The 56,693-nt window shown below is 67.2% G+C and carries 54 protein-coding genes (2 of these 54 only partly in view); 20 read left to right on the plus strand and 34 right to left on the minus strand.

What is annotated here, in order from left to right; translation table 11 throughout:
- From trpB to G6N38_RS28095, 4 genes are all read right to left on the minus strand, one after another.
- Positions 1-389, minus strand: the beginning of a protein-coding gene (trpB, locus tag G6N38_RS28080) for a tryptophan synthase subunit beta (RefSeq protein ID WP_407662845.1). 850 nt of this gene lie to the left of the window's left edge; the window shows 389 of its 1,239 coding nt (coding positions 1-389); it begins with the start codon at positions 387-389; its stop codon lies off the left edge, out of view.
- A gap of 36 nt (positions 390-425) precedes the next feature.
- The gene (trpC, locus tag G6N38_RS28085; protein WP_163751362.1) at positions 426-1,244 is read right to left on the minus strand and encodes an indole-3-glycerol phosphate synthase TrpC; all 819 of its coding nucleotides are present in this window, start codon (positions 1,242-1,244) and stop codon (positions 426-428) included.
- Positions 1,245-1,322: 78 nt separating this feature from the next.
- The gene (locus G6N38_RS28090; RefSeq protein WP_163751363.1) at positions 1,323-1,922 is read right to left on the minus strand and encodes a TIGR02234 family membrane protein; all 600 of its coding nucleotides are present in this window, start codon (positions 1,920-1,922) and stop codon (positions 1,323-1,325) included.
- Positions 1,919-3,439 carry an anthranilate synthase component I gene (locus G6N38_RS28095; RefSeq protein ID WP_163751364.1) on the minus strand — a complete coding sequence of 507 codons (1,521 nt, stop codon included), beginning with the start codon at positions 3,437-3,439 and terminating at the stop codon, positions 1,919-1,921. The genes G6N38_RS28090 and G6N38_RS28095 overlap by 4 nt, the downstream gene beginning before the upstream one ends.
- A 54-nt stretch (positions 3,440-3,493) precedes the next feature.
- Here G6N38_RS28095 and G6N38_RS28100 point away from each other — a divergent pair, with 54 nt between their 5' ends.
- Complete coding sequence (locus G6N38_RS28100; protein WP_163751365.1) at positions 3,494-3,949, plus strand: peroxiredoxin; 456 nt, start codon at positions 3,494-3,496, stop codon at positions 3,947-3,949.
- Here the strand turns inward: G6N38_RS28100 and G6N38_RS28105 are convergent.
- The gene (locus tag G6N38_RS28105) at positions 3,936-5,510 is read right to left on the minus strand and encodes a 2-isopropylmalate synthase (RefSeq protein ID WP_246228114.1); all 1,575 of its coding nucleotides are present in this window, start codon (positions 5,508-5,510) and stop codon (positions 3,936-3,938) included. The two genes, G6N38_RS28100 and G6N38_RS28105, sit on opposite strands and share 14 nt — an antisense overlap.
- Before the next feature lie 253 nt (positions 5,511-5,763).
- Here G6N38_RS28105 and G6N38_RS28110 point away from each other — a divergent pair, with 253 nt between their 5' ends.
- The 5 genes from G6N38_RS28110 (at position 5,764) to G6N38_RS28130 (ending at position 10,678) form a co-directional block, all read left to right on the plus strand.
- The gene (locus G6N38_RS28110) at positions 5,764-6,441 is read left to right on the plus strand and encodes a FadR/GntR family transcriptional regulator (RefSeq protein ID WP_163751367.1); all 678 of its coding nucleotides are present in this window, start codon (positions 5,764-5,766) and stop codon (positions 6,439-6,441) included.
- The gene (locus G6N38_RS28115) at positions 6,438-7,235 is read left to right on the plus strand and encodes an ABC transporter ATP-binding protein (protein ID WP_163751368.1); all 798 of its coding nucleotides are present in this window, start codon (positions 6,438-6,440) and stop codon (positions 7,233-7,235) included. The genes G6N38_RS28110 and G6N38_RS28115 overlap by 4 nt, the downstream gene beginning before the upstream one ends.
- Before the next feature lie 381 nt (positions 7,236-7,616).
- Positions 7,617-8,792 (plus strand): FAD-dependent monooxygenase, encoded by a 1,176-nt coding sequence (locus G6N38_RS28120; protein WP_246227485.1) that lies wholly within the window; start codon positions 7,617-7,619, stop codon positions 8,790-8,792.
- Between the two features lie 268 nt (positions 8,793-9,060).
- Positions 9,061-9,642, plus strand: coding sequence for a TetR/AcrR family transcriptional regulator (locus G6N38_RS28125; RefSeq protein ID WP_246227487.1), 582 nt, complete (start codon positions 9,061-9,063; stop codon positions 9,640-9,642).
- A 163-nt stretch (positions 9,643-9,805) separates the two neighbouring features.
- A complete protein-coding gene (locus G6N38_RS28130; RefSeq protein ID WP_246227489.1) occupies positions 9,806-10,678 on the plus strand; it encodes an LLM class flavin-dependent oxidoreductase in 873 nt (290 codons plus the stop codon).
- A 123-nt stretch (positions 10,679-10,801) separates the two neighbouring features.
- On the opposite strand, the gene hisI is transcribed toward G6N38_RS28130, so the two are convergent.
- Genes hisI through hisD form a run of 8 tightly spaced genes read right to left on the minus strand, consistent with a single transcriptional unit; the run spans position 10,802 to position 17,181 of the window.
- The gene (hisI, locus tag G6N38_RS28135; protein WP_163751371.1) at positions 10,802-11,170 is read right to left on the minus strand and encodes a phosphoribosyl-AMP cyclohydrolase; all 369 of its coding nucleotides are present in this window, start codon (positions 11,168-11,170) and stop codon (positions 10,802-10,804) included.
- Positions 11,167-11,940: an imidazole glycerol phosphate synthase subunit HisF gene (gene hisF, locus G6N38_RS28140; RefSeq protein WP_163751372.1), complete on the minus strand. Its 774-nt coding sequence runs from the start codon at positions 11,938-11,940 to the stop codon at positions 11,167-11,169. Before hisF ends, hisI begins: the two co-directional genes overlap by 4 nt.
- The gene (locus G6N38_RS28145; protein ID WP_163751373.1) at positions 11,940-12,758 is read right to left on the minus strand and encodes an inositol monophosphatase family protein; all 819 of its coding nucleotides are present in this window, start codon (positions 12,756-12,758) and stop codon (positions 11,940-11,942) included. The genes hisF and G6N38_RS28145 overlap by 1 nt, the downstream gene beginning before the upstream one ends.
- A 5-nt stretch (positions 12,759-12,763) precedes the next feature.
- Positions 12,764-13,498 carry a bifunctional 1-(5-phosphoribosyl)-5-((5-phosphoribosylamino)methylideneamino)imidazole-4-carboxamide isomerase/phosphoribosylanthranilate isomerase PriA gene (gene priA, locus G6N38_RS28150; RefSeq protein WP_108055949.1) on the minus strand — a complete coding sequence of 245 codons (735 nt, stop codon included), beginning with the start codon at positions 13,496-13,498 and terminating at the stop codon, positions 12,764-12,766.
- Positions 13,499-13,500: 2 nt separating this feature from the next.
- Complete coding sequence (hisH, locus tag G6N38_RS28155) at positions 13,501-14,121, minus strand: imidazole glycerol phosphate synthase subunit HisH (RefSeq protein WP_163751374.1); 621 nt, start codon at positions 14,119-14,121, stop codon at positions 13,501-13,503.
- Positions 14,118-14,726: an imidazoleglycerol-phosphate dehydratase HisB gene (hisB, locus tag G6N38_RS28160; protein WP_163751375.1), complete on the minus strand. Its 609-nt coding sequence runs from the start codon at positions 14,724-14,726 to the stop codon at positions 14,118-14,120. The genes hisH and hisB overlap by 4 nt, the downstream gene beginning before the upstream one ends.
- The gene (locus G6N38_RS28165) at positions 14,723-15,856 is read right to left on the minus strand and encodes a histidinol-phosphate transaminase (RefSeq protein WP_163751376.1); all 1,134 of its coding nucleotides are present in this window, start codon (positions 15,854-15,856) and stop codon (positions 14,723-14,725) included. The genes hisB and G6N38_RS28165 overlap by 4 nt, the downstream gene beginning before the upstream one ends.
- A complete protein-coding gene (gene hisD / locus G6N38_RS28170; RefSeq protein ID WP_163751377.1) occupies positions 15,853-17,181 on the minus strand; it encodes a histidinol dehydrogenase in 1,329 nt (442 codons plus the stop codon). Before hisD ends, G6N38_RS28165 begins: the two co-directional genes overlap by 4 nt.
- 78 nt (positions 17,182-17,259) lie before the next feature.
- Between hisD and rhtB the strand changes: the two genes are divergently transcribed.
- Entirely contained in the window at positions 17,260-17,895 is a 636-nt protein-coding gene (gene rhtB / locus G6N38_RS28175) for a homoserine/homoserine lactone efflux protein (protein WP_163751378.1), read from the plus strand.
- An 11-nt stretch (positions 17,896-17,906) separates the two neighbouring features.
- On the plus strand, positions 17,907-18,320 hold the full coding sequence (locus G6N38_RS28180) for a nitroreductase family deazaflavin-dependent oxidoreductase (RefSeq protein ID WP_163751379.1): 414 nt from the start codon (positions 17,907-17,909) through the stop codon (positions 18,318-18,320).
- A 1-nt stretch (position 18,321) separates the two neighbouring features.
- Here G6N38_RS28180 and nadC read toward each other — a convergent pair whose 3' ends face one another.
- The 3 genes from nadC to nadA are packed head-to-tail and all read right to left on the minus strand — an operon-like array spanning position 18,322 to position 21,784.
- Complete coding sequence (nadC, locus tag G6N38_RS28185; RefSeq protein WP_163751380.1) at positions 18,322-19,179, minus strand: carboxylating nicotinate-nucleotide diphosphorylase; 858 nt, start codon at positions 19,177-19,179, stop codon at positions 18,322-18,324.
- The gene (locus G6N38_RS28190; RefSeq protein ID WP_163751381.1) at positions 19,176-20,738 is read right to left on the minus strand and encodes an L-aspartate oxidase; all 1,563 of its coding nucleotides are present in this window, start codon (positions 20,736-20,738) and stop codon (positions 19,176-19,178) included. The genes nadC and G6N38_RS28190 overlap by 4 nt, the downstream gene beginning before the upstream one ends.
- Positions 20,735-21,784, minus strand: coding sequence for a quinolinate synthase NadA (nadA, locus tag G6N38_RS28195; RefSeq protein WP_163751382.1), 1,050 nt, complete (start codon positions 21,782-21,784; stop codon positions 20,735-20,737). Before nadA ends, G6N38_RS28190 begins: the two co-directional genes overlap by 4 nt.
- 48 nt (positions 21,785-21,832) lie before the next feature.
- On the opposite strand from nadA, the gene G6N38_RS28200 reads away from it, so the two are divergent.
- Together G6N38_RS28200 and G6N38_RS28205 are read left to right on the plus strand one after the other, a co-directional pair.
- Positions 21,833-22,525, plus strand: coding sequence for an NUDIX hydrolase (locus tag G6N38_RS28200; RefSeq protein WP_163751383.1), 693 nt, complete (start codon positions 21,833-21,835; stop codon positions 22,523-22,525).
- A 43-nt stretch (positions 22,526-22,568) separates the two neighbouring features.
- A complete protein-coding gene (locus G6N38_RS28205; protein ID WP_163751384.1) occupies positions 22,569-23,903 on the plus strand; it encodes a lipase family protein in 1,335 nt (444 codons plus the stop codon).
- A gap of 10 nt (positions 23,904-23,913) precedes the next feature.
- Here G6N38_RS28205 and G6N38_RS28210 read toward each other — a convergent pair whose 3' ends face one another.
- From G6N38_RS28210 to bioB, 3 genes are read right to left on the minus strand one after another with little or no spacing between them, the layout of a single operon-like run.
- Entirely contained in the window at positions 23,914-24,498 is a 585-nt protein-coding gene (locus tag G6N38_RS28210) for a DUF2567 domain-containing protein (RefSeq protein ID WP_163751385.1), read from the minus strand.
- On the minus strand, positions 24,495-24,722 hold the full coding sequence (gene bsaP, locus G6N38_RS28215; RefSeq protein ID WP_163752509.1) for a biotin synthase auxiliary protein BsaP: 228 nt from the start codon (positions 24,720-24,722) through the stop codon (positions 24,495-24,497). The genes G6N38_RS28210 and bsaP overlap by 4 nt, the downstream gene beginning before the upstream one ends.
- A 28-nt stretch (positions 24,723-24,750) precedes the next feature.
- Positions 24,751-25,743: a biotin synthase BioB gene (bioB, locus tag G6N38_RS28220; RefSeq protein WP_407663026.1), complete on the minus strand. Its 993-nt coding sequence runs from the start codon at positions 25,741-25,743 to the stop codon at positions 24,751-24,753.
- Between the two features lie 107 nt (positions 25,744-25,850).
- On the opposite strand from bioB, the gene G6N38_RS28225 reads away from it, so the two are divergent.
- On the plus strand, positions 25,851-26,435 hold the full coding sequence (locus G6N38_RS28225) for a TetR/AcrR family transcriptional regulator C-terminal domain-containing protein (RefSeq protein WP_163751387.1): 585 nt from the start codon (positions 25,851-25,853) through the stop codon (positions 26,433-26,435).
- Positions 26,432-26,767, plus strand: coding sequence for an MmcQ/YjbR family DNA-binding protein (locus G6N38_RS28230; RefSeq protein ID WP_163751388.1), 336 nt, complete (start codon positions 26,432-26,434; stop codon positions 26,765-26,767). Before G6N38_RS28225 ends, G6N38_RS28230 begins: the two co-directional genes overlap by 4 nt.
- Here G6N38_RS28230 and G6N38_RS28235 read toward each other — a convergent pair.
- The 4 genes from G6N38_RS28235 to G6N38_RS28250 form a co-directional block, all read right to left on the minus strand.
- Complete coding sequence (locus tag G6N38_RS28235; RefSeq protein WP_163751389.1) at positions 26,760-27,284, minus strand: 2'-5' RNA ligase family protein; 525 nt, start codon at positions 27,282-27,284, stop codon at positions 26,760-26,762. The genes G6N38_RS28230 and G6N38_RS28235 overlap by 8 nt on opposite strands.
- A 1-nt stretch (position 27,285) precedes the next feature.
- A complete protein-coding gene (gene bioD, locus G6N38_RS28240) occupies positions 27,286-27,963 on the minus strand; it encodes a dethiobiotin synthase (protein WP_163751390.1) in 678 nt (225 codons plus the stop codon).
- Entirely contained in the window at positions 27,960-29,108 is a 1,149-nt protein-coding gene (locus G6N38_RS28245) for an 8-amino-7-oxononanoate synthase (RefSeq protein WP_163751391.1), read from the minus strand. The genes bioD and G6N38_RS28245 overlap by 4 nt, the downstream gene beginning before the upstream one ends.
- An 85-nt stretch (positions 29,109-29,193) precedes the next feature.
- Positions 29,194-30,486, minus strand: a complete 1,293-nt coding sequence (locus G6N38_RS28250) for an adenosylmethionine--8-amino-7-oxononanoate transaminase (RefSeq protein WP_163751392.1) — start codon at positions 30,484-30,486, stop codon at positions 29,194-29,196.
- Positions 30,487-30,613: 127 nt separating this feature from the next.
- Between G6N38_RS28250 and G6N38_RS28255 the strand changes: the two genes are divergently transcribed.
- From G6N38_RS28255 to treZ, 4 genes are read left to right on the plus strand one after another with little or no spacing between them, the layout of a single operon-like run.
- The gene (locus G6N38_RS28255) at positions 30,614-32,791 is read left to right on the plus strand and encodes an acetyltransferase SucT (protein WP_163751393.1); all 2,178 of its coding nucleotides are present in this window, start codon (positions 30,614-30,616) and stop codon (positions 32,789-32,791) included.
- 41 nt (positions 32,792-32,832) lie between these two features.
- On the plus strand, positions 32,833-34,977 hold the full coding sequence (gene glgX, locus G6N38_RS28260) for a glycogen debranching protein GlgX (protein ID WP_163751394.1): 2,145 nt from the start codon (positions 32,833-32,835) through the stop codon (positions 34,975-34,977).
- A 17-nt stretch (positions 34,978-34,994) separates the two neighbouring features.
- The gene (gene treY / locus G6N38_RS28265) at positions 34,995-37,292 is read left to right on the plus strand and encodes a malto-oligosyltrehalose synthase (protein WP_163751395.1); all 2,298 of its coding nucleotides are present in this window, start codon (positions 34,995-34,997) and stop codon (positions 37,290-37,292) included.
- Positions 37,285-39,018 (plus strand): malto-oligosyltrehalose trehalohydrolase, encoded by a 1,734-nt coding sequence (gene treZ / locus G6N38_RS28270; protein WP_163751396.1) that lies wholly within the window; start codon positions 37,285-37,287, stop codon positions 39,016-39,018. The genes treY and treZ overlap by 8 nt, the downstream gene beginning before the upstream one ends.
- On the opposite strand, the gene ilvA is transcribed toward treZ, so the two are convergent.
- The 8 genes from ilvA to G6N38_RS28310 form a co-directional block, all read right to left on the minus strand.
- Positions 39,006-40,286 (minus strand): threonine ammonia-lyase IlvA, encoded by a 1,281-nt coding sequence (gene ilvA, locus G6N38_RS28275; RefSeq protein WP_163751397.1) that lies wholly within the window; start codon positions 40,284-40,286, stop codon positions 39,006-39,008. The genes treZ and ilvA overlap by 13 nt on opposite strands.
- A 29-nt stretch (positions 40,287-40,315) precedes the next feature.
- Complete coding sequence (locus G6N38_RS28280) at positions 40,316-40,753, minus strand: nitroreductase family deazaflavin-dependent oxidoreductase (protein ID WP_163751398.1); 438 nt, start codon at positions 40,751-40,753, stop codon at positions 40,316-40,318.
- Positions 40,744-41,430, minus strand: coding sequence for a sirohydrochlorin chelatase (locus G6N38_RS28285; protein ID WP_163751399.1), 687 nt, complete (start codon positions 41,428-41,430; stop codon positions 40,744-40,746). Before G6N38_RS28285 ends, G6N38_RS28280 begins: the two co-directional genes overlap by 10 nt.
- Positions 41,427-42,572 (minus strand): uroporphyrinogen-III synthase, encoded by a 1,146-nt coding sequence (locus G6N38_RS28290; protein ID WP_163751400.1) that lies wholly within the window; start codon positions 42,570-42,572, stop codon positions 41,427-41,429. The genes G6N38_RS28285 and G6N38_RS28290 overlap by 4 nt, the downstream gene beginning before the upstream one ends.
- A complete protein-coding gene (nirD, locus tag G6N38_RS28295) occupies positions 42,544-42,909 on the minus strand; it encodes a nitrite reductase small subunit NirD (RefSeq protein ID WP_163751401.1) in 366 nt (121 codons plus the stop codon). The genes G6N38_RS28290 and nirD overlap by 29 nt, the downstream gene beginning before the upstream one ends.
- 48 nt (positions 42,910-42,957) lie before the next feature.
- Positions 42,958-45,477 (minus strand): nitrite reductase large subunit NirB, encoded by a 2,520-nt coding sequence (nirB, locus tag G6N38_RS28300; RefSeq protein WP_163751402.1) that lies wholly within the window; start codon positions 45,475-45,477, stop codon positions 42,958-42,960.
- The gene (locus G6N38_RS28305; RefSeq protein ID WP_163751403.1) at positions 45,474-46,928 is read right to left on the minus strand and encodes a nitrate/nitrite transporter; all 1,455 of its coding nucleotides are present in this window, start codon (positions 46,926-46,928) and stop codon (positions 45,474-45,476) included. The genes nirB and G6N38_RS28305 overlap by 4 nt, the downstream gene beginning before the upstream one ends.
- 94 nt (positions 46,929-47,022) lie before the next feature.
- Positions 47,023-50,850, minus strand: a complete 3,828-nt coding sequence (locus G6N38_RS28310) for a bifunctional nitrate reductase/sulfite reductase flavoprotein subunit alpha (protein ID WP_163751404.1) — start codon at positions 50,848-50,850, stop codon at positions 47,023-47,025.
- Between the two features lie 100 nt (positions 50,851-50,950).
- Between G6N38_RS28310 and G6N38_RS28315 the strand changes: the two genes are divergently transcribed.
- From G6N38_RS28315 to G6N38_RS28325, 3 genes are all read left to right on the plus strand, one after another.
- Positions 50,951-51,562: a TetR/AcrR family transcriptional regulator gene (locus tag G6N38_RS28315; RefSeq protein ID WP_163751405.1), complete on the plus strand. Its 612-nt coding sequence runs from the start codon at positions 50,951-50,953 to the stop codon at positions 51,560-51,562.
- Between the two features lie 72 nt (positions 51,563-51,634).
- Positions 51,635-53,197 (plus strand): MFS transporter, encoded by a 1,563-nt coding sequence (locus G6N38_RS28320; protein WP_163751406.1) that lies wholly within the window; start codon positions 51,635-51,637, stop codon positions 53,195-53,197.
- A 35-nt stretch (positions 53,198-53,232) separates the two neighbouring features.
- Positions 53,233-53,430 carry a hypothetical protein gene (locus G6N38_RS28325; RefSeq protein ID WP_163751407.1) on the plus strand — a complete coding sequence of 66 codons (198 nt, stop codon included), beginning with the start codon at positions 53,233-53,235 and terminating at the stop codon, positions 53,428-53,430.
- Here G6N38_RS28325 and G6N38_RS28330 read toward each other — a convergent pair.
- Together G6N38_RS28330 and G6N38_RS28335 are read right to left on the minus strand one after the other, a co-directional pair.
- A complete protein-coding gene (locus G6N38_RS28330) occupies positions 53,427-53,846 on the minus strand; it encodes an SRPBCC family protein (RefSeq protein WP_163751408.1) in 420 nt (139 codons plus the stop codon). The two genes, G6N38_RS28325 and G6N38_RS28330, sit on opposite strands and share 4 nt — an antisense overlap.
- A gap of 10 nt (positions 53,847-53,856) precedes the next feature.
- Complete coding sequence (locus G6N38_RS28335; RefSeq protein WP_163751409.1) at positions 53,857-54,216, minus strand: MerR family transcriptional regulator; 360 nt, start codon at positions 54,214-54,216, stop codon at positions 53,857-53,859.
- Between the two features lie 58 nt (positions 54,217-54,274).
- Here G6N38_RS28335 and G6N38_RS28340 point away from each other — a divergent pair, with 58 nt between their 5' ends.
- Complete coding sequence (locus G6N38_RS28340) at positions 54,275-54,709, plus strand: PPOX class F420-dependent oxidoreductase (protein WP_163751410.1); 435 nt, start codon at positions 54,275-54,277, stop codon at positions 54,707-54,709.
- Here the strand turns inward: G6N38_RS28340 and dnaE are convergent.
- On the minus strand, positions 54,698-56,693 hold the 3' portion of the coding sequence (dnaE, locus tag G6N38_RS28345) for a DNA polymerase III subunit alpha (RefSeq protein ID WP_163751411.1). 1,559 nt of this gene lie beyond the right edge of the window; the window shows 1,996 of its 3,555 coding nt (coding positions 1,560-3,555); the start codon falls outside the window, past its right edge; its stop codon occupies positions 54,698-54,700. The genes G6N38_RS28340 and dnaE overlap by 12 nt on opposite strands.

Genomic DNA, 56,693 nt, shown 5'->3' on the forward strand with positions numbered 1-56,693 from the left:
GTCGCCACGCCGTGCTGACCGGCACCGGTCTCGGCGATCACCCGGGTCTTGCCCATCTGCTTGGCCAGCAGCGCCTGCCCCAGGACATTGTTGATCTTGTGCGATCCGGTGTGGTTGAGGTCTTCGCGTTTGAGGAACACCCGCGCCCCGCCAAGGTGCTCGCTGAGCCGGACCGCCTCGTAGAGCGGCGACGGGCGCCCGGCGTAGTGGGTCTGCAGATTGTCGAGCCGATCCAGGAATTCCTGGTCGGTGCGGGCCTTTTCGTAGGCGGCCGTCACCTCTTCGATGACGGCCATCAGCGCTTCGGGAACATACCGACCGCCGTACACGCCGAAGTGTCCGCGAGCGTCAGGTTCGTGCGCCGTCGGTTCGGCGACAGCCGCGCTCATGCGCGGCACGTTCGGGGTAGAGGTATCGGCCACGACTCAGCGGGCGGGTTTCGGGCAGGAGGGGTGGGCCCCCGCGGTCACCAGGTCTGCGACGGCGCTGCGCGGATCTCCACTGGTCACCAGACCCTCGCCGACCAGCACGGCGTCCGCCCCGGCGCCGGCATAGGCCAGCAGGTCACCGGTACCGCGAACTCCCGATTCGGCGACCCGGATCGTGTCCGACGGCAGCCCCGGCGCGATCCGCGCGAAGCAGTCCCGGTCGACCTCCAGCGTCTTGAGGTTGCGAGCATTTACACCGATCACCTTGGCGCCGGCCTGCAGCGCCCGGTCGGCCTCCTCCTCGGTGTGAACCTCGACCAACGCAGTCATCCCCAGCGACTCGGTGCGCTCCAGCATCGACTCCAGGGCCGGTTGTTCGAGCGCCGCCACAATCAGCAGAAGCATGTCAGCGCCGTGCGCCCTTGCCTCGTGAATCTGGTAGGGCCGAACAATAAAGTCCTTGCGTAGCACCGGAATTCGGACGGCGGCACGCACCGCGTCCAGATCGGCGAGCGAGCCGTGGAAGCGACGCTCCTCGGTCAGCACGCTGATCACTCTGGCCCCGCCACTCTCGTAGGCGCGGGCCAATTCGGCGGGATCGGCAATGTTGGCGAGTTGGCCCCGGGAAGGGCTGGCGCGCTTCACTTCGGCGATGACGGCGATGCCCGGCGCGCGCAGCGCGGCCAGCACGTTCAGCGGTGCCGGCGCCGCCTCCGCGGCCGCCTTGACCTCGGCCAAACTCACGATCGCCTCACGGGCGGCAACGTCTTCGCGGACTCCCTCGATGATGGAGTCGAGCACGGTTGCCGAACTCATGCGAACTTCGATCCCTTCTAGGCCCTGACGATCTCGCTTGTGTCTTTGAAAGGGTAGTCGTAGTACGCCGCGCATTCGTCACCGACCCTCGGTGTCGGGGCCTCGTTCCGTGGGATCGACACCCTCGTCGAGGGCATCCCACATGCCCCGCTCCGAGCTGGCCGGGTCCACGTCGTCGCTGCGTGCGGCACTGCGCCTGGCCGCAGGCGCGGCGTACTTCGCCGTGACACCCCGCCCCGATCCCGCCGACCGCATCAGCAGCACGGCAGCGACCAGTGCACACACCGCCGCGGCCACGGTCAGCCCGGCACCCACATAGTTCCGGCTACTGGCCACCAGCGACGCGACCGGCAGCTGCGCCAGCTCGGCGGCGCGCGGGCCGATATCGGGCATGACGATGAGGCTGACACCGAGGTATCCCAGCAGCAGCGTGACCACGGCGATCAGCACCGCGACCGCCCGCAAACCCCAGCTCCGCACGGCCAGCCCGGCCACCGCCGCCGCCAGCAGCAGCACGGCCAGCGGCAGTAGCGCGTTGGACCAGCTGGCACCGGTCAGCGTGACGGTCTTGGGCTGGCCGAGTCCATCGAATGACGTCACCGAGACCCACACCAGCCGCGAGCCCGCCCACAGCAACACCGCAGAGACGACCAGCAGCAACTGCCCGATGCGGATCACGGGGCACTCAGCGTTTCCGCGGCCGCAATCGCGCTGAGCACCGCCTTGGCCTTGTTGGATGCCTCGGTGTATTCGTACGGACCGTTCGAATCAGCCACCACCCCACCGCCGGCCTGCACATAAGCGGTGCCCTTGCTCATCAGGGCGGTGCGGATGGCGATCGCAAAGTCGGCATTGCCGGCGAAATCCAGGTAGCCCACGACGCCGCCGTAGAGGCCGCGGCGAGTCTTCTCCACCTCTTCGATGAGCTCCATCGCGCGCACCTTCGGTGCACCGGTCAGCGTGCCGGCCGGGAAGCACGCCGTGACCGCGTCCAGGGCCGTGCGGCCGTCGGCCAACAGGCCGGTGACGGTTGACACCAGGTGCATGACATGGCTGTAGCGCTCGATATGGCTGTAGTCCTCGACGCGTACGGTGCCCGGCACGCATACCCGGCCCAAGTCGTTGCGGCCGAGATCGACCAGCATCAGGTGCTCGGCGCGTTCCTTCTCGTCGGCCAGCAGCTCCTTCTCCAGCAGCTGGTCTTCCTCTTCGGTCTGGCCGCGCCACCGGGTTCCGGCGATCGGATGCGTTGTGGCCCAGCCGTCCTTGACCGTCACCAGCGCCTCAGGGCTGGAGCCGACGATCGAAAATGCCGTTCCCCCAGCCTCATCCGGGATGTGCAAGAGATACATGTATGGGCTGGGGTTGGTGACCCGCAGCATCCGGTACACATCAATCGGGTCGACGGCGGTGTCCAGCTCGAAGCGCTGGGACGGCACCACCTGGAAGGCCTCACCCGCTTCGATCTCCTTGACCAGCCGCTCGACGATCGCGCTGTACTCCTCGGGCGTGCGCTGTGAGCGGTGTTGCCGTTGCGGCCGGGAGAACGTCGCCACGCTCGACGACAGCGGCTGGCCGAGCGCCTCGGTCATCACATCGAGGCGCGCGACGGCGTCGTCGTAGGCCCAGTCGACGCGATCGTCAGTGCCGTTCCAATTCACCGCGTTGGCGATCAGGGTGATGGTGCCCTCGTGATGGTCAACGGCGGCCAGATCGGTAGCCAGCAGCAGCAGCATGTCGGGCAGCCCCAGATCGTCGACTGCCAGCTGCGGCAGCCGTTCGAGACGCCGAACGAAGTCGTAGGCGAAGAAACCGACCATGCCGCCCGACAGCGGCGGCATTCCCGCGAGCGGACCGGTGGACAGCAGTGCCATCGTCTGATGCAGCGCCGCCAGCGGGTCGCCGCCGGTCGGGGCGTCCTGCGGGGTGGCGCCCAGCCAGACCGCCTCCCCGTCGCGAACCGTCAGCGCCGACGGCGCCCCGGCTCCGATGAACGACCAACGGGACCATGACCGCCCGTTCTCCGCGGATTCGAGCAGGAAGGTTCCGGGCCGGTTGGCAGCCAATTTCCGGTACGCCGACAACGGTGTCTCGCTGTCTGCGAGCACCTTGCGGGTCACCGGCACCACGCGATGTTCGGCGGCCAGCGCACGGAACTCCTCGCGTGTGGTGGTGGCGGCGAGGTTCGATTGCACAGATACATCCTCCCAGACCCGCTGGCCTGGCTTGACGGGCGTAGCCTGCACCCCATGAAACGTGGAGACCGGGTTGCGGACTTCGAACTGCCGGATCAGACCGGCACCGTGCGCTCGCTGACGAGCCTGCTGGCCGACGGGCCGATCGTACTGTTCTTCTATCCGGCCGCAATGACGCCGGGCTGCACCAAGGAAGCCTGTCATTTCCGCGACCTTGGCTCCGAGTTCGCCGCGCTGGGTGCCAGCCGGGTCGGCATCAGCACCGACGCCGTCGAGAAGCAGGCCCGGTTCGCCGACTCGCAGAGTTTCGACTACCCGCTGCTGTCCGACGCCGACGGCGCGGTCGCCACGGCGTTCGGGGTCAAGCGCGGGCTGCTGGGCAAGCTCATCCCGGTCAAGCGCACGACGTTCGTGATCGACACCGACCGCACGGTGCTCGAGGTCATTTCCAGCGAGGTCAACATGGACGCCCACGCCGACAAGGCGTTGCAGGTACTCAAGTCGCGTTGACAGCGCTCATGACCGCCGCCATCGACGCCGCCAGCGCCGAATCGCCGCGTCCGCATGCCCAGCCGGTGCCATCGTCTCGGCGGTACTGCAGGTAGGCGACCCAGATGTCGCCGACCGATTGTTGAGTCAGTGCCATCACCTCGATCGGCCGGCCGATTCCAGCGAGCACCCGAATCAGCCCGTCCACCCCATCAACGGGCTCGTTGAGTTCGACGGGACCGCCCCGATTCACATAAGCCACCTCGAAGAGGTCGAGGAGCTCGGCGGCGGTGATCTCCACCCCGCGGGCATCGGCGAATGTTTGTGCACGCCGGGCGAAGTCGATCTGCAGCCCGCGGGGCAGGTCCAGTCCGAATTCGGTGAGCAGCACGTAGGCGAAACCGCCCTTGCCCGACTGTGAGTTGACCCGGATCACCGCATGGTAGGTGCGCCCGATATCGGCCGGATCGATGGGAAGATATGGGACACGCCAATCGATTTCACGTTCGGAACGGCCCATGCTCAGTGCGCGTTCGCGATGTTCGGCCAGGCCCTTCTTGATCGCATCCTGGTGGGTTCCCGAAAATGCCGTGTGGACCATGTCACCGACATACGGATGCCGTTGATGGATCGGCATCCGCGTGCAGTGCGAAACCGTGCGGGCGATCTCGTCGATATCGGAGAAGTCGATCATCGGATCGACACCCTGCACATGCAGATTCAATGCCAGCGTGGCGATGTCGACATTGCCTGTCCGCTCGCCGTTCCCGAACACACAGCCCTCCACACGTTGCGCACCGGCCAGCACCGCCAGCTCGGCGCACGCGATCCCAGTCCCCCGGTCATTGTGCGGATGCACCGACAAGATCACGCTGTCACGCCGCTCCAGATTGCAGTGCATGTACTCGATCTGATCGGCGTATACGTTGGGTGTGGCCACCTCGACGGTGGCGGGCAGGTTCAGGATCACCGGACGTTCAGCAGTGGCCTCCCACAGCGCCGTCATGTCGTTGCAGAGGCCTAGTACGTACTCGGGTTCGGTGAGGTTGAAGACCTCCGGGGAAAACTCGAAACGGATGTTCGTCTGATCGCCGGCGAATTCGAGCACGTCGCGGCCGCCGGCCAGAATCAGCTCGCGCAACTCGGCACGATTCCTGCCCAGGACCACGTCACGCCAGGTGGGGGCCGTTGCGGTGTACATGTGAATGACAACGTCGTTCGGGATGCCCTGAATCGAGGCGACGGTGCGCTCAATCAGATCACGACGGGCCGGGGTGAAGACGACGATGGTCACATCCGTTGGCGCGATGTCGGATTCGGCCAGCAGCCGGACGAAGTCGAAGTCCGTCTGCGAGGCCGACGGGTAGCCGACCTCGATCTCCTTGTACCCCATGGCCACCAGCAGCTCGAAGAATCGGCGCTTACGCGCGGGGTCCATCGGTTCAGCCAGCGCCTGGTTGCCGTCGCGCAGGTCGACCGGGACCCACAGCGGGGCCTGGCTGATCTGCGCATCGGGCCATTTCCGTTGCGTGAGTGGCACTTCCACACGGTCATAGACGCTGGCATAGCGATGCGAGGGCATCTGAGACCGTCGTTGACGATTCCATGCGGGCGCACCGACTGGAACGGCTCCGGCGGGAGTGTCGATAGTGGGAAATGCGGCAGTGCTCATCGTGGTTGCTTCCTGGTCGACTTCGGGGTGGATCCGACCGGCGCGACGACGCCCCACGGCGAGGGACCGGTCGGTCAGGCCTCGCCGCGGCGACTAAGGATGAGCAGATACGTCATGATGACGAGACTGTACACTACTCCTCAGACAAGTAGAGAGGTTCGGGATGGTTTCGCCGATCACCCAAGTGCAGCGTCACCCGCTGGCCGCGCAAACGGCCCAGCTGTTGATGGGGCGCATCCGCGACGGCGAATGGCCTCTGGGACACCGTCTTCCCGGCGAGACCACGCTGGCCGCGCAACTGGGCGTCGGTCGCTCGACACTGCGCGAGGCGATCCGCGAGCTGGCCGGCAAGGGCGTACTCGACAGCCGCCAAGGCGCTGGGGTGTTCGTCACCGCGTTGGACGCCGTCGAGGACTGGGACACCATCCTGCGGCGCACGACCATCGCGGCCGTGATCGAGGCGCGGATCGCGATCGAAGCCGAGGCCGCCGCACTCGCGGCCACTCGTCGGACCCCTGCCGATCTCCGGGCGATCCGCCGCTCCCTGGCCGCACGTGGGGTCAGGGGTTTGCCGGTCCCCGACCACGTCGACGCCGATGCCGCGTTCCACCGGGCGGTGGTCGTGGCAGCCCACAACGACGTGCTGACGCAATTGTTCGACGCGTTCCTACCGCGATTGCGGCTCGCGATGATCGACATGCTCAAGATTCGTCCGGTGCCCGATGAAGCTGACCATGCCGCCCACCAGGACCTCGCCGACGCAATCGCTGACCGCAATCCTGCCGCGGCGGCCGCCGCCAGCCGGTCGCATCTGAGTTCATTGAAGGAGTCGTACTCATGACACCGGTCCTCGAGTTGCACGACGTGACCTTCCGTCGCAACGGCAAGCAGATCATCGACGGCATATCGCTGGCGGTCCAGCCGGGCGAACACTGGGCCCTGTTGGGGCCCAACGGCGCAGGCAAGAGCACGCTGCTCGGATTCTGCGCCGCAGTGACGTTTCCGACCACGGGTACGGTGAGCGTCCTCGGTAGTCAGCTGGGACGTACCGACCTGGCCACACTGCGCCGGTCGATCGGACACGTGAATCCCCGTCACCGGCTGCAGTATTCGCTGACCGTACGCGAAGTGGTGCTAACCGGGATCACGGCGACCATCGACCTCCCGATGCGCTGGACGCCGAGCCCGGCCGAAAGCGAGCGGGCCGATGCGATGATCGCCGCGGTGGGCATGACCCGCAGGGCCGAAGACGTATGGCCGACGTTGTCGCAGGGCGAGCGGGGCCGCGCTCTCATCGCGCGGGCGCTGGTGTCGGAGCCTGATCTGCTTCTGCTCGACGAGCCGACCACGGGCTTGGATGTCGCGGCACGCGAGCAACTGCTCGAGACCATCGACACCCTGGACCGGACGCACCCCGACGTCGCCTCAATCCTGGTGACCCATCACCTCGAAGAGTTGCCGACGACCACGACGCACGCACTGCTGATCGCCGACGGCCGCACTGTGGCCAGCGGCCCTGCACGCGAGACGATTTCGACCGACAACGTCACGGCCGCGTTCTCCCACCCGATCGCGGTCGGCTACGACGAGGGCCGCTGGACGGCCCGGGCGAAGGCGACTGCGGTCGACGTCTAGATCCGAGTCCAGCTACACAATCGTGTCTTGCACATCACGAATGCGTCCTCGACGACAGCCTCAAGGACCGACTTGAAGATGCGCTCCCACTGCCGACCCCGCCGGAGGTCGGCCACGGTCCTCTGATACTCGCCCCGCCCGAGAATCCAAACTATCTGCTCTCTGTTGGCCCGCGCGTTACAACGCCCTTCGAACCTGTCACTAATGGCCAACAGTCCGGCACCCGGTGGCTTACTCGGTAAGTATATTTGATAATGTTACCGAGTAATGTGGCTTGCGCGGGGCCAGATCAGATCCATGCACTCGCGCACGAACTGGAACTGGGTTGTCATGACGTCTTTGAAGGTCGTTGTCTGCGGTGGCGGTATCACGGGACAGGCGTTGGCCTACTGGCTGGCGCAAAGTGGTCATCAGACGACTGTGGTCGAGCGTTTCCCAGCGCTGCGGGCCACCGGCGCCCAGGTCGACCTCCGCGGTCAAGGCATCGAGGTTGTCGAGGCGATGGGCCTTCTCGCCGCGTTGCGGAACCATCTCGTGGACGAAGCCGGTGTCGCTTTTGTGAACGGACGGGGCGAGGCAAAGGCGACGATCATGGCCAACAGATCCGGCCGGGGACGCCAGACGCTGACCTCAGAGTTCGAGTTCATGCGCGGCGACCTGGTGCGCATCCTCAATGATGCGACGAAGGACGCTGTCAATTATGTCTTCGGGACGAGCGTCGACTGCTTCGAAAGTGACGAGAAGAAGGTCGTCGCGCACTTCTCCGACGGCTCGTCTGATCAGTTCGACCTGCTGGTCGGCGCCGACGGCCAGGGGTCGCGCATCCGGCAAGCCATTCTGCCGCTCGGGTCTTCGCCGCCGTACTGGCGGGCCGGGGTCCATATGTCGTACTGGATTGTTCCGCGCATCGCGTCCGACAGCAACGTCCGCGAGACTTTCAACGCTCCCGGTGGTCGCATGATCATGCGCCGCAGTCACAACTCCTACGAGACCCAGGCGTACTTCGTACTGCGGGAAACGTCCACAGAAGCCTCGGCCGTCCATCGCGAGCCAGTCGACCGTCAGAAGGAGTTTTGGGCTCGCCGTTTCCGCGACGCGGGATGGCAGACTGACCGATTCATCGACGGCATGGCGGTAGCCGACAGCTTCTATTCCCAAGAGGTCGTGCAAGTCCGTATGGGCGCCTGGTCGAAGGGCCGCGTCGTGTTAGCTGGAGATGCCGCGCACTGCCCCTCGCCTTTCAGTGGCATGGGCGTCTCCGGTGCCCTGGTCGGCGCCTACGTCCTGGCAGGCGAGATCAATCGATATCGCGATGACCTGCCTCGGGCTCTGGCGAACTACGAAACGATACTTCGACCGTTCGTTGACGAGATCCAGCGAACGGTAAAACCTAGGTTGCTGCGCGTCGCCATGCCGACGACACGGTTCGGGATCAATGCTCTTCTCTCCGCAGCGGGACTGGCTGCCTGCCTGCACATCCCCGACCTTGTCGCGCGGGTCTCGAACCAAGACCGTGGTGGCGACTGGCGACTCCCTCGATACCCCACCGATCGGTAGCCATTTCATCGCAACAGCCGGAATCTCATCGCACGTCGACGTCCCATTGCCTGCTCCCGGCCGGGACGTCATCACTGCGCTTGGTGGAGCGTCCTACCCGGCGACCCAACAACGGGCCGTTCGGCCTGACATATGCGCTCCTTGCCTCGCGACGGATAACTTACTTGATAAGCTGACCCGAAAACTGTACCGAGACAACATTAAGGATATTGCAATGGCGCGGCGGCGAGACCGGGGTGGCGCGAAAACCAGGGCCCATATTGCGGCGGTGGCTACTGAGCTCTTCCTGGAACACGGATTCGACGATGTCACCATCGCCGAGGTGGCCGCCACCGCCGGGGTGTCGAAGGTCACGGTGTTCTCGCACTTCCAGCACAAGGAAGACTTGCTACTCGACCGCCTTCCCGACATCACCGACCTCATTCGGTGTGCAGTCCACGAGCGCGCTGACCAAATCAGCGTCGTGGAAGCGTTCCGTCAGATCGCGCTCGACCTCGCCGAGCAGGAGCATGTGCTGTCCGGGCTGGCCGGTGACATCGAGCCCTTCATGCGCACGGTGATTGACTCGCCAGCGTTGGTCTCGCGGCTACGGGCGTTCCAGTTCGAGGTCGAGGCGGAGCTGGCCGCAACACTCCGCGACGACGCCCAGTTCACGGGCGACTGCGCGCTAACCGCGGCTTTGCTTGTGGCGGCATACCGCACCATAGCCGTGCAGACCGTCCGGCGCCGACTCGCCGGACATGACATCGCCGATATCGCATACGCACATCGACAGCAGCTAGAGACCGCCTTCGACATGCTGGCGGCCTGCTTATCGGCCGACAACCGGCCATCGTCCGCAACGCATTGAGACCGCGCGATCGCCCAGCCCGAGACAGCTCAGCGCGCGGAAGAACCTGCTTGACCCCATCAAGATCTGGTCGACGCCCGCGGGGCCTGCCCATGCAGGTTCTTTCCGAATTGGTCTTCCCGCAACGATTCCCGCTTCGGGAGTAACAGAAGGGACGAATCCCGTGACACCGACGACCGTGACGAGTTTCGGCATCATGACGCCACCGCAGAACAGCTCCTACGATGACCTCCTACGCATATGGCATGCGGCTGACGAGATTCCCCAGATCGATCACGCGTGGCTATCCGATCACTTGATGACGCCAACCGGCAGGGGCCCGACGTACGAATCCTGGACACTGTTGTCCGCGCTGGCCTCTCAGACCCATCGCTTGCGCGTGGGCGTGATGGTCACGAGCAACCGGTTCCGGCCTCCCGCTGTATTGGCCAAGATCGCCGCAACTGTGGACATCATCTCGGGAGGAAGGCTCAACTTCGGTATCGGCGCCGGTTCAAGACCTGGCCACCCGCTGGCCCGGCGCGAGTATCAAGCACACGGCTTAGCCTTCGACAACTTCGCCCCCGCAGCGGAAGCCCTCGACGAGGCGCTCATTGTCATCAAGAAGCTCTGGACCGAGACCGAACCATTCGACTTCACCGGCCGACACCTGCACCTCACCGGCGCGCTGGGCGAACCCCGACCGCTGCAGCAGCCCCTCCCGCCCATCCTGGTCGGTGGCAGGTCGATCTCGCTGCTCCGCATCGCCGCTGCTCACGCCGACATATGGAACATCGTCGGCGGCGACACGGCCGACGCCGCCCATCGCAGCGAGCTACTCAGCCAGGCCTGCCGTCAGATCGGGCGCGATCCGGCAAGCATCATCCGCTCGATACACCTGCCGGTGTCCTACACCCAACCCGAGCTGGCCCGCCAGGTGATCAGCGAGGCCATCCAGGTCGGCTTCACCCACATCGTCATCGGTCTACCCGATTCCCCGCCCCGACGGGCCGCGCGGTGGGTGGTCGATGAACTGATCGACGAGTTCACATCGTAGGCGGGCCGGACATGTTCTGGCGCAACGTGACTGATGACCATAGGGGCATCGACAGTCTTAAGGCTCGGAGCCCGAAAACGGCGGTGACGCGATCCTTCGCGAAGAAGGCGCACGCGAGCAGCCTCAGTTGGCGGCGCGCTTATTGTAAGCTTCTGGCCCCAACAGTTGGTCGGCGTCGAAACAGCTGTGGTCGCCGGTGTGGCAGGCCCCGCCGACCTGGTCGACCTCCAACAGCACTGCATCACCGTCGCAGTCCAGTCGCACCGAATGCACGTGCTGGGTATGACCGGATGTCGCGCCCTTGACCCAGTACTCGCCGCGAGAGCGCGAGTAGTAGGTGGCTTCCCGAGTCTCCAGTGTGCGGGCCAGCGCCTCGTCGTCCATCCAGGCCACCATCAACACGTCACCGGAGCCGTGCTCCTGCGCGATCGCCGCGAACAATCCGTTGGCGTCGCGTTTGAGCCGCTTGGCGATATCCGGATCGAGGCTCATCGCACCACTATGCCCTCTGCGGCCATCGCCGCCTTGACCTGTCCGATGGTGAGCTCACGGAAGTGGAAGACGCTGGCCGCCAAAACCGCATCCGCACCGGACTGGACCGCGGGCGCGAAATCGCCGACCGCACCGGCCCCTCCGCTGGCGATCACCGGCACCGTGACGGCCTTGCGTACCGCGCGCAGCATCTTCAGGTCGAAACCGGCCTTGGTGCCGTCGGCGTCCATCGAGTTCAGCAGGATCTCGCCGACCCCGAGTTCGGCCCCGCGGGTAGCCCATTCGACGGCGTCGATACCGGTCCCCTGCCGCCCGCCGTGGGTGGTGACCTCCCAGCCGGACGGGGTTGATGCTGAGCCGGCAGGCACCGTGCGGGCGTCCACCGACAACACGATGCACTGCGATCCGAACTGGCGCGACAACTCGGCCAGCAACTCCGGGCGGGCGATCGCGGCGGTGTTCACCGACACCTTGTCCGCGCCGGCGCGCAACAGCATGTCCACGTCAGCCACCGAACGCACACCGCCGCCGACGGTCAGCGGGATGAAGACCTGCTCGGCGGTGCGGCGCACGACGTCGAGCATCGTCGAGCGCCCCGACGACGACGCCGTGACATCCAGGAACGTCAGCTCGTCGGCGCCCTCGGCGTCGTAGGCGGCGGCGAGCTCGACGGGATCGCCCGCGTCACGCAGGTTCTCGAAGTTCACCCCCTTGACCACCCGGCCGGCATCCACGTCGAGGCAGGGAATCACACGTACGGCGACATCCATTACAGGTAATCCTCCGGTGGGCCGACCCTGTCCAGGATCTCCATGACATGAGCGTGCACGCCCGGCGCGGCCGCCAGTGCCGAGGGCGACGACGGGGTCCACGGCTGGCCGGACAGGTCGGTGACGACCCCACCCGCGGCGCGCACCAGCGCGACGCCCGCGGCGTGGTCCCAGATGTGGTGGCCGAAACTGATGGCCGCGCCCATGACTCCGGCCGACACGTAGGCGATATCGACGCCGGTGGCACCGTGCATCCGCAGCTTCGAGCAGACCCGGCTCAGGTTCTCCAGCACCGCAAGCCGATAGCGGCCCGGGAACCGGCCCCGCCAGTCGACGTTGAACGTGCCGATGCCGACCACGCATTGCCCGATCTCGCTGTGCCCGATCGGCGGCTGGGCGACGCCGTTGTAGTAGACCGGTCCGCCGACGACCGCGCTGTAGCGCTGATCGGTAAACGGCAACCAGGTCAGGCCTGCGACCGGTTCACCGTCGCGCAGCAGGCCCAGCAGGATCGCGGCCATCGGCGAACCGGCGGCGTAGTTGAACGTGCCGTCAATGGGGTCGAGTACCCACACCAGTGGGGAATCGATTGGCGCCCCGCCGAATTCCTCACCGTGCACACCGATCCCGGTGGCCGACTCCAGCGCCTGAACCACCTGACGTTCGATGGCCAAGTCCACCTCGGTGGCGAAGTCGTTGCCCTTCTTCTGCACGGCAGACGCGGCCCGGTGCCCGGCGATGAACGGTGTGGACGCCTCGTCCAGGATCACCGCCGCCTGGGCCACCAGGGCCTCGAGGTCTGCCGACTGCGCTGCCATCGGGGTTACTGGCTCACCGCGGCCAGCGCCTCCGGCAGCGTGAATCGGCCGGCGTAGAGCGCCTTTCCGACGATCGCACCCTCTACCCCACTGTCGGTCAGCGTCGCGATCGCACGCAGATCATCCAGGCTGGACACCCCGCCGGACGCGATCACCGGGGCGTCGGTGCACTCGGCCACACCCTCGAGCAGATCGAGGTTGGGTCCGGTGAGTGTGCCGTCCTTGGTGACGTCGGTGACGACGAACCGGGAGCAGCCCTCGCTGTCAAGGCGTTCCAGCACATGCCACAGATCTCCGCCGTCGGTCTCCCAACCGCGGCCGCGTAGGCGGTGCTCCCCCTCGACGATCTGCACATCCAGCCCGACGGCCACCTTGTCGCCATACTCGGCGATCGCCGCGGCGCACCACAGCGGGTTCTCCAGCGCCGCGGTACCGATGTTGACCCGGGTGCAGCCGGTGGCAAGCGCGGCCTTGAGTGACTCGTCGTCGCGGATCCCGCCGGACAGTTCGACTTTCACATCGAGCGCACCAACCACCTCGGCCAGCAACTCTCGGTTGGACCCACGGCCGAACGCGGCATCGAGATCCACCAGGTGAATCCATTCGGCGCCGTCGCGCTGCCAGGTCAGCGCGGCGTCCAGCGCCGATCCGTACTCGGTCTCGCTGCCGGCCTTGCCTTGCACCAGGCGTACCGCCTTACCCTCGACCACGTCGACAGCAGGCAACAAAATCAGTGGCACTCTTACAGCCCCTCAACCCAATTCGCGAGCAGCGCCGCACCGGCGTCACCGCTCTTCTCCGGATGAAATTGTGTCGCCGACACCGGCCCGTCCTCGACGGCGGCCAAGAACCGCACGTGGTGGGTGGCCCAGGTCAGCAGCGCGTCAGGTGCGCCCTCCCACTTCTGTGCGGCATAGGAGTGCACGAAGTAGAACCGGGTATCGGCGTCGAACCCCTTGAACAGCAGGCTGCCCGGCGCCGCATCGACGACGTTCCAGCCCATGTGTGGGATCACCGGCGCGTCCAGCCGGGTGACCGATCCCGGCCACAGCCCGCACCCTGTCGATTCCACCCCGAACTCCACGCCCCGGGCGAACAGGATCTGCATACCCACGCACACGCCCAGCATCGGCCGGCCCGCGGCCACCCGCTCGGCGATGATGCGCTCCCCGTCGATCCCACGCAGCCCGGTCATACAGGCTTCGTACGCGCCGACGCCCGGGACGACCAAGCCGTCGGCGTTCAGCGCGCGCTGCGCGTCGGCGGTCACCTCGACGTCGGCGCCGACGCGTTCCAGCGCCCGCTGCGCCGAGCGCAGATTGCCCGAGCCGTAATCCAGGACTACGACGGATTTAGCTGTCACAGTGAGCCTTTGGTGGACGGCACGCCCGAGACCCGCGGATCGGGCTCGACGGCCTGCCGCAGTGCCCTGGCCACCGCCTTGTACTGCGCCTCAGTGATGTGGTGCGGGTCGCGACCGTAGATGGTCCGCACGTGCAGCGAAATGCGGGCGTTGAAGGCCAGCGACTCAAACACGTGCCGGTTGACCACCGTGTGGTAGGGCACGCTGGAACCGGCGATCGTGAAATCGACCATGTAGTCCGGTTCGCCGGTGTGCACGAAGTACGGCCGCCCGGAGACATCGACCGCGGCATGAGCCAGCGTCTCGTCCATCGGGATGAAGGCATCGCCGAACCGGCGGATGCCCTTCTTGTCACCCAGCGCTTGTCCCAGTGCGGTGCCCAGCACGATCGCGGTGTCCTCGATGGTGTGGTGACCTTCGATGTCGACATCGCCCTGCGCGGCGATCGTCAGGTCGAAGCTGGCGTGCGTGCCCAGCGAGGTCAGCATGTGGTCGAAGAACGGGATGCCGGTGCGCACGCTGACATCTCCGGTGCCGTCCAGGTCGAGTTCGACGACGATGTCGGACTCGCGCGTCTTGCGCTCGACCTTTGCGATGCGGCTCATGTCGCTCCTATTGGGGCAAGGTGGGAGGTGGCCAGCCGGGCACTGGCGGCCAGGAAGGCGTCATTCTCGTCGGCCAATCCGATTGTGGTGCGCAGGTATCCACCGACCCCGACATCGCGGATCAGGACACCGTCATCGAGGTAGTGCTGCCAGGCCGTCGCGGCGTCGGCGAATTCACCGAACAGCACAAAGTTGGCGTCACTGGGGATGACGCGGAACCCGAGTTCGGCAAGGGCGGCGCAGACCCGTTCCCGCTCGGCAATCAGCGTCGCGACGCTGCCCAGGGTGTCGTCGGCGTGCCGCAGCGCGGCCCGAGCCGCCGCCTGCGTCAGCACCGAAAGGTGATACGGCAGCCGGACCAGCAGCACGGCGTCGACGATCGCCGGGGCCGCGATCAAGTAGCCCAGCCGGCCACCGGCGAACGCGAACGCCTTACTCATGGTGCGGCTGACAATCAGCCGGCTCGGGTACTCGTCGATCAGCCCGACCGCACTGGGCTGGCTGGAGAATTCGCCGTAGGCCTCGTCGACGATCAGGATGCCGTGGTTCATGGCGTCCAGCAGCCGGCGCAGATCCGCCAGCGGAATGCTCTGGCCGGAAGGGTTGTTCGGGCTGGCGACGAACACCACGTCAGGATCACGGGCGGCGATGACGGTGGCCGCGGTGTCGGCGTCGAGGCTGAAGTCCTCCGCGCGCACCGACTCGATCCACTCGGTCTGTGTGCCGTTCGAGATGATCGGGTGCATCGAGTACGACGGCACGAAGCCGATGGCGCTGCGGCCCGGCCCGCCGAACGCCTGCAGCAGCTGCTGCAGAATCTCGTTGGATCCGTTTGCTGCCCAGAGGTTTTCGGTTTGCACCTCGACACCGGTCTGGGCCCGCACATAGGCGGCAAGGTCGCGACGCAACTCGACGGCGTCCCGGTCGGGATAGCGGTGCAACTCGGCGGCCGCGGCCTGCACCGAACGCGTCACGTCCTCGACCAGCGCGGGGCTGGGTGGGTGTGGGTTCTCGTTGGTGTTCAGCCGCACCGGCACATCGAGTTGCGGTGCGCCGTACGGGGACTTGCCACGCAGGTCGTCACGCAGCGGTAGGTCCGCGAGCGTGACCCGGGCTCCGGGAACGGTCATCGCTCGAACCTCCGCCGGACCGCTTCGCCGTGCGCAGGCAGGTCCTCGGCCTTGGCCAGCGTGATGACATGTCCCGATACGTCTTTGAGCGCGGCCTCGGTGTAGTCGACGACGTGGATACCGCGCAGGAAGGTCTGTACCGACAAGCCGCTGGAGTGCCGCGCACACCCCGCGGTGGGCAGCACATGGTTGGACCCGGCGCAATAGTCACCGAGGCTGACCGGCGACCACGGGCCGACGAAAATCGCCCCGGCCGCGCGGATGCGGCCGGCCACCTCGTTGGCCTCGACGGTCTGGATCTCCAAATGCTCGGCGGCATAAGCGTTCACGACGCGCACACCGGTGTCGATATCGTCGACCAGCACGATGCCGGACTGACGTCCGCGCAGCGCCTCGGTGACCCGCTCGCGGTGTTTGGTGGTGCTCAGTTGCACGGCCAGTTCGGCTTCGGTGGCCTCGGCCAGCGCAGCACTGTCAGTCACCAACACACTGGCGGCCATCACGTCGTGTTCGGCCTGGCTGATGAGGTCGGCCGCGACGTGGACCGGGTCCGCGGTGTGGTCAGCCAGGATGGCGATCTCGGTGGGACCAGCCTCGGCGTCAATGCCGATCTGCGAGCGGCAGATTCGCTTGGCGGCGGTGACGTAGATGTTGCCCGGCCCGGTGACCATGTCGACCGGCGCCAGCTCGGCGCCGTCGGTGTCGGTACCGCCGTAGGCCAGTAGCGCCACTGCCTGCGCACCGCCGACGGCCCACACCTCGTCGACGCCGAGCAGCGCCGCCGCCGCGAGGATCGTGGGATGCGGCAGGCCACCGAACTCGGCCTGCGGCGGGCTGGCCACCACCAGGGACTCGACGCCGGCGGCCTGGGCGGGAACGACGTTCATCACCACGCTCGACGGGTACACCGCGTTGCCGCCGGGTACATAGAGGCCCACCCGCTCCACCGGCACCCAGCGCTCGGTGACCGAAGCCCCGGCGTCGAACAAGGTGGTGATATCGGTGCGGCGCTGGTCGGCGTGCACGGCGCGGGTGCGATCGATCGCCACTTCCAGTGCGGCGCGCACATCGGCAGGCAGGGCGGCCAGCGCCGCCGCCAAGGCGGAAGGTGCCACGCGCACAGTCTTGGGGCGCACCCCGTCGAACTGCTCGCCGTACTCCAGCGCAGCCACCGCGCCGCGTTCGGCGACATCGTCGACGATGGGCCGGACCTTGGGCACCACGGCGTCGACGTCCACACCGCCGCGCGGGAGCGCCGCGCGCAGTTGGGCGGCAGTCAGCGTGCGGCCACGCAGGTCGATCCGGTTCAAGGCGAAGCTGGTCATCGGTTCAATTGTCCCGTATCGATGCACCCGAATAAAAATCCGTTGGGCGCGGGGCGCGCCAGCCCGGATACTGCCGTTATGCAATGGGAGCTTTGGCTGGCCTTCGTCGGCGCCTCGATCGCCATCAGTGTGTCCCCGGGCGCCGGTGCCATCCAGTCCATGGCGACCGGCCTGGCGTACGGTCTGCGCCGCGGTTACTGGAACATCACCGGGCTGCAGATCGGCCTGATGATGCAGTTGGTGGCGGTCGCCGTCGGACTGGGCGCTGCGGTGGCGCAATCGGTGATCGCGTTCACCGTCATCAAGTGGATCGGGGTGGCCTACCTGGTGTACCTGGCCGTCCGCCAGTGGCGCACCGTCCCCGGTGACCTGGGCGAACAACTCAACGCCACCGGCAGTGGCGGGCGGTTTGCCTTGCTGGTTCGCGGGACCCTGGTCAACATCACCAATCCCAAGGGTCTGGTGTTCCTGCTGGCGGTGCTGCCGCAGTTCGTCGTACCGACCGCGCCGCTACTCCCCCAATACCTGGCCATCGGCGCGACGATGGTGGTCGTCGACCTGGTGGTGATGGGCGCCTACACGGGACTGGCGGCGCGGCTGCTGGGCTGGCTGCGGACCCCGCGCCAGCAGACCCTGCTCAACAGGACATTCTCGGGCCTGTTCGCCGCCGCGGCGGTGGTGCTGTCGCTGGTGCGCCGGGGCACTGCGGCCTAACCTTGGGCCCCATGGCGACCAAGGATCACCCGAACAATGCCCCCGGCGTGCCGATGAAGTTCCCGGTCTGGTTCGAGAACTTCCAGATCAAGTACTTCAACCCGGCCGTGAAGCCGCTGGCCAAATACATGCCAGGCATGTCGGTCATCTCTCATCGTGGCCGCACTTCGGGCACACCGTACGAGACCGTCGTTTCGGCCTTCCGCAAGGGCGACACCCTCGCCGTCATGCTGGGCCACGGCAAGACCAACTGGGTCAAGAACGTCCTGGCTGCCGGCGAGGCCGACATCCGCCACGGACGCCACACGCTGCACTTGATCAACCCTCGGGTGGTGCCTGCCGGTACCGATGATCCGTCCCTGCCCGGGGTGGCCCGCCGGGGCGTCAAACGTGGCGTCGGCGCATTCGTCGCCGATATCGCCTGAGCTAAAGATCCAGGCCGACGTCGAGCACCCGTACCGAGTGGGTCAACGCGCCGACGGCCAGATAATCCACACCAGTGCCAGCGTATTCGGCGGCGCTGTCCAGCCCAAGGCCGCCGGAGGACTCCAGGAGCACGCCGGGGGCGTTGGCGTCGCGGCGCTGCACCGCGATCTGGGTCTGCCAGACCGGGAAGTTGTCCAGCAGGATCAACTGCACGTCCTCGGCGAGTACCTCGTCGAGCTGTTCGAGGGTGTCGACCTCGACCTCACACGGCAGGTCCGGTGCGGCGGCGCGAACGGCCCGCAGGGCGGCCACCACCGATCCTGCGGCCGCGACGTGATTGTCCTTGATCAGCGCGGCATCTCCCAGGCCCATCCGGTGATTGACCCCGCCGCCGACCCGAACGGCGTATTTCTGCAGCGCCCGCAGCCCCGGCAGGGTCTTGCGAGTGTCGCGGATCTTGGCCTTGGTGCCCTCGACAGCGTCCACCCAGGCCGCGGTGGCGCTCGCGATGCCAGACAGGTGGCAGACCAGGTTCAACAGGGTCCGCTCGGCGGTCAGCAGCCCGCGGGTCGGGGCTTGCACCCGCAGCAGCGCAGCCCCCGCATCGAGCCGGGTGCCGTCGTCGACGCGGTCGAGGATCCGGTAGCCGCCCTGACCGAGCACCTCGTCGAGAACCAGCAGCGCCACGTCGATACCGGCGGCCACGCCGGGCTCCCGGGTCACCAGCGACGCCACCGTCGTGGCGTCTTCGGGCACGGTGGCCAGCGTGGTGACGTCGGGGCCGTAGCGCAGGTCCTCGTCGAGGCCGCGACGGATCGTGATCCGAGCGTCGGCCAGCTCGTCGTCGGTGAGTTTCATCGCAGACACACCTCGGCATGGTCGCCGTGCAACGTTCGGCTGAAGGCCTGGGCCGGATCGGCGTCGGGATGGTCGCCACGATGGTGGCAGCCACGAGATTCATTGCGTGCCAACGCCGCTGCGGCCACCGCACGAGCTGTCACGGTGAGCGCGACGTCCTCGGCAGCGGCGCGGGTGGTCATCGGCCGTGGTGTCGCCGCGGCCAGCGCGTCAGTGAGGCGCTGCAACCCGGCGGCGTCGCGGACCACCGAGGCGTGCTCGGTCATCACGGTCTGCAATACCTGCCGGTCCAGCGCGGTATGTTGGGGCTCTTCGGCTTTCGCCATCACTGCCCCCACGTTGCCGGCATGGTCGACGGCAGCTCTACCTGCGCGAGCGCCGACGACCAAGCCTTCCAGCAGGCTGTTCGAAGCCAACCGGTTGGCGCCGTGCATGCCGGTCCTGGCCACCTCACCGGCGGCGAACAACCCGGGCAGCTCGGTGCGGCCGAACACATCGGTGGCGACACCGCCGCAGCTGTAGTGCGCTCCGGGGACAACCGGGATCGGCTCACGAGTGGGGTCGATGCCGGCAGCTCGGCAGGCCGCCGTCACCGTCGGGAAGCGTTGGGCGAACCGGTCGATCGCGCGCGCGTCGAGAAACACGCATTCGTCACCGGTTTCGTGTAGCCGCGCTTCGATCGCCGCCGCGACGATATCGCGCGGGGCGAGGTCACCCATCGGATGATGTGTGGTCATCGATTCACCGCGGGCATCGCGCAGCACCGCACCCTCACCGCGCAGCGCCTCGGTGATCAGCGGGCGGCGCCCGGACCCGTCGCGGTCGAACAGCATCGTCGGGTGGAACTGGACGAATTCGATATCGGTGACGCCGACGCCGGCCCATAGCGCCAGCGCAATGCCATCCCCGGTCGAGCCCTCCGGGTTGGTGGTGGCGCGGTAGAGATGCCCCAGCCCGCCGGTGGCGAGGATGACCGAGGGCGCGTGAACGATGCCGAGCCCGTCGGCATTGCGGACCAGCACTCCGGTAACCGCAGAACCGTCGTGCAGGATCTGCAGCGCAACATGATTGCGCCGGATATCCAGGGTGGCGGCTGCGTGATCGAGCGCGCGTTGCACCTCGGCGCCGGTGGCGTCGCCGCCGGCGTGGATGATCCGCCGGCGGGAGTGGCCACCTTCGCGGGTGAGCGCCCACTGTCCGGGGGCGCTCTCATCGAATCGGGCACCGTCGTCGACCAGATCGGCCACCGCGCGGTAGCCGTCGGCGACGATCGAGCGCACCGCGTCGGGTTCACACAGGCCCGCACCGGCCGCCAGGGTGTCCCGCACGTGAGCGTCCACGGAATCGTCCGTATGCGGCAGCACCACTGCGATACCACCCTGCGCATAGAACGTCGCGGTATCTGGAGCCTTACTCAAAATGACTGTGCGGCTGCCCCTTCGGTGGGCGGCCAGCGCGGCGGCCAAGCCTGCCACACCGGTGCCGATCACCACGACATCGGCACGCTGCTGCCAGTCGACACCTCCCGCACCCGCGCCGCAGGCGAAGGAGCGGGTCATTCTCCGCCGCCGGGCTGACCGATCTCGATCATCCGCTGCACGCTGGCACGGGCCAGCCGGGCGGTATCCGGATCGACGTCGACTTCGTCGGCGCCTTCGACCAGGCAACGCAGCAGAGCGGCGGGGGTGATCATCTTCATGTACGTGCAGGAGGCCCGTTCGTTGACGGCCTGGAAGTCGATACCCGGCGCGGCACGCCGCAACTGGTGCAGCATGCCCACCTCGGTGGCCACCAGTACCTGCTTGGCATGCGAGGCCTTGGCGGCGTCGAGCATGCCGCCGGTGGACAGGATCTTGACCCGGTCGGCCGGGAAGGCTCCCTCGCCGGCGAGGTACAACGCCGAAGTGGCGCAACCACATTCGGGGTGGACGAACAGTTCGGCATCGGGGTGGCTGCGGGCCTGGTCGGCCAGCTCGTCGCCGTTGATTCCCGCGTGCACGTGGCACTCACCGGCCCAGATGTGCAGATTGGTACGGCCGGTCATCCGGCGGACATGGGCACCCAGGAACTGGTCCGGGCAGAACAGCACCTCGCGATCCTCGGGAATCGAGGCCACCACCTCGACGGCATTGGACGAGGTACAGCAGATGTCGGTGAGCGCCTTCACCGAGGCGGTGGTGTTCACATAGGACACCACCACCGCGCCGGGGTGCTCGTCTTTCCAGCCCTGCAGATCCTCGGCGGTGATGGAGTCGGCCAGCGAGCAGCCGGCCCGCTGATCTGGAATCAGCACCGTCTTCTCCGGTGACAGGATCTTGGCGGTCTCGGCCATGAAGTGCACGCCGCAGAACACGATGGTCTCTTCGGCGGCTTCGGCAGCGATCCGGGACAGCGCCAGCGAGTCCCCGACATGGTCGGCAACATCCTGGATGGCCGGCAACTGATAGTTGTGCGCCAGGATGGTCGCGTTGCGCAGGGTGGCCAGCCGACGCACCTCGGCCGCCCATTCCTCGTCACCGTTCACGCCGGCATACCCACCGGGGCCGTTGGTGATGCGGGCGACAAGGTCGTTATCGACGGCGTCGGCTCGATCCAGGACGGTCATTTCCGCCTCCTGTCTTGCTGTCGAGGTTTTCGACTTACAATCGAAAACATGCCTCATACTAGCACCGAACACGAAGTGCTTGCCGTCGTATTCCAGGTTGGCGACGTCAGTTCCCGCAAACCCACGCTTAACGTGCTGTTATGGCAACGCGCACTGGCACCCGAGCGCGGCAAGTGGTCACTACCCGGCGGCCGGTTGCGCGCTGACGAAGACCTCACCAGTTCGGTGCGCCGCCAGCTCGCCGAGAAGGTCGACGTGCGTGAGATCGCCCACTTGGAACAACTGGCCGTTTTCTCCGATCCCGGCCGGGTGCCGGACGTTCGCACGATCGCCTCGACATTCCTCGGGCTGATTCCCTGCCCCGCCACCCCGGTGCTGCCGCCGGACACCCGATGGCATCCGGTGAACGCGTTGCCGGACATGGCTTTCGACCACGCGCCGATGATTGACTACGCCCGAACCCGGCTGGCCGCCAAGCTGTCCTACACCAACATCGGGTTCGCTTTGGCACCAACTGAATTCGCGCTTTCGACGCTCCGCGACATCTACGGTGCCGCGCTGGGCTACCAGGTCGACGCGACCAATCTCCAGCGGGTGCTGGCCCGCCGCGGCGTCATCACGCCGACCGGAACAACCGCCCACCCGGGCCGCACCGGCGGCCGCCCGGCAGCCCTCTATCGCTTCACCGACTCCCAGATCCGGGTGACCGACGAGTTTGCCGCGTTGCGGCCGCCCGGGTGAGCGGACTGGATTCTTAGACCCTTCTTAAGGTATGAAGGACTGAATGCATCCGGTTGGCGCCGGGGCTCCTCGCCCCGAATGGATCGGGCGTGCCCCGCACGAGGAGATCGTGCGCGGTGCGCATCCGGTGCTGCCGACCGACGACCCGTTCTACGAACCCCCCGCGGGCTTCGAACACGCCGAACCCGGCACCGTGCTCCGCTCCCGCAACGTTGAGCTGGGCTTTCTCGGGCTGATCCCGCAGCGAGTCCGCGCCACCCAACTGCTGTACCGCACCACCGACCACAACGGGCTGCCGCAGTCCACGGTCACCACGGTGCTCATCCCGACCGGCCACGCCCCCGCCCAGGTCCGCAACGTCGTCTCCTACCAGTGCGCCATCGACGCGGTGGCCGCGCGCTGCTTCCCGTCGTACGCGTTGCGCCGACGAGCCAAGTCGCTGGGCTCGATCGCTCAGCTGGAATACCTGCTGATCGCGGCCGCACTCGCCGAGGGCTGGGTGGTGTCAGTCCCAGATCATGAAGGGCCCGAGGGCATGTGGGGCGCCCCCTACGAACCCGGCTACGCCGTCCTCGACGGACTGCGCGCCACGCTCGGCTTCGAGCAGTTCGGCCTCGACGCGAACACCCAGATCGGGTTGTGGGGCTACTCCGGTGGCGGGCTGGCCAGTGCCTGGGCGGCCGAAGTGCATGCCGAGTACGCCCCCGAGCTCAATGTCGTCGGTGCGGTGTTGGGCTCACCCGTCGGCGACCTCGGCCACACGTTCCGCCGGCTCAACGGCTCCTACCTGGCTGCGCTGCCCGCGCTGGTGGTGTCCGCGCTGGCCAAGACCTACCCCGACCTGAATCGAGTGATCGAGCAGAACGCCACCGAGGACGGCAAAGCCCTGCTGCGCCGGCTGGAGAAAATGACAACAGCCGAAGCGGTTATCCGGCTGTTCCGCACCGATATGGATGACCTGGTGCGCCCGCCGCTGGAAGACGTGCTGGCGATGCCCGAGGTCCAATACGTCTTCGAGAACATCAAGCTCGGCAAGGCGGTGCCCGATCTTCCGGTGCTGATCGTGCAGGCGGTCCACGACTCAGTGATCGCGGTCGAGGACATCGACGACCTGGCGCACACCTACTCATCGGGCGGAGCGCGGGTGACCTACCACCGGGATATGTTCAGCGAGCACATGCTGCTGCACCCGATGTCGGCTCCGATGACGCTGCGCTGGCTGACCGACCGGTTCGAGGGGCGCCCGATTGACGAGCACATCGTGCGCACCAAGTGGCCGACGCTGCTCAACCCGATGACCTACGCGGGCATGATGCGCCTCGGCGGGATCGTCGCGCGGGTGGTCTGCGGCGGCCGGGTTCCGCTGCGTCCCCTTTAAGGGGCCAGCTCTAGGACGGGCTACCGGCGCCCAGCGGCGCGCGTTCCATCGGCGGCAAGGCCCCGAGGTCATCACGCGGGGTGGCCACCGCCATCAAGGCGTAGGTGAGTGCGGCAACAGCGGCGGGAAACAGCAGCGTCGTCGCCACCTGCAGCGGAGCGCGCGCGAAGAACACCGGCGGCGCTTCGGAGTAGTAGAAGACGCGGTTCTGCGGTGTCACCGGGGCGGTATCGAACGGCACCGCGCCGTAATGCCAATGCACCAGCGCCGCACCCACCGCCGCGGCGGCACCGGCGGCGGCCACCAAGCCCAGCCACAGCGCCGTCGCCATCAACGGACCGCGGTGAGCACGCCACTGCCAGACCAGCACTGCCACCACGATCGCCATCGAGGTCAGCAGCCCGATGAACATGGCCGCCGACACGAACAGATGGTCGGATTCACTCCCCAGGTAGGTCTGCACCCGCTGGCCGGAGCGGGTCAGCGCGACGACGCCATGGGCCGGCGGGGCCAGCCATGACCACAGACCGCCGATCACCGCACCCGCAAGCGTCAACCCGATGACAACGATGCCTGCCGCGCGGCGTCGTGTCATCGCTGCGCCTCAAGATCATGGGAGTCGACCCGGCCGTGCCGCGCACACTTGGCCCACCAACCGTCCGGGCGAACCTGCACCACCATCCGGCGGCCGCACTCGGCGCAGAACCGCGGCGGCTCCAGCCCGAGCTGGGCCGCGGTGGGCACGACACTGCCGGCAGGTCCGCCGGTGTACACGTTGTAGACCCCGGCACCGACGGGTGCGGGCAGCTGTTCGACCATCACCTTGCCCTTTGTACAGATAATCGGGCTACAGACTGGCGTTCAGTGCCTTGATCGGCATCTGCAGATCTTCGAGCAACTCGAGATCCGCCTCCGCCGGCCGGCCCAGCGTAGTCAGGTAATTTCCGACGATCACGGCGTTGATCCCGCCGAGGATGCCCTGCTTGGCACCCAGGTCACCGAGGGTGATCTCACGGCCGCCGGCAAAACGCAGCATCGTGCGGGGCAGTGCGAGGCGGAAGGCGGCGACCGCCTTGAGCGCCTCGGCCGCAGGCAGCACCTCCAGATCACCGAACGGGGTGCCCGGCCGCGGGTTCAGGAAGTTCAGCGGCACCTCGTGCGGATCGAGTTCGGCCAGGTTGGCGGCAAATTCGGCGCGCTGCTCGAGCGACTCCCCCATGCCGAGGATGCCGCCACAGCACACCTCCATGCCGGCCTCCCGGACCATCTCCAGTGTGCCCCAACGCTCTTCCCACGAGTGCGTGGTCACGACGTTCGGGAAGTAGGACTGGGCGGTCTCCAGGTTGTGGTTGTACCGGTGTACGCCCATCTCCTTGAGGCGATCGACCTGTTCCTGTGTGAGCATGCCGAGCGAGCAGGCGATCTGGATGTCGACCTCGTTGCGGATGGCCTCGATGCCGGCGGCAACCTGCGCCAGCAGCCGCTCGTCGGGCCCGCGCACAGCTGCCACGATGCAGAACTCGGTGGCGCCGGATTTGGCGGTCTGCTTGGCCGCCTCGACCAGGCTGGGAATGTCCAGCCAGGCGCTGCGGACCGGCGAGGCGAACAAGCCCGACTGCGAGCAGAAGTGGCAATCCTCAGGGCAGCCACCGGTTTTCAGGCTGATGATGCCCTCGACCTCAACCTCGGGGCCGCACCACTTCATCCGGACCTCGTGGGCCAGCGCCAGCAGTTCCTCGAGCCGGTCGTCAGACAGCTGCAGGATTTCGAGCACCTGATCGCGGGATAGCCCCTCGCCGCGCTCGAGCACCTGCTCGCGCGCCAGTGCCACTACGTCCACCGCTGCCTGCGTCACCTGCATGTCCTCCTACGTTCAACTAACTTGAACAGTGTTCAGGCTAGAGTACCTGGGGCAGGAGCGAAGCGACTTGGGGAGGGGGTGAGCGTGTGCAGCTACACAAACGCGACGTGGTCGCCAAGGCGGCGGCGATCCTGGACGGTTACGGGATCGCCGACCTCACCATGCGCCGGCTGGCCCGGGAACTCGACGTCACCCCCGGCGCGCTGTACTGGCACTTCGCCAACAAGCAGGAACTTCTCGGTGCCGTCGCCGACCACGTGCTGGCCCCAGCCTGTGCCGAGCCGGCCCCGATGGACTGGCGGGACCGCATCGAGACTGTGTGCCGCGGCCTGCGGGACGCGCTGCTATCCCACACCGACGGGGCCGAGCTGGTGTCGGCCAGCTTCGCCGCCGGACAGTCCAGAGCTGTAGAGCAGATCCTGGGCGTGCTGGCGCAGGCCGCCGGGGAGGCGGGGGTGAACAGCGCACACCGAGTCCAGGCCGCCAGGACCGTGCTGCACTACGTGTTCGGGGCGACCGCCGACGAGCAATCGCGACTGCAATGGGACGCGGCCGGAGCCGACCTCCCCGACGAACAATCCGTGCTCGGGGCCGACCTCGGCCGGCGGTTCGACTTCGGGGTACAGCTGCTGGTCGACGGAATCGCTGCACGACGGACATCGCCGGTGTGATTACCGTCGATGCGGTGCGGCCAATCGCGCTTGGGCTGCCGCGGGCCTACGAGACGCTCGTTCGCGACCGGATCACGTTCCGCGTCGGCAGGCTCGTCTTCCTCACGTTCTCGCCCGACGAGACGGTGATGGGTGTCGGTTTCCCGAAGGAGGAGCGAGAAGCAATGGTCGCCGCCGAGCCCGAGAAGTTCACCCTCCCGCGCGCGTCGGACATGCGTTACAACTGGATTCACGTTCGCCTGGACGCGATCGATCTCGACGAAGTCCGTGATTTGGTGATCGACGGGTGGAAGATGTGCGTCCCGAAAAGTATTGCTTCGCAGATTAATTGACCATCAGGTACTCGCGTTTGGCGTCACCGTCCCAACGCCGCAGGCCCACGATGCTGGCCCGGATATCGGCCGCGATCCCGTCGACCGCCGCCAGCGCCTCCCCTACCTGAGCCGGGGTGAAACGGCGCCCGAGCGTGATGTGCGGGGTCCACCGGCCCGGCGCACTGTGGGCGAACACATTGAATGCGAACGGCCGGCACAGGCCGTAGACCTCGTCGTGCAGGGCTAGCAGCGCCGCCGATCCGACGACGAGCCGAGCCAGTGTCAGCCGGTCGGTCCCGAAGACCAGCGGCGCGCCCAGCACCACGGGCAGCGGGAGTTCCTCGGCCAACCCGCCCAGCACCCGGTCAATGCCCGGGGCGATGCGCTCGGCGGCGACCAGCGTGATGTGCGGCCGTCGGGTGCCCGAGGGCACGCGGTGCCGGCTGGGCAACCCGCCGTCGGCAAGGGCGTGCCACATCTGGCGGACGGCGGTGTCGGCGCGCTGGTCGATGAGCAGTTCGATCGAGTGCGCCATCTCAGATCAGGCCGGCGACCCAGTCCGGATCGAACGCGCGAGCGCTGAACAGCGCGAAGTCTTTCGGTGATACCGCGGCCACCCCGGCCGGCAGCGCGGCCCGGACCGGAGCCAACCCAGCCAGCGCGTCGCGGTTGGATTTCTCCGCCGCGCCGGGCTGCGCCGGCCATGCGCCGATCACCAGGCCGGCACACGAAAGACCCCTGGCGCCAAGACCTTCCAACGTCAACGAGGTGTGGTTGAGAGTGCCTAGTCCTGGTTCGACGACAACGAGCACCGGCGCGGCCAATTCCTCGGCCAGATCGCGCAACGTCACCCCGCCGGCGGCCAGCTCGACCAACAAGCCGCCCGCCCCCTCGACCAGGGTCAGCCGACCGGGCCGGTCAACCCCGCGGATCGAGGCCAGCAGCTCGTCGGCGCTGGGCAGCGGCAGGCCGGCACGCTCGGCGGCGGCGGCCGGGGCCAGCGGTTCGGGATAGCGGGCGACACCGACCAGTTCGGTGACGCCGGACAGCCGGGCGACCTCGGCCAGGTCGTCGTCACCGTCGGCAGTACCGGTCTGTACGGGTTTGCATACCGCGACGTCACGGTCGGCCACCCTGGCGTGGCACGCCAGCGCCGCCGTCGCGACGGTCTTACCTACGCCGGTTCCCGTGCCGGTGATGACCAGGACGCTCATCGCGAGTGGCTACCCAGAACAGCGGACAGGACGTCGCGGGCGGTGTCCATCTCGTCGTCGGTCAGCGATGCCCGCGCGGTCAGGCGCAGCCGTGAGGTGCCCGCAGGCACCGTCGGCGGGCGGAAGCAGCCCACCCGGACGCCGGCGTCCAGACAGGCGGCCGCGGCGGCCACCGCGATCTCCGGATCGCCAAGAATCACCGAAACCACCGCCGACTCCGGAGCCTCCGCGACGTCGCACATCGCGGCGAGCTGCCGGGCCCGCTCGATGACGGCACCGGCTCGGCCCGGCTCGGCGGTCACTACGGTCAGTGCGGCCAGGGCGGCGCCAAGGGGCGCGGGCGCAAGGCCGGTGTCGAAGATCATCGTGCGTGCCGCGTCGATCAGATGATCGCGCACCGCGGCCGGCCCGAGCACCACGCCACCCTGGCTGCCCAGCGACTTGGACATGGTGGTCGTCATCACGACATCGGGCGCACCGGCCAGCCCGGCCTCATGGATCAGGCCGCGGCCGCCGACGCCGCGCACACCAAGCCCGTGCGCCTCGTCGACCAGCAGCACCGCGCGGTGCCTCCGGCACACCTCGTGCAGCTGGCGCAGCGGCGCCAGCGCGCCGTCGGTGCTGAACACCGACTCGGTGATGACCAGCGCGCGCTCCTCGTCGCGGTCGGCCAGCGCAGCCTCCACCGCGTCGACGTCGCAATGCGGGGTCACGACCACCCGGGCCCGGGACAGCCGGCACGCGTCGACCAGCGAGGCGTGCGAGAGCGCGTCGGACACCACCAGCGCACCCGGCCCGGAGAGCCCGACCGTGGCGCCGATATTGGCGGTGTAGCCCGAGGAGAACACCAGACCTGTTTCGGCCCCGACGAATTCCGCCAGGGCGGTCTCAAATTCCTCGTGCAGCTCGGTGTTACCGGTCACCAGCCGGGAGCCGGTGGATCCGGCCCCCCAGGTGCGCAGCGCAGCCACGCCGCCGTCGATGACCGCCGGGTGCTGGGACAGACCCAGGTAGTCGTTGGAGGCCAGATCGAGTTCGGTGGCCACCGCCGGGCGCGTACGCAGCGATCGGCGCAGGCCCGCCTGCCGACGCTGTTGCTCGACGGTGTCGAGCCAGGCCAGCGGTGAAAGACCTACGCGGGTCATCGGGCCTCCTCCGAGATGGTCTTGAACACCGTTCAGGTTAGCGTGACGACGAGCGCTGAGGCACGAGGGGTGAGGAGTCGCGCCATCAGGCCAGCGCACGGGCGACGGCGACCATCGCCGAGCCGACCTGGGCTATCTCCTCAGGCGTGCAGATGAACGGCGGCATCGCGTAGATCAGGTTGCGGAACGGCCGCAGCCAGACGCCGTTGTCCAGAGCCACCGGGGTCGCGACCGCCAGATCGACGTTCTGGTGGGTCTCGATCACCCCGATCGCGCCGCACACCCGCACATCGGCGACGCCAGGCAGGGCGCGGGCCGGCGCCAGCCCCTCGGCCAGCCCGGCACTGATCTCGGCGACCCGGCCACGCCAGTCCTGGGCGAGCAGCAGTTCCACCGAGGCCACCGACACCGCGCACGCCAGCGCATTGGCCATGAAGGTCGGGCCGTGCATCAGGGCTCCGGCCTCGCTGCCGCTGATCGTCTCGGCGATCTCCAGCGTGCATAACGTCGCCGCGAGGGTGACGTAACCACCGGTCAACGCCTTGCCGACACACATGATGTCCGGGCTGACCCCGGCGTGGTCGGCAGCGAACAACTCCCCTGTCCGGCCGAATCCGGTGGCGATCTCGTCGAAGATCAGCAACACACCGGCGCGATCGCACATCGCACGCAGATCGCTCAGGTAGCGGGGGTCGTGGAAGCGCATGCCGCCGGCGCCCTGCACCACCGGTTCGACGATGACCGCGGCCAGCTCGTCGGACTGATCGAGCAGTTGCGCCTCGAACGCCGCAATGTAGGCCGGGTCGTAGGCAGCCGGCACCGGCGGAGCGAAAACCTGGGGAAAGAGAACGTCCGTCCACAGTGAGTGCATGCCGCCGTCCGGGTCACAGACGCTCATCGGGGTGAACGTGTCGCCGTGATATCCGCCACGCCACGTCATCAGGCGGCGCTTGCCGAACCGGCCCGCGCTGCGCCAGTACTGCAGTGCCATCTTGACCGCCACTTCGACGGCCACCGAGCCGGAGTCGGAAAAGAACACGGTGTCCAGACCCTGCGGGGTGATGTCGACGAGCAGCTGCGCCAGCCGCGCGGCCGGTTCGTGGGTCAGCCCGCCGAACATGACGTGATTCATCACCGAAAGCTGACGCGTCATCGCCGCGTCGAGCACCGGGTGCCCATGCCCGTGCACGGCCGTCCACCAGGACGCCATCGCGTCGAGAACGCGGACCTGGGCGCCGTCACGAACCAGCGTCAGCCACGCACCGTCGGCGCCGACGGCCACCAGCGGGGGCATCGCCTCGGCGCCGATCGTGCTGTACGGATGCCAGATGTGCGCGGCGTCGATCGCGCTGATCTGCTCAGGGGTCAACGCCGACACGGTGTGTGAGCCTAGTCGGCCGATACAACCGCGCTGACCCGCGTTTGCTCAACGCCGGCAGGATGCCCAGGACACGGTTCGCTAGAGATGAGAGAGATACCCGGGTTGGGTAGATTGATTTCCGATCATGTTGACCCTTAGCCCGACCCGCCCGTCGGCACCGACACAAGCGGGTTCTCCCCCGCTTGCCGCGACCGGAACGCGGAAATCGGGCTTCTATCGCCACGACCTCGACGGCCTTCGTGGTGTCGCCATCGCCCTTGTGGCGGTGTTCCACGTGTGGTTCGGGCGGGTCTCCGGCGGGGTCGACGTCTTCCTGGTGTTGTCCGGTTTCTTCTTCGGCGGGTCGCTGTTGCGCACCGCGCTGAATCCGGACTCGGCGCTGTCCCCCTGGCCAGAGATCCTCCGGCTGGTCCGCCGACTCCTGCCCGCGCTTGTCATCGTGCTTGCCGTCGGCGCTGTGTTGACCGTCCTGGTGCAGCCGCAGACGCGTTGGGAGACATTTGCTGACCAGAGCCTGGCAAGCCTGGGCTACTTCCAGAACTGGGAGCTCTCAGCGACCGCGTCGAACTATCTCCGCGCCGGTGAGGCCGTCAGTCCGTTGCAACACATCTGGTCAATGTCCGTTCAGGGCCAGTTCTACATCGCGATGCTCGCGCTTATCTTCGGGTTTGCCTACGCGGCGCGACGACGGCTCGGCCCATGGCTGCGCGTGACATTGGTGACTTTGCTTGCCGCACTCACCGTCGCGTCATTCACCTTTGCCGCCGTCTTGCACGCGTCCGACCAGACAGCCGCGTACTACAACAGCTTCGCCCGCGCCTGGGAGCTACTGCTCGGCACCCTCGTCGGCGCAGTGGTGCCCTATGTCCGATGGCCGATGTGGCTGCGCACCGTGGTGGCCGCGGCCGGGCTGGCCCTGATCGTCTCGTGCGGCGCCCTCATCGACGGCGTGCGCGAGTTCCCCGGCCCATGGGCACTGGTGCCGGTCGGCGCGACCGTGCTGATGATCCTGGCGGCCGCGAACCGCCAGGCCGATCCCGCGACCCGCGACCGGCTGCCGCTGCCCAGCCGGCTACTGTCCGCGCGGCCACTGGTGACACTCGGCGCGATGGCCTACTCGCTGTATCTCTGGCATTGGCCGCTTTTGATCTTCTGGCTGGCCTACTCCGACGAGAGCCGGGCCGGCTTCGTCGACGGCGCCGTGATCCTGGCAATCTCGGGTGTGCTGGCCTATCTGACGATGCGCTTCATCGAAGAGCCGCTGCGCTCCGGGCGGCGTTCCGCATCGACGGCGACGGCTGTGCCGGTCACCACCTCGTGGCGCGCCCGCCTGCGTAGGCCAACGATCGCGCTGGGAACCGCGGTGGGCCTGCTCGGAGTGGCACTGACGGCGACATCCTTCACCTGGCGCGAACACGTCACCGTGCAGCGCGCCAACGGCAAGGAGCTCGTCACGCTGTCGACCGACGGCTACCCCGGGGCACGGGCGCTGACCCAAAATGCCCGGGTGCCGAAGCTGCCGATGCGGCCCACCGTGCTGGAGGCGCAAAACGACCTACCCGAGTCGACCAACGACGGGTGTATCAGTGATTTCGACAACAGCGACGTCATCAACTGCAGCTACGGAGACAAGCTGGCGACCCGGACGATCGCGCTCGCCGGCGGCTCGCACGCCGAGCACTGGATCACCGCACTGGACGCCCTGGGCAAGATGCACAATTTCAAGGTGGTCACCTATCTGAAGATGGGCTGCCCACTGACCACCGAGGAAGCACCGCTGGTGATGGGCGACAACCGGCCCTATCCGAACTGCCGCGAGTGGAACCAAAAGGTGATGGCCAAACTGATCGAGGCACACCCCAGCTTCGTGTTCACCACATCGACCCGGCCATGGAACATCAAGCCGGGCGACGTCATGCCGGCGACCTACATCGGGATCTGGCAGACCTTGTCAGACAACAAGATTCCGATCCTTGCGATGCGTGACACACCGTGGCTGGTGCGCAACGGCGCACCCTTCTTCCCGACCGACTGCCTGGCCAAGGGCGGCGACGCGGTGTCGTGCGGGATCGACCGTTCCGAGGTGCTGTCCGAACGCAATCAGACCCTGGATTTCCTGGCCCAGTTCCCCCTGATGCGCGTCCTTGACCTCAGTGACGCCGTGTGCCGTGCCGACACGTGCCGCGCGGTCGAGGGAAATGTGCTGATCTACCACGATTCTCACCACATCTCCGCGACCTACATGCGCACATTGATCCCCGAACTGGGCAGACAGCTGGGCGCGGCCACCGCTTGGTGGTGACATCCTGCGCATCCCGTGCGCCGCGTCGATAAGGTCATGAGATGTCGTCGAGCGAACCCGCGCAAACCACGGTGTGGCCCGGCACCGCCTACCCGCTCGGCGCCACCTATGACGGCGCGGGCACGAACTTCTCGCTGTTCTCCGAGGTGGCCGACTCCGTCGAGCTCTGCCTGATCGCCAAGGACGGCACCGAAACCCGCATTGAGCTCGACGAAGTCGACGGCTTCGTCTGGCACGCCTATCTGCCGACGATCACCCCCGGCCAGCGCTACGGCTTCCGCGTACACGGCCCGTGGGACCCGGCGGCCGGCCACCGGTGCGATCCCAGCAAGCTACTGCTCGACCCCTATGGCAAGTCGTTCCACGGCGATTTCGAGTTCAGCCAGGCGCTGTACTCCTACGACCTGGGCGCCGAGGACCCGGCCTCCGGCGGCACCCCGCCGATGCTCGACTCGCTGGGCCACACGATGACCAGCGTGGTCATCAACCCGTTCTTTCACTGGGGCTCCGATCACGCCCCTCGGACGCCGTACCACGAGACGATCATCTACGAGGCTCACGTCAAGGGCATGACCCAGACCCATCCCGGCATACCCGAGGAGTTACGCGGCACCTACGCCGGACTCGGCCACCCGGCGGTGATCGACCACCTCAAGGCCCTCAATGTCACCGCGATCGAACTGATGCCGGTCCACCAGTTCATGCATGACCACCGGTTGCTGGATCTCGGATTGCGGAACTATTGGGGCTACAACACTTTCGGCTTCCTGGCCCCGCACTATCAGTACGCCGCCACCCAGCACGCCGGTGGCGCGGTCGCCGAGTTCAAGTCGATGGTGCGCTCGTTCCACGAGGCAGGCATCGAGGTGATCCTCGACGTGGTCTACAACCACACCGCCGAGGGCAATCACCTTGGCCCGACCATCAACTTCCGGGGCATCGACAACGCCGCCTACTACCGGCTGCTCGACGACGACAAGCGGCTCTACAAGGACTTCACCGGCACCGGTAACAGCCTCAATGCCCGGCACCCGCACACCCTGCAACTGATCATGGACTCGCTGCGCTACTGGGTGCTGGAGATGCACGTCGACGGCTTCCGTTTCGACCTGGCTTCCACCCTGGCCAGGGAGTTCTACGACGTCGACCGCCTGTCGGCCTTCTTCGACCTGGTGCAGCAGGATCCGGTGATCAGCCAGGTGAAGCTGATCGCCGAGCCGTGGGACATCGGTGAGGGCGGCTATCAGGTCGGCAATTTCCCCGGCTTGTGGACCGAGTGGAACGGCAAGTACCGCGACACCGTGCGCGACTACTGGCGCGGCGAACCGGCCACCCTGGGCGAGTTCGCGTCGAGGCTGACGGGATCATCGGATCTCTACGAAGCCACCGGCCGGCGGCCCAGCGCCAGCATCAATTTCGTCACCTGCCACGACGGCTTCACCCTGACCGACCTGGTGTCGTACAACGACAAACACAACGAGGCCAACGGCGAGGACAACCGCGATGGCGAGAGTCACAACCGGTCGTGGAACTGCGGTGTGGAAGGTCCGACCGACGATCCGGAGATCCTGGCGCTGCGCCATCAGCAGATGCGCAACATCCTGGTCACCCTGATGCTGTCGCAGGGCACCCCGATGATCGCCCACGGCGACGAGATCGGCCGCACCCAGCAGGGCAACAACAACGTCTACTGCCAGGATTCACCGCTGTCGTGGATGGACTGGAGCCTGCGGGAGACCAACGCCGATCTGCTCGAGTTCACCAAAAAGGTGACCGCGCTTCGCAAAGCGCATCCGGTCTTTCGGCGGCGCCGCTTCTTCGACGGGGAACCGATCCGCACCGGCGACCAGGTCCGCGACATCGCCTGGATCACCCCGGCCGGCCAGGAGATGACCCACGACGACTGGGGTTCGGGCTTCAAGTTCGTGGCGGTGTTCCTCAACGGTGACGCCATCCCGGCGCCCAATGCCCGCGGCGAACGGGTCGTCGACGACTCGTTCCTGATGTGCTTCAACGCCCACAGCAAGCCGATCGACTTCGTGGCGCCCGATGGCGATTACGCGCAGGAGTGGACGGCCGTTCTGGACACCTGGGATGCCACCGGCAGTACCGATGCCGTGGTGAAGGCGGGCCAGACGGTGACCGTGCCGGGTCGTTCGGTGCTGGTGCTTCAAAAGACCGGTTAGCGGGAACAGCCACAGCTATGGCCTACCCGGTGTTGTCCACCTATCGCCTCCAGTTACGCGGTCCTTCGGCCGGTGACGCGTTCACCTTCGCCGACGCCGAGAAACTCCTCGACTATCTGGACGGTCTTGGCGTCAGCCACCTTTACCTGTCCCCCATCCTGACCGCGGCACCGGGTTCCACCCACGGCTACGACGTCACCGACCCCACCACGGTGTCCGAAGAGCTCGGCGGACCCGACGGACTGGCCCGCCTGTCCGAGGCCGCCACGGCACGTGGCCTGGGGCTGATCGTCGACATCGTCCCCAACCACGTCGGGGTCGACCAGCCCGAGAACAATCGGTGGTGGTGGGATGTGCTGCGCCATGGTCGCGAGTCGGCCTACGCGAAGTTCTTCGACATCGACTGGTCGGTGGATCCTGGCGGCCGAATCCTGTTGCCGGTCTTGGGTTCTGACGGTGATGTCGCGGACCTGACGGTGGACGGTGAAACGCTGCGGCTCGGCGACCTCGCCTTCCCGATCGCGCCGGGCACCGGTGACGGCGCCGGAGCCGAGGTGCACGATCGTCAGCACTACAAGTTGATCGGCTGGCGCAGCGGAGTGTGCGGGTACCGCAGGTTCTTCTCCATCACCTCACTGGCCGGCCTGCGCCAGGAGGACCCGGCGGTGTTCGAGACATCACACGCCGAAGTAGCCCGCTGGTTCCGGGACGGATTGGTGGACGGGGTACGTATCGATCACCCCGATGGCCTGACCGACCCGACCGGATACCTTCTCCGGCTGCGCGATCTGGTCGGACCGCAGGCCTGGATCGTGATCGAGAAGATCCTCGCTGTCGGTGAGCCGCTGGACCCGGCGCTGCCGGTCAACGGCACCACCGGCTACGACGTCCTACGCGAAGTGGGCGGCATCTTCGTCGACCCCACCGGCGCCGAAGCGCTGACCGAGTTGGTGAACACACAGGGATTCGACTACGCCGGCGCGCCGGATCTGTTGCGCCAGTTGAAGATCAGCGCTGGCACCACCACACTGGCCAGTGAGCTGGCCCGGCTGCACCGGTCGATCGTCACCGCCATCGGAGCCGACCACCCGCAGCTGCCCGACGCGGTGGTCGCGCTGCTGGGGAACGTCGGGGTGTACCGGTCGGATTACCAAAACTTGTCGGCGCTGCTGTCGGCCACGATCGCGCGGACTGTCACCGACCAGCCGGCATTGGCCGCGCCGCTCGAGCTGGTGTCGGCGGCGCTGGCGGTGGCTGAACCGGCCGCCCGGTTGCAGCAGCTGTGCGGGGCGATGACGGCAAAGTCGGTGGAGGACTGCTACTTCTACCGCGACCCGCGCCTGGTGTCGCTCAACGAGGTCGGCGGCGAGCCCGCACACTTCGGCGTCAGCGCCGCGGAATTCCACCGGAGCGCCGAGGTTCGCGGACGGCTGTGGCCGCGATCGATGACGACGCTGTCCACCCACGACACCAAGCGCGGCGAGGATGTGCGCGCCCGGATCGGCGTGCTGTCCCAGGTGCCGTCGCTGTGGGCCGAGTTCGTGACCAGCTGGCAGACCACCACCCCGGCGCCCGATCCCGCGACCGCACTGTTCTTGTTGCAGAACATCTTCGGCGTGTGGCCGGCTGACGGGCAGATCACCGAGCAGTTGCGGACTCGGTTGCACGCCTACACCGAGAAGGCGATCCGCGAAGCGGCGTGGCACACCTCCTGGAACGACCCGGACACCGAGTTCGAGGACGCAATGCACACCTGGCTGGATGCCATCCTCGACGGCCCGGTCGCCACCGAGCTCACCGGGTTGGTAGTCCAGCTCGAACCCCACGCGCACGGCGACGCGCTGGGCCAGAAACTGTTGGCCCTCACCGTCCCCGGCATCCCCGACGTCTACCAGGGCACCGAACTGTGGGAGGACAGTCTCGTCGACCCCGACAACCGCCGACCGGTCGACTACTCCGCGCGCGAAGGCGAGCTGGAACGCCTGTCGCATCCCAAGATTCGGGTCGTGCGGGCCGCACTGCAGGCCAGGCGGGATCGCCCCGACACCTTCCTGTCCGGTGGCTACCGGCCGGTGCTCGCGACCGGCAGCGCCGCGCACCACGTCGTGGCGTTCACCCGGGGTTCCGACGTGCTGGTCGCGGTCACCCGCTGGACCGTCCGGCTACGTCACGACGGCTGGGGTGACACAATGCTGCCGTTGCCGGAAGGCGGCTGGACCGATCGGCTGACCGGTGCGCGCTTCAGCGGGCCGACACCCGCCGGTGTGCTGTTCGGCGAACTACCCGTTGTGCTGCTGGAGTCCTCAGATGCCTGAATTTGCGGTATGGGCACCACTGCCGAAAATGGTGCGCCTTGATGTCGACGGGCGGCTGCACGAGATGACGGCCGGTGACGACGGCTGGTGGCGCGCCGACGTCGACTGCGCGCCGGACGCCCGGTACGGCTTTGTCCTGGACGACGATCCGGCCGTCCTGCCAGATCCGCGGTCGGCCCGTCAGCCCGACGGTGTGCACGAACGGTCCCAACGCTGGGATACCTCGGCCGTGCAGTGGTCGGATCAGCAATGGCGCGGCCGGTCGATCGAGGGCGCGGTGATCTACGAACTGCACACCGGCACGTTCACCACCGAGGGCACCTTCGACGCCGCCACCGAGAAATTGGACTACCTGGTGGATCTGGGCGTCGACTTCGTCGAGCTGATGCCCGTCAACGCCTTCAACGGCACCCACGGCTGGGGTTACGACGGGGTGCTCTGGTACGCCGTGCACGAACCCTACGGCGGCCCTGACGGTTTGGTGCGCCTGGTCGAGGCCTGCCATACCCGCGGGCTCGGGGTGCTGATCGACGCGGTGTTCAACCACTTCGGCCCGTCGGGCAACTATCTGCCCAAGTTCGGGCCCTACCTGTCCTCAGTGAGCAACCCGTGGGGCGAGGGCGTCAACCTGGCCGGACCGGATGCCGACGAGGTGCGCCGCTACATCATCGAGTGCGCACTGCGCTGGATGCGCGACTTTCACGTCGACGGTCTGCGTCTGGACGCGGTCCACGCACTCGTCGACAACACCGCCATCCACCTCCTCGAGGAACTGGCCATCGAAACCGATGCGCTGTCAGCGGTTCTGGGCCGGCCGCTGTCGCTGATCGCCGAAAGTGACCTCAACGATCCTCGGCTGATCACCCCCCGGGATCGCGGCGGCTACGGCCTGACCGCCCAGTGGGACGACGACATCCATCACGCCATCCACACCGCGGTGTCCGGCGAACGGCAGGGCTACTACGCTGATTTCGGCTCGATGGCCACGCTGGCCACCACGCTGCAGAACGGCTACTTCCACGCCGGCACCTACTCGTCGTTCCGGAACCGCAGACACGGCAGACCGTTGGACACGTCGCTGATCCCGGCGACCCGGTTGATGGCCTACACCAGCGACCACGACCAGGTCGGCAACCGGGCGCTCGGCGATCGGCCGTCACAGAATCTGGACTATGGCCAGCTTGCCATCAAAGCCGCACTGGCCCTCGGATCGCCCTATACAGCAATGCTTTTCATGGGTGAGGAGTGGGGTTCGTGCCGGCCGTTCCAATTCTTCAGCTCCCATCCTGAACCCGAGCTGGCGATCGCGACGGCCGAAGGACGCAAGGCGGAATTCGCCGACCACGGGTGGGATGCCGACGACGTCCCCGACCCGCAGGACCCGCAGACGTTCCTGCGCTCCAAGCTGGACTGGGACGAGCTCGCCGCCGGCGAGCATGCCAGGCTGCTCGAGTTCTACCGCGGGCTGATCGCATTGCGCGGCACCGAGCCGGATATGGCCGATCCGTGGCTGACTCACCTGGTGGTCGACTACGACGAGGACGAGCGCTGGATCGCGATGCGCCGCGGCGCAATTGCGATCGCCTGCAACCTCGGCGAACAGCAGGTGCACGTCCCGGTCAGCGGTGACGTGGTCCTGGCCTGGGGCGAGCCCGAGGTGGGGGCCCACGGCACGAAGCTACCCGGGCACTCGGTGGTGGTGACGCGCGCCGGTCAGGTCAGGTAGCGGTAGGCCGGCGAGCCGGGGTCCAGCGCCTCGACGTGGAGGCCGGAGGCCGCCATCCGCCCCCGCAACCCGTCCAGTCCGGTGGCCGAGCCGAGCTCGACACCGACCAGCGCCGCACCGGTTTCGCGATTGTTGCGCTTGACGTACTCGAACAACGTGATGTCGTCCTGGGGCCCGAGGACCTCGTCGAGGAACCGGCGCAGCGCGCCGGGTTCCTGCGGGAAGTCGACCAGGAAGTAATGCTTGAGACCCAAGTGCACCAGGGACCGTTCGAGCACCTCGCCGTAGCGGGACACGTCGTTGTTGCCACCGGAGATCAGGCACACCACCGTCGACCCCGGCTCGACACCGGCCTCCAGCAGCCCCGCCACCGATAGCGCGCCCGCAGGCTCGGCGATGATGCCCTCGTTCTGGTACAGGTCGAGCATCGCCGTGCAGACCGCACCCTCGTCGACCGTGGTCACCGACACCATGTCCCCGGCCGCGGCCAGCGCCTGATACGTCAGCGCACCGACCTGTTTGACCGCGGCCCCATCGACGAACTGATCGACATGCTCGATAGCGACCGGGCCACCGGCGGCCAGCGCGGCGATCATCGACGCCGCGCCGGCGGGTTCGACACCGAGCACCGCGGTATTCGTCGTCCGCTCAGCCAGGTAGGTGGTGATTCCGGCGATGCACCCCCCGCCGCCAACTGGCACGACCACCAGGTCCGGCTCGCCGTCGATCTGGTCGAGGATCTCCACCGCGATCGTGCCCTGCCCGGCCATCGTGCGCGGATCGTCAAACGGCGGGACCAGAGTGGCGCCGGTGCGCGCGACATCCTCCAGCGCGGCGTCGGCAGCCAGGTCGTAGGTGGCGCCGCCGACGATCAGCTCGATGAACTCCCCGCCGTGGTAGCGGATACGGTCACGCTTCTGCTTGGGCGTCTTGGCCGGCACATAGATCCGGCCGTGCACGCCCATCGAGCGGCAGGCCAGCGCAAATCCCTGCGCGTGGTTACCGGCCGACGAACACACCACCCCGGCGGCGATCTCGGGCTCGGAGAGTTGCCGCAGCAGGTTGTATGCACCGCGCAGCTTGTAGGACCGCACGCTCTGCAGGTCTTCGCGCTTGAGGTACACCTGCGCGCCCGTGGCCTGCGAGAGCCGGTCGCTGTACTGCAACGGGGTCTGGCTGACCACGCCAGAAATTCGCCGCGCAGCCTCGTCGATGTCGGCCGCTGATAGCGGCCCTGACAATCGGTGCTGGCTCAGATCGGCGGACACCGATCAATGGTGCCACCATCGGGGGCTAATCAGTGAATCGGGCTGAGCACGAACACCGGGATCTCACGGTCGGTTTTCTGCTGATACTCGGCGTAGTCGGGGAACGCCTCCACCGCGCGCTGCCACCAGGTGGCCTTCTCGTCGCCGAAGACCTCGCGGGCTTCGTATTCGCCGCTGGTGGTGCCGTCCTGCAGCTCTACCTGCGGATGGGCCTTGACGTTGTAGTACCAGACCGGGTTCTTCGGGGCGCCGCCGAGCGAGGCGACGACGGCGTACTCGCCGTTGTGCTCGACCCGCATCAGCGGCGTCTTACGGACCTTGCCGGTCTTGGCCCCGATGGTGGTCAGCAGGATGACGGCCTTGCCCTTGAGTTCGGTGCCCTCGGTTCCGCCCGACGACATGTACAGCTCGGCGTTTTCGCGCGCCCAGTCCGAAGAACTGGGTTCGTACTCTCCAGTCAGTGGCATGAACTCCAGCCTAGGCCGACCGGCGCGCGGAAGCGATGGGCCAGCAGCGCCACCAGGTCGGGGTGCGCACCCAGCGGTTCGGTCACTGCATATGCGCCGCACTGGCCGAGTTTGGTGTGGAACACCCCGGGCGCCAGCAGGTAGGAAGCGATGAACACCCGCCGCCCGGACCTCCGAAGCCGGCGCACGATATCGGCGACGGACGGCGCGCCAGTGGCCACGAATCCGAGGTGAACCTCCCCTACCAGCGTGCCCAACAGCGCCGCGGCCTGCGTCAGTTCGCGCCGCGCGGCGGGATCCGACGATCCGGCCGCCGCCATCACCACCGCATCGCCCGGCGACCAGCCGACGTCGAGCAGTCGGGCGTGCATGATCCCGGCCAGGACCGAATCGGGCCCCAGCGCTGGGGTGATGGTGACGCATGCGTGGCCACTTTCGGCCACTCGCGCCGGCAAGTCGGTGTTGACGTGGTAGCCCGATGCAAGAAAGGCGGGCACGACAACAACCGAGCTTGCCGTGTTCTCCAGCACCTCACGGGGATTGGGACCGAGTACGTCGACGAATGCGGTGCGCACCGCGCCGACCTGCTCGGCGACGGCCGACGCGATCTCGGTGATGGTGGCCAGCCCCTGGGGATTTCGGGTTCCGTGGGCGACCAGAATCAGTTCTTGCGTCATATCGTGGTGGTGTCCAGTGCCAGGCGATACCCGCGTTTGACCACAGTCTGGACGACGCGGGGGGCGGCCAGCGCCGACCGCAGCCGGGCCATTGCGGTCTCCACCGCGTGGGTGTCGCCGCCCCCGCCGGGCAGTTCGGCCAGCAGCTCTTCCCGGGACACCACCAGCCCGGGTGCCACCAGCAGCCGGCGCAGCAGCGCCATGGCCGCGGGAGGCAGCACCTTGAGGTCGCCGTCCACCTCGACACTGGCGCTTCGAACGCTGATAGCGTGCCCGCCTGCACTGTACTGTTTTGCCAGGCAAGGCAATTCGTCAGTGATCAGCCGGGCCAGCGCGCCAAGCCGGTAGCGCTGCGGGTAACGGGCGTCGATTCCCAGCCGGGTCAGCGGGGTTGCGGTCACCGGGCCGACACAGAACACCGCGACGTCGTTGCGCAGCGCCTTGATCAGACATTCCAGGGCGCCAAGGGCTTTCGCACGCTCTAACGTTGCCGCGACGGCCGGTGCACTGGTGAAGCTCACCGCGTCGACGTCGGCGCTGATGATCGCCGCGATCAACGCATCGACCCGCCGGGAATCCTCCGGCGGCTCCCAGCGATACACCGGGACCTTGACCACGTGGGCGCCCGCCCGGGTCAGCGCATCACAGATATCGGTGTCGGGCTCCCATTCGCTGGCGGCGCCGTGCAGCTGCACCGCGACGCGCAGTTGATCCACCCCCTCGGACAGCAAGCGCTCGAGCACTTCCACCGAAGATTCCGACTCCGGGCTCCACTCCTCGCACAGCCCGGCCTGGCGGACCGCACCGCGCGCCTTGGGCCCGCGAGCCAGGATGCGCGTCGATTCGAGCGCGGCACTGAGCTGGTCGGAGACATCCCAGCCGTGCGCCGCCTCGACCCAGCCCCGAAAACCGATCCCGGTAGTCACCACGACCAGGTCGGGTGGTTGTTCGATGAGCTGCGTGGTCACCCGGCGCAGCTCGACATCGTCGACCAGCGGCACGATGCGGATCGCCGGCGCGTGAACGACGGCGGCGCCGCGGCGCTCGAGCAGCGTGATGAGTTCTTCGGCCCGGCGCGCGGCGGTCACCCCCACGGTGAAGCCGGCCAGCGGGTCAGTGACTTCTGATCTCGACGAATCCATCGACCACCCTGACGTCGTAGACCGGCAGCGCGTATGACTCGTCGTCGAGGCACCGACCGTCGACAAAGGAGAACACCTGCTTGAGCAACGGCGACGCCACGGTCGGCTCGCCGCGCCGATCCCCGACGATGCCGCGAGACATCACCGCGGCGCGGCCGAACGGGTCGATATTGCCGACGGCGGCCAGCGTGCCGTCGGCCAACAGGAACAGCGCGGCTTGCTCACCGTCTCCCAGCAGCACCGCCACGCCCCGACCGGCGAGCAGCGCGCTGCGTGCACACGCGGGCGTCCAGATATCCAGGGCGAGCCCGGCACGTCTATCCGCAAGAACTGTCATGGTTTCAAGCCTCCAAGCCCTTGATAGAGCGGTCATGTTTCACAACTGTTACGGGCGGCTTTCCGCAGCGTTGACGCTGCTCGGCAGGCCCAGCAGCAGGGGCACCTTGCGCGGTCCGGTCTCGTCGAACGCGATCGTCGGATCGGGCTCCCCCGGCGCATTGGCGAAGGAGACGAACCGGCTCAGTTTGTCGCGGTCATTGAGCACGCCGGCCCACTCGTCGGAGTAGCCGTCCACATGCCGGGCCATGGCGTCATCCAGATCGGCGGCGATGCCCAACGAGTCCGCACACACCACATCCCTGATGTGGTCAAGCCCACCGGAGATGGTCTCCTGCCAGACTGCGGTGCGCTGCAAGCGGTCTGCGGTGCGAATGTAGAACATCAAATAGCGGTCGATGTAGCGCACCAGGGTTTCGGAGTCGAGATCGCCGGCCAGCAGCTGGGCGTGCTTGGGGTTGGCTCCACCGTTGCCACCGACGTAGAGGTTCCAGCCCTTCTCAGTGGCGATCACGCCGACGTCCTTGCCGCGGGCTTCGGCGCATTCGCGTTGGCAGCCCGACACGCCCATCTTGATCTTGTGCGGCGAACGCAGCCCGCGATAACGCAATTCGAGGTCGACGGCCATCGCCACCGAGTCCTGCACCCCGTAACGGCACCAGGTGGAACCCACACAGCTCTTCACCGTCCGCAGGGATTTGCCGTAGGCATGGCCGGATTCCATCCCGGCATCCACCAGGCGCTTCCAGATCTGTGGGAGCTGTTCGACGCGAGCGCCGAACAAGTCGATGCGCTGCCCGCCGGTGATCTTGGTGTAGAGGCCGAAATCCCGGGCCACCTCGGCGATCACCATCAGCTTCTCCGGAGTGACTTCACCACCGGGTAGCCGCGGCACCACCGAGTACGTGCCGTTGCGCTGGATGTTGGCCAGGAAATGATCGTTAGTGTCCTGCAGTCCGGCCGTCTCGTCGTCGAGGATGTGATCCGACGACGTGGACGCCAGGATCGAGGCCACCACGGGCTTGCAGATGTCGCACCCGGCGCCGGTGCCGTACTCGGCGATCAGCGCAGAGAAGGTGCGGATACCGGTGGTCGAGACGATCTGGAACAGCTCGGCGCGGGTCTGCTCGAAATGTTCGCACAGCGCTGTGGACATCGCCACGCCCTGCGCCTCGAGCAGCCGCTTGAGCATCGGAATACAACTGCCGCAGGAGGTCCCGGCCGCGGTGGCGCACTTGATGGCCGGGACATCGTGGGCGCCTTGCGCAATAGCTCTGCCGATGGCTCCTTTGGTCACCGCGTTGCACGAGCAGATCTGCGCGTCGTCGGGCAGCGCACCCACACCCACCTGCGCCCCGGCCGGTGAGATCAGCGTCGCCGGATCGGCGGGCAGCGGCTGGCCAACCAGCGGGCGCAGGGTGGAGTACGCTCCTGCGTCACCGACCAGGATCCCGCCCAGCAGCGTCGAAACGTCATCGGATACGACGAGTTTGGCGTAGGTCTGATTGACGGCGTCGTTGAGCACCACCTCCAGCGCACCGGGCGTGCTGGCGTGGGCGTCACCGAAGCTGGCCACGTCGACGCCGAGTAGCTTGAGTTTGGTGGACAGATCGGCACCGGGGAATTCGGCCGTGCCGCCGATCAGCCGATCGGCCACCACCTCGGCCATCGTGTAGCCGGGCGCGACCAGTCCGTAGCAGCGACCCTCGACCGCGGCGACCTCACCGATGGCGAACACCCGCGGATCGGAAGTGGCGCAGCTGATGTCGGTCAGCACCCCACCACGTTCGGCGAGCGGCAGGCCGCATTCGGCGGCCAGCTCGTCGCGCGGGCGTACACCCGCGGAGAACACCAGCAGTGCAGCGTCGAGCCGTTCGCCATTGGACAGCGACACCGTGATGCCGTCACCGTTGTCGACGATCTCGGTGGACGCCACGTCCGTATGCACGGTGATGCCGAGTTCGGTGATGAGCCGGTTCAGCAGCGCCCCGCCGCCGTCGTCGACCTGGATGGGCATCAGCCGCGGGGAGCGTTCCAGCACATGGGGTGTCAGGCCCAGCATCCGCAACGCGTTGGCCGCCTCCAGCCCCAGCAGACCACCACCGACAACGATGCCGACGGCACCGGGCCGCGCTGTTGATGCCGCCGCCCGGATGGCGTCGAGGTCTTCCAGCGTCCGGTAGACGAAGCAGCGGTCCAGATCGCTGCCGGGGATCGGCGGCACGAACGGGTACGAGCCGGTGGCCAGCACCACGGCGTCGTAGCCGATACGCTCCCCCGCTGATGTGATTACGCGACGGCCTTCCCGGTCGATCGCGGTGGCGGGTTCGCCCACCCGAAGATCGACCAGATCGTCTCCGGGGTAATCGTTTCCGGACAATGCCAGCGTTGCGCGGTCCCACCCGTCGATGTAGGAGGACAACCCCACCCGGTCGTAGGCCGCGGTGGGTTCCTCACACAGCACCACGACCCGCCAGGCTCCATCCCGGTCCCGGTCCCGCAGCGCCTCGACGAACCGGTGCCCGACCATGCCGTGGCCGACGACCACGACGGTCCGTTCGGCGGTCATGCGGCCACCGCGGCGCTATCGACGGCGGGGTTGTCGGCAGCGATGACGTTCACCCTCTTCGGGGTCCGCACGTAGGCCACCCAAGTGATGACCGCGCACAGCACGTAGAAGCCGAGGAACACCCAGAAGGCCATCGTGGCCGATTTCGCCGGCGACAGGTAGGACGCCCGTAGCGCGATGTTGACGCCGACCCCGCCGAGTGCCCCGATGGACCCGGCAATGCCGATCAGCGCGCCCGACATCCGCTGCGACCAGGCCCGCTTCTCGGCGGCACTCAGGCCGCCCTGACCGCGCGACTTGGCCTCGAAGATCGACGGGATCATCTTGTAGGTGGAACCATTTCCCATGCCGGACAAGATGAACAGGGCGATGAAGCCGGCGATGAAGGCCACCATGGTGGCGCCCGACGCCGGCCCGGCGGTGGCGTCGTCGATCTCACCGGCCGCCACCAGCCACGCGGCGGCGGCGATCATCGCGGCGAACGTGTAGAGGGTGACCTTGCCGCCACCGAAGCGGTCCGACAGCCAGCCGCCGAGCGGGCGCGACAGCGAACCGAGCACCGGCCCGATGAAGGCGATCTGGGCGGCGTGCAGTGACGCTTGGGCGGTCATCGCAGGGGTGACCGGTCCACCGTGCGACAGCCCGGCCAGGAAGTTGATCTGCAGCACCTGCCCGAACGCGAAGCCGAACCCGATGAACGACCCGAACGTGCCGATGTAGAGCAGCGAGATCAGCCACGAATCACGATGCGCCAGAACTTCGATCATCGACCGCGCATCAGTGCGCTGGTTGGTGAGGTTGTTCATGAACACCGCCGCACCCAGCGCCGCCATGGCGATCAGTACCAGGTAGGCGGCACACACCAGGTGCGGGGACCGATTGCCGACAGTCGCGATGACCAGCAGGCCGAGGATCTGGATGACGGCAACACCGATGTTGCCGCCACCGGCGTTGAGACCCAGCGCCCAGCCCTTGTATCGCTGCGGGTAGAAGGCATTGATATTGGCCATCGAGGAGGCGAAGTTGCCACCGCCGAGTCCGGCGAAGGCGGCCACGATCAGGAAGGTGGTGTACGACGTGCCCGGGTGCGCCATGAAATACAGCGTGAGGACGGTCGGGACCAGCAGCGCAAGGGCCGAGAAGATCGTCCAGTTGCGGCCGCCGAAGCGGGCCACGGCGAAGGTGTACGGGATGCGCAGGACCGCACCGACCAGCGTGGGGACCGCCACCAGGAAGAACTTGCCCGCGGCGTCGATGTGGTAGACGTTCTGCGGCATGAACAACACCATCACCGACCAGATGGACCACACCGAGAATCCGACGTGCTCGGCGACGATCGACCAGATCAGGTTGCGGCGTGCGATTTTCGCGCCGCCGGTGTTCCAGGCGTCGACGTCCTCGGCATCCCAGTCGTCGATGTCGTAGCCACTGCGAGTGGTAGAAGGCTGCATACGTTCACGGTAGAAATTCTTTGTTGCGCCTTCGCGCCACGCGGTGATCGCAGTGTCACAACCTTCTCACTTTGACGCGGGCGCCGCGGTGAGGTCAGTACACATCGCGCAGATACCGCTTGTCGGCGACCAGTTCGCGCTTGTAGTCGCGGGCGGCTTCGGCGCTCAGCTGGCCGTGGGTGCCGATAATCGTGTCCAGCGCGGTGTCGACATCGCGTGCCATGCCGGCGGCGTCGCCGCAGACGTAGAGGTGCGCGCCGTCCTGCAACCACGCCCACAGCTGCGCACCCTCGGCGATCATGTTGTCCTGCACATAGATTCGCTTGCGTTGATCGCGGGAGAAGGCGAGGTCGAGCCGGTTCAAGAAGCCGTCGGTGACCATGCCGGTCAGATCGTTGCCGTAGTAGAAGTTTTCGGCCCGGTGCCGGTCACCGAAGAACAGCCAGTTGCGCCCGGTGTGGCCCAACGCGCGGCGCTCCTGAAGGAAGCCGCGGAACGGCGCGATCCCGGTGCCCGCACCGATCATCACGATCGGCGTGCTCGTATCGTCGGGCGGGCGGAAGTGCGGTGATTTCTGCAGGAACACCGGAACGTCACGGGCGCGGTCGGCCAGGAACGTCGAGCACACTCCCCCGCGCTGCGCGCCGTCCGGCGCCCGGTAACGGACGATCGACACGGTCAACTGCACTTCGTGCGGGCTGACCAACGGGCTCGACGAGATCGAGTACAGCCGGGGTGTCAGGCGAACGAGCACTTCCTGCCACTGCTCGATAGTGGCGTTGACCCCGAAGGCACGAACGACGTCGATCCCGTTGCGCCCCAACCGCCAGGTGTCCAGTTGGGTGCGAGCGGCCCGCAAGTCTCTGGCCGCCGCCTGGTCAACGGTCGTCTCGGCGAGGAAGGCCAGCAGGTTCGGCGTGATTCGGCAGATGTCGTAGCTTTCGGTGAGCGCTTCGCGCAGCGTGCATTCCGCCCCGTCGACCTCGACGACGTCGTCCCCGCGCAGGCCGGTCGCGGCCAGCCAAGCCACGACGTCGTCGTCGCTGTTGGTCGGCAGTACCCCGAGCGAGTCGCCGACGGCATAGCTGACGTCGTGTTCGGAGATGTCAAATCCCAGCTGCCGCACCTCTTTGGCCGCCGATGCCGGGGTGAGTCTGGCGTTGCGCGCCAACCGCGCAGCGACGGGCCTGGCGCGGGTGAACGGTTCGGCGGGCCGAGGGGCTGCGGGCGCGTCCAGCGCTACCGGTGCCGATTCGCCCACGTCGACAAGCTCGATCACCTGCCGGGCCCACACTGTCACCGATTCCTCGTCGTGGACCTCGCAGTCCCTGCGGTCGAGCAGCCGGGCACCACCGAGCTCGGCCAGCCGGGTGTCGAGCGACCGGGCGTGGCCGCAGAACTGGCCGTAGGACCGGTCACCGATTCCCAGCACCGCGTACCGAAGCCCGCGCAGCTCCGGGGCATCCGGCGCCCGCAGCCGGTCCCAGAAGCCGGCACCGTTGTCGGGCGGATCACCGTCGCCGAAGGTGCTGGTGACCACCAGGACGTCACGCTGCGCGAGATCACTGACCGGGCAGTCGTCCATGCTCACCAGCCTGCCCCCAAGTCCGGCCGCCTCAAGCTGGTCGACCAGCCCGGCCGCGAGCTCCTCGGCATTTCCGGTCTGCGATGCCCACAGCACCCACGGGCCGGGAGCCGGGGCGGGTACGTCGGCATTCATCGACGGTTGTCCAGCGGCGGTCGTACTGGCACGCAGAGTCCTGTCAGGGCGCAAACTCACCGCGCACACTTTCAGTTCCGGTTGCAGCGAATCGGCATCAACGGCGTCGCTGGTCAAGGCGTTGATCGCCAGGTACTCACCGTGTTCGTCGTTCCAGTGGAAGGGCGCGAAACAATTACCCGGCCGGACCCGGTCGGTGACGACGGCGGGCAGCACAGCCCGGCCCCGCCGGGATTGCAGTTCGACGGTGCGTCCGTCGCAAATACCCAGGGCGGCGGCGTCATCGGGGTTGATCTCGACGAAGGGGTTGCCGTTGAGTTTGTTCAGCTTGGCGACCCGGCCGGTCTTGGTCATGGTGTGCCATTGGTGGGCCAGCCGGCCGGTGTTCAACACGAAGGGATAGTCGTCGTCCGGCAATTCACGGGCGTCCATGTGCGGCCGGGCGTGGAACACCGCCCGGCGCGACGGCGTGGGGAACGCCAGGACACCGTCGTTGAGATAGCGAATCGGGTGCCGATTCTGCTCGTCGCCGGGCGGGCACGGCCATTGCACCGGCGTCTCGCGCAGCCGCTGATAGCTCGCGCCGCGAATGTCGTATCCGGTCTTGGGATTGGCGAACCGCCGGATCTCGTCGAAGATCTGCTCGCTGGACTCATAGCCGAAGTGCGCACCGAATCCCATGGCGTCGGCGACCTGACAGATCAGCTGCCAGTCCGGGCGGGACTGCCCGGCAGGTGAAACACATTCGCGCACCATGGTCAGGGTGCGTTCGGAGTTCACCATCACCCCGTCGGCTTCGGCCCACAATGCCGCAGGCAACACGACGTCGGCGTAGCGGTTGGTGGCGGTGTCGCGGTAGGCGTCCTGGGTGACGACCAGCTCCGCGGTCTCCAGGCCGGTGATGACGGTGGTGCGGTTGGGTACGGTGGCCACCGGGTTGGTACAGATGATCCAGCAGGCCTTGATATCTCCGGCTGCCATCTGCTCGAACATGTCGATGGTGCCCCGGTTGGTGTCGGCGCGGATCGTTCCCGGTGCCAATTCCCACACCGCTTCGACGAAGGCCCGATCGTCGGCGGAGGCCACCGATCGCTGACCGGGCAAACCTGGTCCCAGATAACCCATTTCGCGGCCGCCCATCGCGTTGGGCTGGCCGGTCAGCGACATCGGGCCGCTGCCGGGCCGGCAGATCGCCCCGGTGGCCAGGTGCAGGTTGCAGATGGCGTTGGTGTTCCAGGTGCCGTGGGTGCTCTGGTTGAGGCCCATCGTCCACAGCGACATCCAGTCACCCGCCTGCCCGATCATCGTTGCCGCGGTGCGGATATCGGCTTCGGTCAGGCCGGTGAGTTCGGCCACCCGCGCCGGGGGGTAGTCAGCGAGGAACGCTTCCATGGCGTCCCAGCCCTCGGTGTGTTCGGCGATGAAGTCGGTGTCGATATCGCCGGAGGCCACCAGCAGGTGCAGCAGGCCGTTCAGCAGCGCGAGGTCGGTGCCCGGCCGGATTTGGAGAAACAGGTCGGCCTTGTCCGCGGTGGCAGTGCGGCGCGGGTCGACGACGATCAGCTTGGCGCCGGCCCGCATCCGGTCGGCCATCCGCAGGAACAGGATCGGATGGCAGTCGGCCATATTCGCGCCAACGACGAAAAACAGGTCAGCACAGTCGATATCCGAATAGGAGCCGGGCGGGCCATCGGCGCCCAGCGATTGTTTGTATCCGGTCGCCGCGCTGGCCATGCACAGCCGGGAGTTGGATTCGATGTTGACGGTCCGGATGAAACCCTTGGCCAGTTTGGTGGCCAGGTACTGCGCTTCCATGGACATCTGCCCGGAGACGTACAGCGCAATCGAATCCGGGCCGTGTCGGTCCAGGATCGCGCGCAGCCGGGTGCCCACGGCCGCGACCGCGTCATCGACAGGCGCGGCGACGAACTCCTCGCCGCGCGCCGGACGGATCAGCGCATCGATCGCACGGCCTTCGGTGTTCCCCATGAGGTCGGCGTGCGTGGCCCCCTTCGTGCACAGCCGGCCGAGATTGGTGGGGTGAAGCTGGTCGCCGACGATATTGGCGATGACCGGACCTCCCACGCCGGGCTTGGTACGCACGTCGATGCCACACCCGACGCCGCAGTAGGAGCACACGGTACGGATGGCCTCAGCGCAGTCATCCCGGGTAGCCACGGCTTCACCGTGCCCGGCGGACATTACGGGAGGCGCCGGGGCGCGTTATCGCGACGATAAACCGCGCTCACTTTGCCGATAGCGACGGTGTGAGAACTCCCGCGGCGATGTAACACTTGTCAACATGGCGACCGCCTCTTACCACCACGGCAACCTGCGACAGGCCCTGCTCGACCACGGTGTCGCGTTGGCTAGGGCCGGTGGGCCCGACGCGGTGGTGCTGCGCGATGTCCAGCGCCTGGCCGGCGTCAGCAACTCGGCCGCCTACCGCCATTACGCCGACCGGCAGGCATTGTTGGCAGCGGTGAAGGCCAACGTCATGACCCGGTTGGGCGAGGCGATGGTCGCGGCGCTGGATGCCGTTGCGGCGCAGGGGACGCGGTCAGACCGGGCACTGGCCCGATTCCGGGCCACCGGCCAGGCCTACATTGACTTCGCCCTGGCCGAGCCCGGGCTGTTCCGCACCGCGTTCCTGCCGGACGGCACCGAACCCGCCGAAGAGGCGGTGCCGGCTGACCGCCATCCGTTCCAGATCCTGCGCGGCTGTATCGACGAGGTGGTGGCCGCCGGCATGCTCGCCGAGGACCGCCGGGACGGTTTCGACGAGGCGGCCTGGGCGGCCGTGCACGGTGCGGCGACGCTGTTCCTTGACGGTCCCCTCGGCATGGCGGGCACCGATCGCCAACAGCTGATCACCGACCGGCTGCTTGACGTGTTCGCCACCGGCCTGCAGTAGTCAAATGTTGACAGCGCTAACTTGCGCTGGCATGCTCCGGGATGTTATCGCCGTCAACATGAAGGTTCGCCCATGTCCGTCGACACCCGCTCCCCCGAGTCACCGCACAGCGCGCCGCGGCGCGTCCGGCCCGTTGCGATCCTCGCCGTGGTCCTGGTGGCCGCGCTGGCAATCAACATCGAGACCACGATCGTCAATGTTGCTCTGCCAACGCTGAATTCGTCACTCGGCGCCTCGACACGAGCTCTACAATGGATCGTCGACGCCTACAATCTGGCGTTCGCCGCACTGGTGCTGGCCGGTGGCACCGTCGGCGACCGCTTCGGCCGCCGCGGCACCCTGATCGCCGGCCTGATCCTGTTCGCGCTCAGCAGTGTCGCCGCCGCCCTGTGCACCTCGACCGGACCGCTGATCGGCATGCGGCTGGTAATGGGGGTGGCCTCGGCCCTGATCTTTCCCACGACACTGGCGATCATCACCGACACCTTCCGCGATCCGCGGCAACGCGCTGCCGCCATCGGCGTGTGGGGGGCGGTGACCGGGTTGGGCGTGGCGATCGGACCAATCCTCGGCGGCGCGCTGCTGGAGGTGTTCTGGTGGGGCAGCCTGTTTCTCGCGCTCGCACCTATCGCGCTGGCCGCCGCACTGGCGGCCCCGTTCATCATCCCGGCCGCGTCCCCAGACCGGCACAACCGGCTCGACGTCGGCGGACTCGTACTGTCGGTGGTCATGCTGGGCGCGCTGGTCTACACCATCATCGAAGCCCCGGATCGCGGCTGGAGCAGTGCGCCGACACTGACCGGCTTCGCCGTCGCGCTGGCCGCCGCAGTGAGCTTCGCATGGTGGGAACGGCGCCAGCGCTATCCGTTGATCGATGTCAGTTTGTTCACCAACCTGCGGTTCAGCGCCGCCAGCGGCGCGGTGACGGTCGCGTTCTTCGCGCTGTTCGGGTTCATCTTCCTGATCACCCAGTTCATGCAGCTGATACAGGGTTACAGCCCGCTGGAAACCGGGGTGCGCATCCTGCCCGTGGCGCTGTCCATCGCCGTCGGTTCGATCATCGGCACCCGGCTGGCGGTGAGTCGGATCGGCACCAAAGCCGTTGTCTTCGTTGGCCTCCTGCTGCTGGCCGCCGCATTCGGATGGATCGCCGAAAGCGACCTGAGCATCACCTACCCGACGATGGCCATGCAGATGGTGCTGCTCGGCGGCGGACTCGGGCTCACCACCGCGCCGGCCACCGACTCGATCATGGGGGTGGTGCGGCCCGAGCAGGCCGGCGCGGGGTCGGCCGTCAACGACGCCACCCGTCAAGTGGGCGGCACCCTCGGCGTCGCGGTGATCGGCAGCATCTTCTCGACGCTCTATATCCGGCATCTGGCCGACAGTCAGGCTCTCGGCGCGATGCCGCCGTCCGCTCAGACCGTGGCCCGCGAAGGCCTGGCTCAGGGCCTTGCGGTGTCCGCCCAGGCACCGTCGCCGCTGGCCGGCGCGGTGCGTGGTGCCGTCGACAACGCTTTCCTGGCCGGCTTTCAGGCCGGGTGCCTGACTGCCGCTGCGGTCTGCGTTGCCGGCGCCGTATTCGCGCTGGCAGTGCTGCCCGCACACCCGAGAACAGCATTCGGCGAATCATAAGTTTCGGACACCCGAAAACGATGTATAGTCGACCCATGACAAGCTTGGACCGGGTGCAGATCGCGGGCGTACCGTGGCCGCGCTACAAGCTCGTCGCGCTGGCACTCGGCCTGATCGTCTTCGTCGCGGTCGGCCTCGTCACCGCCAGCGCCGCACCGGCCGTGCTGCTGGCCGCGGGCACCTCGACCGCGGTGTGGCTGGTCTTCGGCCTGCGCCGCCCGCGCCGCCGCTAGCGCTCAAGAATTCGTTTCAGGGTGGCCAGGTCGGCCGCCACCGCCGCGGCGTCCGCCGCATAGTCCTCGTCGGACATCTCGGGCCTGCGCCGCAGCGTGAACACCACCTCGCACCAGTCCTTACCGGCGGGCACAACCCGCAGCGGATTGAACACCGGCTCGCCGGACGGCAGAGTGACCACGTGGTCGAGCACCCCGAGATCGTTGGCCGGCGTGAATTCGATGGTGATCTCCCCCATCGGAGACTGCGCCACCCAGGTGTCGCCGACCCGGGTCAGCTCGCTGCGGGCCAGGCCCGCCGCCCACTCGGGCACGTGCGCCGGATCGGCGGCATAGCGGTACACGTCGATCGCCGAGCGATTGATCCACGCGCTGAGGTGCCGAGACTCGTTCGCGGCGTCGACAGAATCGTTCATGGTCCCCACGTTACCGACACGGCTCGCACCTCGTTGAGACCGCCATCGCCCATTCGATGAGTTCCCGGGCCCGCGCCAAAGTTGCCATCTGCGTGTCGATCTCGGCAAGCTTGTCCTGCGCCAACACCCTACTGGCCGGCCGCCCGGGTGCGTCGTCGTCGAGCAGCACGGCAATCTCGTCGAGGGTGAACCCGGCTGCCTTACACAACCCGATCACCTCCAGCCTGGTCAGCACCGCGTCGTCGTAGCGACGTTGGCCTCCCGTCCGCGACGGTGGCGTCAGCAGCCCGATCTTCTCGTAGTACCGCAGCGTGGTGGGAGCGACGTCGGCGCGGCGCGCCACCTCACCGATGCTCAGCGCAGTGCTCATGGCCGCCTTCCGCCCCGATGCTTGACTTCGAGCCAACTCTAAGTTCTTCACTGTAGCCATGGACTCCTTGCACTCCAGTCGCTACGCCCTGTTGCGAACCTATCGCCGCGACGGCCGCCCCGTCGACACCCCGATCTGGTTTCACCTGGACGGGACCACACTGGTCTTCCGCACCAAGATCGGCCCCAAAACCACTCGGATTACGAACGACCCGCGCGTCGAGCTACGGGTGTGTGACTACAAAGGCCAGGTTCCCGACTCCGCCCCCACCCTCACCGGACGGGCTGTCGCCCTGTCGGGCGAGGACGCCGAACACGCCAACCAGCAGCTGCACGCCCGGTACGGCTGGCAATACAACCTCGTTCCGCTGCTGCACCTGCCCGGCGTCAAGAACGTCGACGCCAGCCTGCCGTGGCGGGAGAAGTGGGAGCGCCTCCGTAACCCGAACGTCTGGCCGGGCAGCGCGATCGTGCGGGTGGAGCTAGCCGCCTAGGCAGCCAGGGCCCAACAGCGCCTTCAAATCGCCCATCAGCGCCGAGGACGGCGTCACCCGCAGCGACTGGTCGAGCTCGAGTGTGGTGATGCGATCGCCACTGATCAGCCGCAAGTGCACCTGCGAGGTGCCGGGATGGCGGGCCAGCACCTGCTTAAGCGCGGTGACCTTGTCGATGGTGCACTGCCGGGTGGGCAGGCTCACCGCCACCGGCCGGTCAACTTGCGCGTTCGAAAAATCGGGTACCACCAGCTCATTGGCGATCAACGAAATCCGGTCGTCCTGGATACGAACCTTGCCGCCGACGAGCACCACGGCGTCGTCGGCGATCTCTGCGCCGAACATCGAGTAGGTCTGCGGGAAGAACATCACCTCAATACCACCGGTGAGGTCTTCCAGCTGCGCTGAGGCCCAGGGCATTCCGTTCTTGTTGACCCGCCGGTTGACGCCGGCCAGGATACCGCCGACCCGCACCTGGGTGTCGTTGGCGACGTCGCCGGCGAGGATAGCCGGGATCTGAGTGTCGACCTGGGCGTTCAGCAAATGTGCCACTCCGTCGAGCGGGTGCCCGGAGACATACAGCCCCAGCATTTCCCGCTCGAGCGCGAGCTTGTGCTTGTCGTCCCATTCCTCGTCGGGAACCCGGATGGTGAACGCCGCATCGCCGGTACCACCGTCATCCGAGCCGCCGCCGAACAAGTCGAACTGGCCGATCGCCTCGGCCTTCTTGGTGCCCAGCACGGAGTCGACGGCATCGGTGTGGACGAGGAACAGACCCTTGCGGGGATGCTTGAGCGAGTCGAAAGCCCCTGCCTTGACCAGAGATTCGGTGACCTTCTTGTTGCAGGGCGCGATATCGATCTTGTTCAGATAGTCGGAGAAGTCGGTGAACTTCCCCTTCTCGGTGCGGGTGGCGATCAGCGAGCTGACCACGTTGGCGCCGACGTTGCGGATGGCGCCGAGCCCGAACCGGATGTCGTTACCCACCGAGGCGAAGTTCTGCACCGACTCGTTGACGTCGGGTGGCAGCACGGTGATGCCGAGGCGCCGGCAGTCCGCCAGGTAGACCGCGGCCTTGTCCTTGTCGTCGCCGACCGAGGTGAGCAACCCGGCCATGTACTCGGCCGGGAAGTTGGCCTTGAGATAGGCGGTCCAGTAAGACACCAGCCCATAGCCGGCGGCATGCGATTTGTTGAACGCGTAGCCGGCGAACGGCAGGATGGTGTCCCACAACGCTTTCACGGCCTTTTCGGAGAAGCCGTTGGCGGTCATCCCCTCCTTGAAGCCCTGGTATTCGGCTTCCAGGACCTCAAGCTTCTTCTTGCCCATGGCTTTTCGCAGCGCGTCGGCCTTGCCCATCGAGTAGGAGGCGACCTTCTGCGCGATGAACATGATCTGCTCTTGGTAGACGATCAGTCCGTAGGTCTCGGAGAGGATCTCCTTGAGCGGCTCTTCGAGCTCCGGGTGGATCGGCTTGATCGGCTGCCGGTTGTTCTTGCGATCGGCGTAGTCGTTGTGGGCGTTCATGCCCATCGGGCCCGGCCGGTACAACGCCAGCACCGCGACGATGTCGTTGAACTCGGTGGGCTGCATGCGGCGCAGCAGGTCTCGCATCGGGCCGCCGTCGAGCTGGAACACCCCCAGGGTGTCGCCGCGCCCCAGCAATTCGTAGGCCTTGGGGTCATCGAACGGCAACGCATCGAGATCGAGGTCGATACCGCGGTTGGCTTTGATGTTCTCGATGCAGTCGCCGATGATCGTCAGGTTCCGCAGGCCGAGGAAGTCCATCTTCAGCAGGCCGATGGCCTCACACGACGGATAGTCCCAGCCGGTGATGATCGCGCCGTCCTGCGGCCGCCGCCACAGCGGAATCGCCTCGATGAGCGGCTCGGAACTCATGATCACCGCGCATGCGTGCACGCCGGCGTTGCGGACCAGGCCCTCCAGCCCGCGCGCGGTCTCGTAGATGGTGCGCACGTCGGGA

The sequence above is a fragment of the Mycolicibacterium helvum genome, from assembly GCF_010731895.1.
Lineage (GTDB): Bacteria > Actinomycetota > Actinomycetes > Mycobacteriales > Mycobacteriaceae > Mycobacterium > Mycobacterium helvum.

What these genes read in the sequence shown, in the direction of transcription:
- G6N38_RS28330 (WP_163751408.1), bottom strand. Translation starts at nt 53,846, where the DNA reads ATGAACGATTCTGTCGACGCCGCGAACGAGTCTCGGCACCTCAGCGCG.
- G6N38_RS28305 (WP_163751403.1), bottom strand. Translation starts at nt 46,928, where the DNA reads ATGCAGCCTTCTACCACTCGCAGTGGCTACGACATCGACGACTGGGAT.
- G6N38_RS28340 (WP_163751410.1), top strand. Translation starts at nt 54,275, where the DNA reads ATGGACTCCTTGCACTCCAGTCGCTACGCCCTGTTGCGAACCTATCGC.
- G6N38_RS28255 (WP_163751393.1), top strand. Translation starts at nt 30,614, where the DNA reads ATGTTGACCCTTAGCCCGACCCGCCCGTCGGCACCGACACAAGCGGGT.
- G6N38_RS28320 (WP_163751406.1), top strand. Translation starts at nt 51,635, where the DNA reads ATGTCCGTCGACACCCGCTCCCCCGAGTCACCGCACAGCGCGCCGCGG.
- hisB (WP_163751375.1), bottom strand. Translation starts at nt 14,726, where the DNA reads ATGAGCCGCATCGCAAAGGTCGAGCGCAAGACGCGCGAGTCCGACATC.
- nadA (WP_163751382.1), bottom strand. Translation starts at nt 21,784, where the DNA reads ATGACCGTCCTGGATCGAGCCGACGCCGTCGATAACGACCTTGTCGCC.
- hisD (WP_163751377.1), bottom strand. Translation starts at nt 17,181, where the DNA reads ATGACCAGCTTCGCCTTGAACCGGATCGACCTGCGTGGCCGCACGCTG.
- nadC (WP_163751380.1), bottom strand. Translation starts at nt 19,179, where the DNA reads ATGAAACTCACCGACGACGAGCTGGCCGACGCTCGGATCACGATCCGT.
- G6N38_RS28285 (WP_163751399.1), bottom strand. Translation starts at nt 41,430, where the DNA reads ATGACGCAAGAACTGATTCTGGTCGCCCACGGAACCCGAAATCCCCAG.
- G6N38_RS28235 (WP_163751389.1), bottom strand. Translation starts at nt 27,284, where the DNA reads ATGGCGCACTCGATCGAACTGCTCATCGACCAGCGCGCCGACACCGCC.
- G6N38_RS28280 (WP_163751398.1), bottom strand. Translation starts at nt 40,753, where the DNA reads ATGCCACTGACTGGAGAGTACGAACCCAGTTCTTCGGACTGGGCGCGC.
- hisF (WP_163751372.1), bottom strand. Translation starts at nt 11,940, where the DNA reads ATGGATGTCGCCGTACGTGTGATTCCCTGCCTCGACGTGGATGCCGGC.
- G6N38_RS28245 (WP_163751391.1), bottom strand. Translation starts at nt 29,108, where the DNA reads ATGACCCGCGTAGGTCTTTCACCGCTGGCCTGGCTCGACACCGTCGAG.
- G6N38_RS28325 (WP_163751407.1), top strand. Translation starts at nt 53,233, where the DNA reads ATGACAAGCTTGGACCGGGTGCAGATCGCGGGCGTACCGTGGCCGCGC.
- nirD (WP_163751401.1), bottom strand. Translation starts at nt 42,909, where the DNA reads ATGACAGTTCTTGCGGATAGACGTGCCGGGCTCGCCCTGGATATCTGG.
- bioD (WP_163751390.1), bottom strand. Translation starts at nt 27,963, where the DNA reads ATGAGCGTCCTGGTCATCACCGGCACGGGAACCGGCGTAGGTAAGACC.
- G6N38_RS28200 (WP_163751383.1), top strand. Translation starts at nt 21,833, where the DNA reads ATGCCTCATACTAGCACCGAACACGAAGTGCTTGCCGTCGTATTCCAG.
- G6N38_RS28100 (WP_163751365.1), top strand. Translation starts at nt 3,494, where the DNA reads ATGAAACGTGGAGACCGGGTTGCGGACTTCGAACTGCCGGATCAGACC.
- G6N38_RS28180 (WP_163751379.1), top strand. Translation starts at nt 17,907, where the DNA reads ATGGCGACCAAGGATCACCCGAACAATGCCCCCGGCGTGCCGATGAAG.
- rhtB (WP_163751378.1), top strand. Translation starts at nt 17,260, where the DNA reads ATGCAATGGGAGCTTTGGCTGGCCTTCGTCGGCGCCTCGATCGCCATC.
- G6N38_RS28315 (WP_163751405.1), top strand. Translation starts at nt 50,951, where the DNA reads ATGGCGACCGCCTCTTACCACCACGGCAACCTGCGACAGGCCCTGCTC.
- treY (WP_163751395.1), top strand. Translation starts at nt 34,995, where the DNA reads ATGGCCTACCCGGTGTTGTCCACCTATCGCCTCCAGTTACGCGGTCCT.
- G6N38_RS28310 (WP_163751404.1), bottom strand. Translation starts at nt 50,850, where the DNA reads ATGTCCGCCGGGCACGGTGAAGCCGTGGCTACCCGGGATGACTGCGCT.
- G6N38_RS28165 (WP_163751376.1), bottom strand. Translation starts at nt 15,856, where the DNA reads ATGACCGTTCCCGGAGCCCGGGTCACGCTCGCGGACCTACCGCTGCGT.
- treZ (WP_163751396.1), top strand. Translation starts at nt 37,285, where the DNA reads ATGCCTGAATTTGCGGTATGGGCACCACTGCCGAAAATGGTGCGCCTT.
- hisI (WP_163751371.1), bottom strand. Translation starts at nt 11,170, where the DNA reads ATGAGCCTCGATCCGGATATCGCCAAGCGGCTCAAACGCGACGCCAAC.
- bsaP (WP_163752509.1), bottom strand. Translation starts at nt 24,722, where the DNA reads ATGGTCGAACAGCTGCCCGCACCCGTCGGTGCCGGGGTCTACAACGTG.
- G6N38_RS28115 (WP_163751368.1), top strand. Translation starts at nt 6,438, where the DNA reads ATGACACCGGTCCTCGAGTTGCACGACGTGACCTTCCGTCGCAACGGC.
- glgX (WP_163751394.1), top strand. Translation starts at nt 32,833, where the DNA reads ATGTCGTCGAGCGAACCCGCGCAAACCACGGTGTGGCCCGGCACCGCC.
- trpC (WP_163751362.1), bottom strand. Translation starts at nt 1,244, where the DNA reads ATGAGTTCGGCAACCGTGCTCGACTCCATCATCGAGGGAGTCCGCGAA.
- G6N38_RS28110 (WP_163751367.1), top strand. Translation starts at nt 5,764, where the DNA reads ATGGTTTCGCCGATCACCCAAGTGCAGCGTCACCCGCTGGCCGCGCAA.
- G6N38_RS28105 (WP_246228114.1), bottom strand. Translation starts at nt 5,510, where the DNA reads ATGCCCTCGCATCGCTATGCCAGCGTCTATGACCGTGTGGAAGTGCCA.
- G6N38_RS28190 (WP_163751381.1), bottom strand. Translation starts at nt 20,738, where the DNA reads ATGACCCGCTCCTTCGCCTGCGGCGCGGGTGCGGGAGGTGTCGACTGG.
- nirB (WP_163751402.1), bottom strand. Translation starts at nt 45,477, where the DNA reads ATGACCGCCGAACGGACCGTCGTGGTCGTCGGCCACGGCATGGTCGGG.
- G6N38_RS28210 (WP_163751385.1), bottom strand. Translation starts at nt 24,498, where the DNA reads ATGACACGACGCCGCGCGGCAGGCATCGTTGTCATCGGGTTGACGCTT.
- G6N38_RS28145 (WP_163751373.1), bottom strand. Translation starts at nt 12,758, where the DNA reads ATGGCAGCGCAGTCGGCAGACCTCGAGGCCCTGGTGGCCCAGGCGGCG.
- G6N38_RS28290 (WP_163751400.1), bottom strand. Translation starts at nt 42,572, where the DNA reads ATGGATTCGTCGAGATCAGAAGTCACTGACCCGCTGGCCGGCTTCACC.
- G6N38_RS28205 (WP_163751384.1), top strand. Translation starts at nt 22,569, where the DNA reads ATGCATCCGGTTGGCGCCGGGGCTCCTCGCCCCGAATGGATCGGGCGT.
- G6N38_RS28335 (WP_163751409.1), bottom strand. Translation starts at nt 54,216, where the DNA reads ATGAGCACTGCGCTGAGCATCGGTGAGGTGGCGCGCCGCGCCGACGTC.